Consider the following 57,671-nt stretch of genomic DNA (forward strand, 5'->3'; position numbering starts at 1 on the left):
GTCGACCACGGCCTGACCGTGGGGGACGGGGTCTTCGAGACCTGCGCCGTCGTCCACGGCGCCGCCTTCGCGCTGACCCGGCACCTCGCGCGCCTCGCGGCGTCGGCCCGTGGGCTGGGTCTGCCGCCGCTGCCGATGGCCGAGGTCCGTGAGGGCGTCCGCGCCGTGCTGGAGGCCGCGGGGGAGCACGCCGGGCGGGTGCGGATCACCGTGACGGGCGGGCCCGGGCCGATGGGGTCGTACCGCTGGTCCGCGGACGAGCAGCGCCCGACGGTCGTCGTGGTCGCGGGCCCGGCGACCACCCTCGACGTGTCACGTGCCGTCCGGGTGCCGTGGGTCCGCAACGAGCGCTCCCCGCTGGCCGGGCTGAAGACCACGTCGTACGGCGAGAACGTCGTCGCCCTGGCGCGCGCCCGTGAGCGCGGCGCCGACGAGGCGCTGCTGGCCGACACCCGCGGGCGCCTGTGCGAGGGGACCGGGTCCAACGTGTTCGTCGAGACCGGTGGCGAGCTGGTCACGCCCGCCCTCGAGACGGGCGCCCTGGCCGGGATCACGCGCGAGCTCCTGCTGCTCTGGGGCCCCCAGGCCGGCCTCCCGGTGCGGGAGGCACGCCCGGGCGAGCTGCCCTGGGAGGTGCTCGAGGACGTCGTCGCCGGCCGCGCCGGCCTCGCGCTGACCGGATCGATCCGCAACGTCACGCCCGTGGTGCGGCTCGACGACGTCGAGGTCGCGCCGGGTCCGCTGTCGCGCGAGGCCCAGCGGCTTTTCCTCGCGCGCATGGCGGACGACGTCGACCCCTGAGGGGCCTGGCGCCGCGCGGGGGGACCGCGCTCGCCGGCACGCACGACGGCCGGCCCCGACGAGCGGGACCGGCCGGTGTCGTGGAGGCGTCAGGCCGTGAGGAGTGCCGCGATGAGCGCGGTGATCTCGCCCTCCATCTTGTCCGACTCGGCCCCGACGGGGACGAGGGACTCGGTCGCGGCGAGGAAGCGCACGAGGGGCTCGGTGGGAGCGGCCAGCAGCGCGCTGCCCTCGACGCCTGAGAGCGAGACCAGGGTGTAGTCCGGGTCGTCGTCGCGCCACACCTGGACGTCGCCGGTCCCGGCGGGCGCGTCGGCGACGGCGTGCACGCCCTGGGCAAGGAGCTCGCGGCCGAGCAGCCAGGTGGACATCGTGTGCGCGCCCGTGAAGACGGCACGCACCGTGTACGGGTCGGTGGTGCGGAAGCACAGCTCCGCCGACACGGGGATCACGGTCGCGTCGGACCCGATGAGCTGCATGGCGACGACCTCGATGACGTCGTACGACGAATCCGCCATCGGGTCCTCCTGTCGCATGGTGGGGCCCGGGCGGGCCGTGGAGACACATCATGGCAGGACGGATGTCCCATTGGACCGATGCACGCGCACAGTTCACCCGCCCGGACCCTTTCAGTGGGCTCGGAAAACGTTGCACATCGCTCTCTCGAGTGCAGAAGCCGACAATTCACGCCCGATCGCCGCACCTCCTCGCCCGTCCTGCGGGTGCCCGACGGGCGTCCCGGCGGCGGCCGGCGCACGACCGGGGCGCGGGCGGGAGCGGTGACGGTTCGGCGATCGGCGCGGTGTCCGCTAACATCGTCTCCCGTGCCGCCCACGGGTGATGCGCACGACCCCTGCCCTGCGGGCGGAGGTCGGCGGATCCGGGTCGGCGCCGGCAGCGGGCGATTGGCTCAGTGGTAGAGCGCCTCGTTCACACCGAGGAGGTCACTGGTTCGAACCCAGTATCGCCCACCCGCACCGAACGCCCCCCGGCCACCGCCGGGGGGCGTTCGTCCTCGCAGGAGGCGACGTCGCGGTCGTGCCAGACTCGCGACGTGGACTTCCTCTCCGCCTACGCCCACGGCTTCGCACGCGTCGCCGCGTGCACGGTGCCCGTCACGGTCGCGGACCCCGAACGCAACGTCGCCGCCGTGCTCGAGGTCGCACGCGCCTGCCACGACGAGGCCGTGGCCGTCGCCGTGTTCCCCGAGCTGTGCCTGTCCGGCTACGCGATCGACGACCTGCTGCTGCAGGACACGCTCCTCGACGCCGTGCTCGACGCCGTGGCCGAGCTGGTCGAGGCGTCCCGGGACCTGCGTCCCGTGCTCGTCGTGGGCGCTCCGCTCGCCCACGGCACGCGGGTGCTCAACACCGCGGTGGTCGTGCACCGGGGTCGCGTGCTCGGCGTGGCGCCCAAGTCCTACCTGCCGACCTACCGCGAGTTCTACGAGCGACGCTGGTTCGCTCCCGGGGACGACGTGCGCGGCACCGTCACGCTCGCGGGCCAGGACGCGCCGATCGGGCCGGACCTGCTGTTCTCCGCGACGGACGTCCCCGGGCTGGTCCTGCACGTCGAGGTCTGCGAGGACATGTGGGTGCCGGTCCCGCCGAGCGCGACCGCCGCGCTCGCCGGCGCGACCGTGCTGGCGAACCTATCGTCCAGCCCGATCACGGTCGGGCGTGCCGAGGAGCGCCGGCTGCTGGTCCGGTCGGCGTCCGCGCGCTGCCAGGCGGCCTACGTCTACGCCGCCGCGGGGTACGGGGAGTCCACGACCGACCTGTCGTGGGACGGCCAGACGATGGTGTACGAGCTCGGGGAGCTCCTCGCCGAGGGCGAGCGGTTCGTCGACGACGCCGTGGTGACGATCGTGGACGTGCACCTCGACAGGGTGCGCCAGGAGCGGCTGCGCACGGGGACGTTCGACGACAACCGGCGGGGACTGGGCATGCCACCTGCCGGGGCGTCGCACCGCACGGTCCGCTTCGCGCTCGTGCCGCCGACGGGCGACGTCGGCCTGCGGCGGGCCGTCGACCGGTTCCCGTTCGTCCCCGACGACCCGCAGCGTCTGGCTCTCGACTGCTACGAGGCGTACAACATCCAGGTCAGCGGGCTCGAGCAGCGGCTGCGGGCCGTCGGTGACGCCAAGGTCGTCATCGGTGTGTCCGGCGGGCTGGACTCCACGCACGCCCTCATCGTCGCCGCGAACGCGATGGACCGGCTCGGCCGCCCCCGCAGCGACATCCTGGCCTTCACGATGCCGGGCTTCGCGACGAGCGAGGCCACCAAGGCCAGCGCCCTGGCGCTCATGGAGTCGCTCGGCACCACGGCGCAGACGCTCGACATCCGGCCCGCGGCCCGCCAGATGCTCGCCGACCTGGGGCACCCGGCCGGCGAGGGGCACGAGGTCTACGACGTCACGTTCGAGAACGTGCAGGCGGGCCTGCGCACGGACTACCTGTTCCGTGCGGCGAACCAGCGCGGCGGGATCGTCCTGGGCACCGGGGACCTGTCCGAGCTCGCGCTCGGCTGGTGCACGTACGGGGTGGGCGACCAGATGTCGCACTACGCGGTCAACGCCGGGGTGCCCAAGACCCTCATCCAGCACCTCATCCGCTGGGTGGTGGCCGAGGGACACTTCGACGACGCCACCAACGACGTGCTGCTGCGCGTCGTGGACCAGGAGATCTCCCCGGAGCTCGTCCCGGTGCGGCAGGGCGAGGCCGTCCAGTCGACCGAGTCGACGATCGGGCCCTACGCCCTGCACGACTTCACGCTGTACCAGGTGCTGCGGCACGGGACGCGGCCCAGCACGACCGCGTTCCTCGCGTGGCACGCGTGGCACGACGCCGAGGCCGGTGCCTGGCCGCCCGCCTGGCCGGTCGACCGCCGGCCGTCGTACGACCTGCCGACGGTCCGCCGCTGGCTCGAGGTGTTCCACCGGCGCTTCTTCGCCAGCCAGTTCAAGAGGTCGGCCCTGCCCAACGGGCCGAAGGTCAGCGCGGGCGGCACCGTGTCGCCGCGCGGGGACTGGCGCATGCCGTCGGACGCCTCGGCCGCGGCGTGGCTCGCCGAGCTCGAGGCGCACGTCCCGCACGACCTGCCGCCCGGCACGACGCCCGCCTGACGGCACACCGCACCCGGCTCGACCGGCGGGTGAGGTCGAGCCCCCGCCCGGTCGGTAGCATCGTCCCCGCCCGCATCGGCGACCGCCGACCCGCCGCGAGCAGCGGCGCGGGCAGACCCGAGGAGCTGGCGCAGCGTGCCCGAGCACATCACCCTGACCGTCGACGGCGTCGAGACCCCGGTCGCGCAGGGCACGACGGGCACCGAGCTGTTCGCCGACCGCCGTGACGTCGTGGTCGTGCGCGTGGACGGCGAGCTGCGCGACCTCGCCCTGCCGCTGCCCGAGGGGGCGACCGTCGAGGCCGTCACCCTCGGCTCCCCGGACGGGCTCGACGTGCTGCGGCACTCGGCAGCGCACGTCCTCGCGCAGGCCGTGCAGGAGGTCAACCCCTCCGCCCGCCTGGGCATCGGGCCGCCGATCACCGACGGCTTCTACTACGACTTCGACGTCGAGACCCCGTTCACGCCCGAGGACCTCAAGGCGATCGAGAAGGTCATGGGGCGCATCGTCAAGGAGGGGCAGACCTTCCGGCGGTGGGACGTGACCGAGGCCCAGGCGCGCGAGGAGCTCGCGGCCGAGCCCTACAAGCTCGAGCTCATCGGACTCAAGGGCGAGGCCGGCAGCACCGACGGCGCGTCGGTCGAGGTCGGCCTCGGCGGCCTGTCGATCTACCAGAACGTGCGCGGCGCGGGTCGCGAGTCCGAGGCGGTCGTCTGGCAGGACCTGTGCCGCGGACCCCACCTGCCCAGCACCCGCCTCATCGGCAACGGGTTCCAGCTGACCCGCTCGGCCGCCGCCTACTGGCGCGGCTCGGAGAAGAACCCGCAGCTGCAGCGCGTCTACGGCACCGCGTGGCCCACCAAGGACGAGCTCAAGGCGCACCTCGAGCGGATCGCCGAGGCCGAGCGCCGCGACCACCGCAAGCTCGGCAACGAGCTCGACCTGTTCTCCTTCCCCGAGGAGATCGGCTCCGGCCTGGCGGTGTTCCACCCCAAGGGCGGCATCATCCGCATGGAGATGGAGGAGTACTCGCGCCGCCGGCACGTGCAGGCCGGCTACTCGTTCGTCAACTCCCCGCACATCACCAAGGAGCAGCTGTTCCAGATCTCGGGCCACCTGGACTGGTACGCCGACGGCATGTACCCGCCGATGCAGCTCGACGAGGAGCGCGACGCGGACGGCCACGTGCGCCGGGTCGGGCAGAACTACTACCTCAAGCCCATGAACTGCCCGATGCACAACCTCATCTACGCGGCGCGCGGGCGGTCCTACCGCGAGCTGCCGCTGCGGCTGTTCGAGTTCGGCACCGTGTACCGCTACGAGAAGTCCGGCGTCGTGCACGGCATGACCCGGGCCCGCGGCTTCACGCAGGACGACGCCCACATCTACTGCACCCGCGAGCAGATGAAGGACGAGCTGACCAGCCTGCTGACGTTCGTGCTCGACCTGCTCAAGGACTACGGGCTCGACGACTTCTACCTCGAGCTGTCGACGAAGAACCCCGAGAAGTCCGTCGGCTCGGACGAGGTCTGGCAGGAGGCCACCGACACGCTGCGCGAGGTCGCCGAGGCCTCGGGGCTCGACCTCGTGCCCGACCCCGGCGGTGCCGCGTTCTACGGCCCCAAGATCTCCGTGCAGGCCAAGGACGCGATCGGGCGCACCTGGCAGATGTCGACCATCCAGCTCGACTTCAACCTGCCCGAGCGCTTCGAGCTCGAGTACACCGCCCCCGACGGCACGCGGCAGCGGCCGGTGATGATCCACCGTGCGCTGTTCGGCTCGATCGAGCGCTTCTTCGCGGTGCTCACCGAGCACTACGCCGGCGCGTTCCCCGCCTGGCTCGCGCCCGTGCAGGTGCTCGCGGTGCCCGTCGCCGAGCCGTTCGAGCCGTATCTCGACGACGTCGTGGCCCGCCTGCGGGCGCAGGGGATCCGCGCCGAGGTGGACCGCTCCGACGACCGGTTCGGCAAGAAGATCCGCAACGCCTCGACGCAGAAGATCCCGTTCGTGCTCATCGCTGGCGGCGAGGACGCGGAGGCCGGTGCGGTGTCCTTCCGCTACCGCGACGGACGGCAGGACAACGGCGTGCGCGTGGCCGAGGCCGTCGAGCGGATCGTCTCCGCCGTGCGCGACCGCGTCCAGGTCTGAGCCGTGGTCCCTCCCGACGACGTCGAGCCCGCCGCCGCCCTCGCGGGGGAGCCGGACGGCTTCGAGCGGCTGTGGACACCGCACCGCATGGTGTACATCGGCGGTCAGGACAAGCCCGCCGACGACGCGCCCGGCGACGGCTGCCCCTTCTGCCGGATCCCCGCACTGACCGACGAGCAGGGCCTGGTCGTGCACCGGGGGAGCGTCGCGTACGTCGTGATGAACCTCTACCCGTACAACTCCGGGCACCTGCTGGTGTGCCCCTACCGCCACGTCGCGGACTACACGGACCTCACGGACGACGAGACGCTCGAGGTCGCCGCGCTCACCCGCGCGGCCATGCGCGTCGCCCGCGAGGTCATGCACCCCGACGGCTTCAACCTCGGCATGAACCAGGGCCAGGTCGCCGGCGCGGGGATCCAGGCCCACCTCCACCAGCACGTCGTCCCCCGCTGGGGCGGCGACGCGAACTTCCTGCCGATCGTCGCGCGCACCCGGGCGCTGCCCGCGCTGCTGGGTGACACGCGCGCGGCGCTCGCCGCCGCCTGGCCGACCACCACGAAGGGATGAGCGCCACGTGCTGAGCCGACTGCGCGGGGTGATGACGCGGCTGTGGACGCCGCTCGCCGACGCGCTCCTGCGCGCCGGGGTGTCGCCGGACGCCGTGACGATCGCCGGGACGCTCGTGGTCGTCGTCACCGCGCTGTGGGCGTTCCCGACCGGCCACCTGCTCCTGGGTGCCCTGCTCATCGCCGTGTTCACGCTGACCGACTCCATCGACGGCGTGATGGCACGGCGCTCGGGCCGCAGCGGACCGTGGGGGGCGTTCCTCGACTCGACGCTCGACCGGTTCGGGGACGGCGCCATCTTCGCCGGCCTCGTGCTCTGGTACACCGGCGCGGGGGACTCGCGCCCCACCGCCGTCCTCGCCCTCGCGTGCCTCGTCCTCGGGTCGATCGTGCCCTACGCCAGGGCACGCGCCGAGGGGCTGGGCATGACGGCCAGCGTCGGCATCGCCGAGCGTGCCGACCGCCTCTTCGCGGTGCTCACCGCGACCGTCCTCGTCGGGGCGGGGCTGCCCGTCGTGGTCATGACGGTCGTGCTCGCCGTGCTCACCGTGGCCTCGGCCGTCACCGTCGTCCAGCGGATGGCGACCGTGCACCGCCAGGTCCGGGCCGCGTCGTGAGCATCGACGTGGCGCGCGCCTACCACCTCGCCTGGCGCGTGGGGCACCGGCTGCCCGGCGTCCTGGTGCGTGCGGCCACCACGCTCGGGGCCGACGTCGCCTGGTGGCGGCGGGGGTCCGGCGTGCGCCGTCTCGAGGCGAACCTCGCCCGGGTGCGACCCGAGCTGGACGAGCGCGCGCTGCGACGGCTGTCCCGCGCCGGGATGCGCTCGTACATGCGGTACTTCGGGGAGGCGTTCACCCTGCGCGGCCTGAGCGCCGACCAGCTCGCGGCCCGGGTGCGCGCCGAGGGCCTGGAGCACCTGCAGCCCGACCTCGACGCGGGCCGGCAGGTCGTCCTCGCGCTGGGTCACCTGGGCAACTGGGACCTCGCGGGGGCCTGGGCGACCGCTCACCTGGCACCGGTGACGACGGTCGCGGAGCGGCTGCAGCCGGAGGAGCTGTTCCAGGAGTTCCTCGCGTTCCGCGAGAGCCTCGGTCTGCGGATCATCCCCCTCACGGGTGCCGGCGACGTGTTCCGGCAGCTGGTGCGCGTCGCCCGCACGGGCCCCGGCCTGCTGCCGCTGCTGGCCGACCGCGACCTGACGGCCAAGGGGCTCGAGGTCGACCTCTTCGGCCACCGGGCCCGCGTGGCGGCCGGGCCGGCAGCCCTGGCGGTCATGACCGGCGCCACGCTGGTGCCGACCTCCGTCACGTACGAGCGGCTGCGCCGGGCGCGTCGGCGCGCGGCCGGCGGACCCTGGGGAGTCGTCATCCGCTTCTGCGCGCCCGTCACGGTCGGCGACGACGTCCCCCGCGCCGGACGCGTCCAGGCGCTCACCCAGGCCTGGGTCGACGCGCTCGCCGCGCAGATCCACGCCCACCCGCAGGACTGGCACATGCTCCAGCGCGTGTTCGTCGTCGACCTCGACCCCGCGCGTGACGCCGCACGCCGCGCCGGCGGGGCGCCGCCGACCGGGGACGACGCGCTCGAGGTCGGGAGCACCACGTGACCGGGGGCCGCCGCCTGCGGGTGGGACTCGTGTGCCCCTACTCGTTCGACGTGCCCGGTGGCGTGCAGTTCCACGTCCGCGACCTCGCGGAGTCGCTCCTGGCGCGCGGGCACGACGTGTCGGTGCTCGCACCGGCCTCCGACGACACCCCCGTGCCGCCGTACCTCGTGCCGGCCGGCCGGGCGGTCCCGGTGCACTACAACGGCTCGGTCGCGCGCATGACCTTCGGCCCGGTGACGGCCGGGCGCGTGCGCCGCTGGCTGGCCGCCGGGCAGTTCGACGTGCTCCATCTGCACGAGCCGGTCACCCCGAGCCTCGGGATGCTCGCGCTGTGGATCGCGGACGGCCCGGTCGTCGCGACGTTCCACACCTCGCTCGTCCGCTCCCGGCCGCTGCAGATGGCGTACCCGCTCGTGCGCCAGTCGCTCGAGAAGATCTCGCTGCGCGTCGCGGTGTCCGAGGACGCCCGGCGCACCCTCGTCGAGCACCTGGGCGGTGACGCGGTCGTCATCCCGAACGGGGTCTGGGTCGACACGTTCGCGCGGGCCGGCACCGACCCCCGCTGGACCGGGACCCCCGAGGCGCCGACCGTCGCGTTCCTCGGGCGGCTCGACGAGCCGCGCAAGGGCCTGGCCGTGCTGCTGCGCGCGGTCGCCACGGTGCTCGCCACCCACCCCGGGGCGCGGTTCCTCGTCGCCGGCAGCGGGGAGACGGGACAGGAGCAGGCGCGGGAGGTCCTCGGCGACCGGGCCGCGTCGGTCGAGTTCCTCGGCGGCGTCAGCGAGGACGACAAGGCCCGGCTGCTCGCCTCGGCCGACGTGTACTGCGCGCCGCAGACCGGCGGCGAGAGCTTCGGGATCGTCCTCGTCGAGGCGATGAGCGCCGGGACGACCGTCGTGGCGAGCGACCTCGGCGCCTTCAGCCGCGTCCTCGACGACGGCGAGGCGGGGGTGCTGTTCCGCACGGGGGACGCCGCCGACCTCGGGGCGACCCTCGTGCGCGTCCTGGGCGACGCGGACCTGCGGGAGCGTGTGAGCGCACGCGCGTCGCGCGTGGTGCGGCGGTACGACTGGTCGGCCGTGACCGACCAGGTGCTCGCGGTCTACGAGATGGCCGTCGCCGGGGGTGACGCCCCCGTCGGGGAGGACCCGTCCTCGCTGCGCGGCGCCCGGCTGATCGAGCTCCGGCGGGGACGCACGTGACCGGCTGGTCGGACGGCACCGCCGTCCTGGCCGTCGTCGGCGTGGTGGCCCTGCTCGCGTGGCTCGTGTGGATCCGCGCCAACCGGCTCGACCGCCTGCACCGCAAGGTGGGCGCCTCCCGCGCGGTCGTCGACGCCCAGCTCGTGCGCCGGGCGTCCGCCGCCGCCGAGCTCGCGACGAGCGGCCTGCTCGACCCCGCCAGCTCGCTGGTCGTGGGCGAGGCCGTCTGGGAGTCGCTGACCCTGGGAGGCGCGGGGGACCCGCCGGCGGGCCTGCTCCCGGCCGACCTCAGCGACCAGCTGTCCGCTGCCACCGTCACGGGCGCGGCGGCGGACCGCGCGCAGGTCGAGAGCGAGCTCACCGCGGCGCTGCGCGTGATCCTCGACGACCCCGGCGAGGTGGCCGCGCTCGCGGACGACCCCCTCGGCGGTCGCCTGCTCGACGAGCTCGCTGCCTCCTGGTACCGCGTGCAGCTCGCCCGACGCTTCCACAACGAGGCCGTCGCCCAGACGCAGCGGGTGCGCCGGGGCGGGCTGGTGCGGCTGCTGCGTCTCGCCGGCCACGCACCGGAGCCGCGGACCCTCGAGCTCGACGACGCCTGGCCGCACGGCCTGCCGCGCCCGGGCGAGGCCCGCCCGGTGGCGCACCCGGGCGCGGACGTCTGACCGCGTGCGCGTCACCGGTCCCGTCCGGGTGCCGGGCGCGGCGACCGACCGCCGGCCACGACGACCTAGGATGGGTGGGCACCGACCACGGCGGCCGGCGCCATCGGTCCCGCCCGCAGGCGCTGACCGCGCGGGCGCCGGGCGTCCCGAACCACGGATCGAAGAGGTCTGACGTGACCGAGAACTCCCAGCCCACCGCTGCCGCCGGTGAGGTCGGAACCGCGCGGGTCAAGCGCGGCATGGCCGAGATGCTCAAGGGCGGCGTCATCATGGACGTCGTCACGCCGGAGCAGGCGAAGATCGCCGAGGACGCCGGCGCGGTCGCCGTCATGGCGCTCGAGCGCGTGCCGGCGGACATCCGCGCGCAGGGCGGCGTCGCGCGCATGAGCGACCCCGATCTCATCGACGGGATCATCTCGACGGTCTCCATCCCCGTGATGGCCAAGGCGCGCATCGGCCACTTCGTCGAGGCCCAGGTGCTGCAGTCCCTCGGCGTCGACTACGTCGACGAGTCCGAGGTGCTGACGCCCGCCGACTTCGCGCACCACATCGACAAGTGGGCGTTCACCGTCCCGTTCGTGTGCGGGGCCACGAACCTGGGTGAGGCGCTGCGTCGCATCACCGAGGGTGCGGCGATGATCCGCTCGAAGGGCGAGGCGGGCACGGGTGACGTGTCGAACGCGACCACCCACATGCGGACGCTGCGTGACGAGATCCGTCGTCTGACGTCGCTGCCCGAGGACGAGCTGTACCTCGCGGCCAAGGAGCTCCAGGCGCCGTACGAGCTGGTCAAGGAGGTCGCGACGGCCGGCAAGCTGCCCGTGGTGCTGTTCACCGCCGGCGGCATCGCGACGCCCGCGGACGCGGCCATGATGATGCAGCTCGGTGCCGAGGGCGTGTTCGTCGGCTCGGGCATCTTCAAGTCGGGCAACCCGGCGGAGCGGGCCGCGGCCATCGTCAAGGCCACGACCTTCTACGACGACCCGGACGTCATCGCGAAGGTGTCGCGGGGCCTCGGCGAGGCCATGGTCGGCATCAACGTCGACGACGTCCCGGTGCCGCACCGCCTCGCCGAGCGGGGCTGGTGACCACGCCCGACCCGCAGGCCACCGGGGCCGTCCCCGTCGCGCCCACCGGCGTCGACGGCGGCGGCCCCGCGGCCGTCCTCGGCCCCGAGTGGGTGCCCGGACCCGACGGCCTGCTGTCCCGCCGTGCGGCGCGCGTCCTCCTGCTCGACGAGGACCACCGGGTCCTGCTCGTGCGGGGGCACGACGTGGACGCGCCCGAGCGCTCGTGGTGGTTCACGGTCGGCGGCGGCATCGACGTCGGCGAGGACGCGCGCGCGGCCGCGGTGCGGGAGGTCCGGGAGGAGACCGGGATCCGGCTGACCCGCGACGACCTCGTCGGTCCGGTGTACACGCGGTCGGCCCTGTTCGACTTCGCGGCGCGCACGTGCCGCCAGGACGAGGAGCTCTTCGTCGCGCGGGTCCGCAGCAGCGACGTCGCGCTCAGCCGTGACGGCTGGACGGACGTCGAGCGCGACGTCATCGACGAGCTGCGGTGGTGGGACGTCGACGAGCTCGAGCGGGTGCGGATCGAGGTGTTCCCCGAGGGGCTCGCGGGCCTGGTCCGGGACATCCTGGTCTGGGACGGGACCACCCGTCACCTGGGGCTCGCGCGCGAGTAGCGACGTACCGGTCGGTAACATCACGGTCACGTGGCCGGGCTAGCGTCGCCACCATGCCGCGTCCCGCCGTGTCCTCGCCCGTCGCCCGCATCCCCCGCTCGGGCATCCGCACGCTCATGGACCTCGCGCTGCGCGACCCGCAGGCCCTCCACCTCGAGATCGGGGAGCCCGACGCGGCGCCCGCGGCACACGTCGTCGAGGCCGTCGCGGCAGCGGCGCACGACGGCCGGACCGGGTACACGTCGAGCCTCGGCCTCGGGACCCTGCGTGCCGCCGCCGCCGACCGCGTGACCCGCACGCACGGCCGCGCGACCGCTCCCGACGAGGTGGTCGTGACCCACGGTGCGATGCACGGCCTGGCGATGGCCATGGCGACGCTGCTCGCCCCGGGCGAGGAGATCCTGCTGCCCGATCCCACCTTCCCCAACTGGCAGATGGCGGCGGTGGCCGCGTCGGCCGTCCCCCGCTCGTACCCGGCACGGGCGGAGCGGGGCTTCGTCCCCGACCCGTCCGAGGTCGAGGCCTGCGTGACGCCGCGCACGCGCGCGCTCGTCGTGTGCTCGCCCAACAACCCCACCGGGGCCGTGTACCCGCAGGACGTCGTCGCCGGGCTCGTCGAGGTCGCCCGGCGCCACGACCTGTGGCTGCTGTCCGACGAGTGCTACGAGGCCGTCACCTTCGACGCGCCGCACGTCAGCCCGCTCGCGCACGACACCGACGGTCGCGTCGTCGCGTTCTTCAGCACCTCCAAGACCTACGCCCTGACCGGGTGGCGCACCGGGTACGCGGTCGTGCCGGACCCCGACGTCGTCGAGGCCATGGGTCACCTCGCGGAGGCGACCGTGGCGTGCCCCTCGACGCCGGGGCAGATCGCGGCGCTCGCCGCGCTCACCGGGCCGCAGGACGGGGTGGCGGCCGCGGTGGCGTCGTACCGGGAGCGGCGGGACGCGGCCTGCGCGCTGCTCACCGCACGCGGCGTGGCGCACGTCGTGCCGCAGGGCGCGTTCTACCTCATGGTCGACGTGGGGGCGGCCGACACCGAGGACTTCGCGCAGCGGCTCCTCGCACGCCGGCACGTGGCGGTCGCGCCGGGCGCGACCTTCGGCGAGCACGCGGCCGGGATGGTGCGGGTCTCGCTCGCGGCCCCGCGGGACCTGCTCCTCGAGGGGCTGACGCGGCTGGCCGACGAGGTCGTGGCGGCCCGTGGCCGGGACCGGTCGCGCGACGCCCTGGCGTCCTCGGGAGCCTAGGATCGTCGCTCGTGAGTCCGACGATCGGTGTCCTGGCCCTGCAGGGCGACGTCCGCGAGCACGTCGCCGTCCTGCACTCCCTCGGCGTCGGGGCGGTGGGCGTGCGGCGCCGCGCCGAGCTCGACGCGGTCGACGGGCTGGTGATCCCCGGCGGTGAGTCCACGACGATCGACAAGCTGCTGCGTGCGTTCGAGCTCGACGGGCCCGTCCGCGAGCGGCTGCAGGCGGGCATGCCGGCGTTCGGCTCGTGCGCGGGCATGATCCTGCTGGCCGACCGGATCATCGGCGGGATCGACGGTCAGCGCACGCTCGGCGGTGTCGACATCACCGTGCGGCGCAACGCCTTCGGCCGGCAGGTCGACTCCTTCGAGACGGACCTCGTCATCGACGGCGTCGACGACAGCGCGACCGACCCGGTGCACGCCGTGTTCATCCGCGCGCCGTGGGTCGAGGAGGTCGGGCCCGCAGCGCGGGTCGTCGGCCGCGTCGCGGACGGTCCGGCCGCCGGTAGGATCGTCGCGGTGCGCCAGGGCCCGCGTCTCGTCACCTCGTTCCATCCGGAGGTGACCGGGGACCCGCGGGTGCACCGACTGTTCGTGCAGATCGTCCGCGACAGCCTGTGACGTCGCGGGACCCTCGACCCGTCCGGTGCCGGGCGGCGAGGCGGGGGAGCGACGCGGGCGCACCAGCGGAAGACGAAGGGGTAGCGAGTCATGTCGGGTCACTCCAAGTGGGCCACCACGAAGCACAAGAAGGCCGTCATCGACGCGAAGCGCGGCAAGCTGTTCGCCAAGCTCGTCAAGAACGTCGAGGTGGCCGCCCGCACGGGCGGCGGTGACCCCGCGGGCAACCCGACGCTCTTCGACGCCATCCAGAAGGCGAAGAAGTCCTCGGTCCCCAACGACAACATCGACCGGGCGGTCAAGCGCGGTTCCGGCCAGGAGGCCGGCGGTGCGGACTACCAGTCGATCACGTACGAGGGCTACGGCCCCGGCGGGGTCGCCGTCCTGGTCGAGTGCCTGACGGACAACCGCAACCGCGCCGCGTCGGACGTGCGGGTCGCGTTCACGCGCAACGGCGGCCAGATGGCCGACCCGGGGTCCGTGGCGTACATCTTCAGTCGGCGTGGCGTCGTCATCGTCCCCCAGGAGGGCACGGACGAGGACGCCGTCATGGAGGCGGTCCTGGAGGCCGGCGGCGAGGAGGTCAACGACCTCGGTGACACGTTCGAGGTCATCAGCGCCGCGACGGACCTGGTGCCGGTGCGCACCGCGCTGCAGCAGGCGGGGATCGACTACGACTCCGCCGACGTCGTGTGGTGGCCGTCCACGCAGGTCGAGGTCGACGCGGACGGGGCGCGCAAGATCCTGCGGCTCATCGACGCGCTCGAGGACTCCGACGACGTGCAGAACGTCTACGCCAACTTCGACGCGTCCGACGAGGTCATGGCCGAGCTCGACGCCGACTGACCCGCCGCGCACCGCGCGCACGTCGGGCCCCGTCACCGGAGTGGCGGGGCCCGACGCGTGCGTCGGCCTGCGACGATGGGCGCGTGCGCGTGCTCGGAGTGGACCCCGGCCTGACCCGGTGCGGCCTCGGCGTCGTCGACGGGCTGCCGGGACACCGCGCGCGTCTCGTCCACGTGTCGGTCGCCCGCTCCGACGCCACGCTCGACGTCGACCAGCGGCTGCTGGTCATCGAGCGCGCCCTCGAGGAGTGCCTCGAGGAGCACGCGCCCGACACGGTCGCGGTCGAGCGGGTCTTCGCGCAGCACAACGTCAGCACGGTCATGGGCACGGCCCAGGTCGCCGGGCTCGCCATGGTCGCGGCGGCACGCCGGCGCATCCCGGTGGCGCTGCACACCCCCAGCGAGGTCAAGGCGGCCGTCACGGGGTCCGGTCGGGCCGGCAAGGCGCAGGTCCAGACCATGGTCGCCCGGCTGCTCGGCCTCGCCGAGGTGCCGCGGCCCGCCGACGCCGCCGACGCGCTCGCCCTGGCGATCTGTCACCTGTGGCGTCCGGCGGGTGCGCTCGGTGCCCCCCAGCGCGAGCCGGGGGGCATGACGACGGCGCAGCGCCAGTGGGCGGCCGCGGAGCAGGCGGCCCGTCGCCACGCCTGACGCGGACCACGCGTGTCGTTCGTACACGTGTTCGCCCCGGTGTGGCACAGTGTGGCGGTCGACGACGGGAGGAGCGCGGTGATCGCGTCGGTGCACGGCACGGTGCTGGCGGTACGGCTGGACTCGGCGGTCGTGGAGGTCGGCGGGGTGGGTCTGCTCCTGCAGGCGACGCCCGCGACGCTCGCGGGCCTGCGGGTCGGGCAGCCGGGCCGGGTGTTCACGTCCCTCGTCGTCCGGGAGAACGCACTGACGCTGTTCGGCTTCGCCGACGACGACGAGCGCGACGTCTTCGAGACCCTGCAGACCGTCTCGGGGGTCGGCCCCCGGCTGGCGCTGGCGATGCTCGCGGTCCACACGCCGGACGGGCTGCGCCGGGCCGTCGCGCACGAGGACCTCGCGGCGCTGATGCGCGTGCCCGGCATCGGGCGCAAGGGGGCGCAGCGGATCGTGCTCGAGCTGGGGGAGCGGCTGGGTGCGCCGGCGCCGGCGGGCGGGGGCGCCGCGGCGGTGTCGTCGGCGGACCACCGCGAGCAGGTCGTGGAGGCGCTCGTCGGTCTGGGGTGGCCGCTGCGCGCCGCGCAGGACGCGGTCGCTTCCGTGCTGGACGGCTCGCCCGCGCCGGTGGGGGCCGACGAGGTCCCCGGCGTGCTGCGCGCGGCGCTGCGGTCGCTGGGCAGCGCCCGTGCGTGACGGCGGTGCGCGGCTCGAGGTCGGTGAGCCCGGCGGGGACGCCGACCGGTACGGGGACGGCGAGCCCTACGGGTCGGAGTCGCTCGTGCGGCCCGCGGCCGACGAGCCCGAGCGCGCGGCCGAGGCGGCGCTCCGTCCGCGGCGGCTCGAGGAGTTCGTCGGGCAGCGGGTGGTCCGCGACCAGCTGTCGCTGGTGCTGCAGGCGGCGCTCGGGCGCGGGCTGGCGCCGGACCACGTCCTGCTGTCCGGCCCCCCGGGTCTGGGCAAGACGACGCTCGCGATGATCATCGCTGCCGAGCTCGGGGCGTCGCTGCGCGTCACGAGCGGCCCGGCGATCCAGCACGCGGGGGACCTCGCGGCCGTGCTGTCCTCCCTGGAGGAGGGCGAGGTGCTCTTCATCGACGAGATCCACCGGCTCGCGCGCCCGGCCGAGGAGCTGCTCTACGTCGCCATGGAGGACTTCCGTGTCGACGTGATCGTCGGCAAGGGCGCGGGGGCGAGCGCGATCCCGCTGTCCCTGCCGCCGTTCACGGTGGTCGGTGCGACGACCCGCGCCGGCCTGCTGCCCGCCCCGCTGCGCGACCGGTTCGGCTTCACCGGCCACCTCGACTTCTACGCCGACGACGAGCTCGAGCGCGTGCTCGTGCGCTCGGCCGGGCTGCTCGGTGTGCCGCTGGAGGGGACGGCCGCCGCCGAGATCGCCTCGCGGTCGCGGGGGACGCCGCGCATCGCGAACCGGCTGCTGCGCCGCGTCCGCGACTGGGCGCAGGTCCGCGGCGACGGCAGGCTCTCGCTGGCTGCCGCCCGCTCGGCGCTGCAGGTCTACGAGGTCGACGAGCGGGGCCTGGACCGGCTCGACCGGTCGGTGCTCGACGCGCTGTGCCGGCGGTTCGGCGGGGGCCCGGTCGGGCTGACGACCCTGGCCGTCGCGGTCGGGGAGGAGCCGGAGACGGTCGAGACCGTCGCGGAGCCGTTCCTGGTGCGCGAGGGGCTCATCGGACGCACGTCGCGGGGTCGCGTGGCGCTCCCGCCCGCGTGGGAGCACCTCGGGCTGCCCGTGCCGGCGCCGTCCGACACGCTGTTCGGCTGACCGTCAGCGCGCCGCGACCCGGTCGGACGGGCCGTCGCAGGAACCTCCTGGGACGGACGGACGTTGGAGCGGCGGGCCGCGGCGCCTAGACTGCGGCGGACGTTCGACACGATGCGGAGATACCACCACCTCATGGACTACTCGTTCCTGATCATCATGCTGCTCGCCTTCGCCGGGCTGTGGTTCATGTCGAGCCGCTCGCGCAAGCAGCAGCGCGAGGCGGCCGACTTCCGCAGCAACCTGGCCGTGGGTGACGAGGTGATGACGGGGTCGGGCCTCTTCGGCACCGTCACCGCGCTGGAGGGTGACGTGGTCACGCTCGAGTCGACCCCCGGCAGCTCGACGCGCTGGCTGCGTGCCGCGATCGCCCGTCGGGTCGACCCGGTCGTCGCCGACGACGCGCCGGACGACGAGCACGCCGTCGTCGAGGACGCGCCGGTGGTCGACGTGCCCGACGACCTGTCCTCGCTGCCGCCGGAGCCTCCGGCGGCCCGTGACGAGGACCGCGACACCAAGTGACTCCCCGGCCCGGGCGACGACGCCCGGGCCCCGACCCCACCGGCCGCGTCAGCGGGCGGTGCGCGCACGAGAGAAGAACTCCGTTGGCTCCTCCTCCCCGCCGCCGCGAACGGCCGGTCCGCACGCTCGTCACCCTCGCGGTGCTGACCGTCGCGCTGTTCGCCTCGATCTTCGCCGGCACCCGCTGGGGCGACGCGTCCTTGACGCCCAACCTCGCACTCGACCTCGAGGGGGGCACGCAGGTCATCCTCCAGCCGGTCGCCGAGGCGCAGGGCGACGTCACGGCCGAGACGATCGACCAGGCGATCGCGGTGATCCGCCAGCGCGTCGACGCCTCGGGCGTCGCCGAGGCCGAGATCACCAGCCAGGGCGGCGACAAGATCGTCGTCGGGCTGCCCGGCCGGCCCAGCGAGGAGACGCTCGCCCTGGTCCGGACGTCCGCGCAGATGGAGTTCCGTCCGGTGCTGGTGATGGGCGGCGCCGCGCCCACGACGCAGACGGCGGAGGACCCCGCCGCGGAGGACGCCGCCGACCCCGCTGCGGATCCCGCCGCCGACCCCGCCGCGGAGGACGCCGCCGACCCCGCTGCCGAGGACGCGGCCACCGACGACGCCGCAGCCGACGCCACCGCCGAGGACTCGGCCGCGGACCCCGCCGCCGAGGAGCCCGCGGCCGACGCGCCGCCGTCGGACCAGCCGACCAAGGCCGCACCGGACAACCCGAGCGACATCGCGTACTACGTGACCCCGGCCGTGCAGGCCGAGTTCGAGGCGCTCGACTGCACCCTGCCGGAGAACCGCACCGGTGGCGTCCCCGGCGACCCGGACACGGCGTTCGTCGCCTGCGACCAGGAGGGCTTCGCCAAGTTCATCCTGGGACCCGTCGAGATCCCCGGCGAGGAGATCGCCGGCGCGACGTCGAGCCTGGGCACCACGTCGACGGGAGCGTCGACCGGTCAGTGGGTCGTCAACCTCGAGTTCACCCGTGCCGGGACACCGAAGTTCACCGAGGTGACCACGCGCCTGGCGAGCCAGGGCGAGCCGCTCAACCAGTTCGCGGTCGTGCTGGACGCGCTCGTCATCTCGGCGCCGTCCGTCAACGAGGTGATCCCCAACGGCCAGGCGCAGATCTCCGGCTCCTTCACCCGCGAGACCGCGGCGACCCTGGCCAACCAGCTGGACTTCGGCTCGCTGCCCCTGAGCTTCGAGGTGCAGAGCCAGCAGCAGATCTCCGCCACGCTCGGGTCCGAGCAGCTCCAGAAGGGTCTGCTCGCCGGGGTGATCGGCCTCCTGCTCGTGGTCGTCTACTCGCTGTTCCAGTACCGCGCCCTCGGCCTGGTGACCGTGGCCTCGCTCGTCGTCGCGGCGCTCATCACCTACGGCGTCATCACCCTGCTGTCCTGGGTGCAGGGCTACCGGCTCTCGCTGCCCGGTGTCGCGGGCCTCATCGTGGCGATCGGCATCACCGCCGACTCGTTCATCGTGTACTTCGAGCGCATCCGCGACGAGCTGCGGGACGGTCGCACCCTGCCCGCCGCCGTCGAGAAGGGCTGGGAGCGCGCTCGGCGCACGATCCTCGCCTCCGACGCGGTGAGCTTCATCGCCGCCATCGTGCTGTACGTCCTGGCCGTCGGCGGTGTGCGCGGGTTCGCGTTCACGCTCGGCCTGACGACCGTCGTCGACCTCATCGTCGTCTTCCTGTTCACCCACCCGGTCATGGTGCTGCTCGCTCGCACGCGGTTCTTCTCCGGTGGACACCCCGCCTCGGGTCTCGACCCGCGTCGCCTGGGAGTCGACGCCGGCCGCTACGCCGGCCGGGGCCGGGTCGTCGAGCCCGGGCGGGTGAGCACCGCGCCCTCCGCGACCGCGTCGGCACGTGAGCCGGTCGCGGTCGGGGCCCCGGGCCAGACGATCGCCGAGCGCCGGGCCGCGGCACGCGCCGCGCAGGCCACGGCCGCACCACCGCAGGACCCACCCACGACCGCTGACGACGCGCCCACCGACGGCCGTCCCGAGGGGAGCGACCGCTGATGGCCAGGGGATTCGCCCAGTGGGGCAACGACCTCTACACGGGGCGCCGCTCGTACGACATCGTCGGCAGGCGCCGCACGTGGTACCTCGTCTCGGCGGTGCTCGTCGCGATCTCGGGCATCCTGCTCGTCACGCCGGGGCTGAACCCGGGCATCGAGTTCCGGGGTGGTTCGGAGTTCACGGTGTCGGGGGTCGAGACCACCGACCAGCAGCTGGCGACGGACACCGTGCAGGCCATCGCGCCGGGGGAGACGCCCCGCGTCACGACGGTCGGCGGCTCGTCGCTGCGGATCCAGACGGCCGAGCTCACCAACGAGGAGGTCGAGGAGGTCCGCGACAGCCTCGCCGCCGCCTTCGGTGTGGACGAGGATGAGGTCACCAGCGCCTACATCGGGCCGAGCTGGGGCCAGGACGTCTCCCAGAAGGCCCTGACGGGCCTGGTCGTCTTCCTCGCGTTCGTCGCCCTCGTCATGACCGTGTACTTCCGCAACTGGCGGATGGCCGCGGCGGCGATGCTCGCGCTGTTCCACGACCTGGCGCTCACGGTGGGCGTCTACGCGGCCGTCGGGTGGGAGGTCACGCCCGCGACCGTGATCGGCTTCCTCACGATCCTCGGGTACTCGCTCTACGACACCGTCGTCGTCTTCGACAAGGTGCGGGAGAACACGGCGGACACGCTCGAGCAGTCGCGCTTCACGTACGCGGAGAAGGCGAACCTCGCCGTCAACCAGACCCTCGTCCGGTCGATCAACACCTCGGTGGTGGCCCTGCTGCCCGTCGTGTCGATCCTCGTCATCGGGGCGTTCATCCTGGGTGCTGGCACGCTGCGGGACATCGCGCTCGCGCTGTTCGTCGGCATGCTCGTCGGGACGTACTCGTCCGTCTTCCTCGCCACACCCCTGGAGGTGACCCTGCGCGAGCGGGAGCCCCGCATCCGTGAGCACACCACCAAGGTGCTCGCGGCCCGGGCGGGCATCGCGGACGCGGACGCGGAGAGCGTGGGCGCGGCGCCCCGCGCCACGGCCGCGCTGCGGCCCGGAGGTCACCTGGGTCCGGCGGCGCAGCCGAAGCGCAAGGGTCGATGAGCGCGGTCGTGGACGGGCCGGGCGCGCAGCCCGGCCCGTCGACCGGTCGCGTCGAGCTCGCACGGCTCGTCGACGGACTCCTGCGCACCGTCCCGGACTTCCCGGAGCCCGGCATCCAGTTCCGCGACATCATGCCGCTGCTCGCCGACGCCGACGCGTTCGCCCGCGTGGTGCAGGCGCTCGCCGACCACGTGCACGGACCCGTGGACCTCGTCGCCGGCATGGAGGCGCGCGGGTTCCTGCTGGCCGCACCGGTCGCCGCGGCGCTGCGCGCCGGGGTGGTGCCGGTCCGCAAGGCCGGCAAGCTGCCCGGGCCGGTCGCGTCGCAGTCGTTCGCGCTCGAGTACGGTGTCGCGGCCGTCGAGGTGCAGCCGGGCACCATCCCCGACGGTGCGCGGGTCCTGGTCGTCGACGACGTGCTGGCGACAGGCGGGACCGCCGCGGCCACGGTGGGCCTGCTCGAGGCGTGCGGTGCGACGGTCGTCGGCCTGAGCTTCCTCGTCGAGCTCGAGGGCCTCGGCGGCCGGGCCCTGCTCCCGGGTCGCTCGGTGGACTCCCTGCTGACCCTCGGCTGAGGCGCGTCGCCCGGACGGCGCTCGCGCGGCGGCGCGACCTGTGCCGATGTCGGCCGTGGTCCGCAGCGGTCGTAGACTCGTCCGAACCACGGGAGGGGGTGCGCGGCGATGGCCGAGAAGGTCGGATCAGGGACGGACGCGGTGACGTCGCCCGTCCCCGTGGCGCCCGCGCCCGCGGACGTCACGACACCGGGAGCGGGCGTGCCGGTGTCCCCGGAGGGCGAGCCGGTCACGGGGTCGACAAGCCGGGTGCGTGCGCGCCTGGCGCGCCTGTCGGGTCGCTCCGCGCCCGCGTACCCGGCGCTCGAGCCGGTGCTGCAGGCGGTGCGCACCAACCACCCCAAGGCCGACCTCTCGGTGATCGAGCAGGCGTACGTCGTGGCCGAGCTCGCGCACCGCGGGCAGCTGCGCAAGAGCGGCGACCCGTACATCACGCACCCCGTCGCGGTCGCGACGATCCTCGCCGAGCTCGGCATGACGCCGTCGACGATCGTCGCCGCGCTGCTGCACGACACGGTCGAGGACACCGAGTACTCCCTGGACCAGCTCCGGCGCGACTTCGGCCCCGAGGTCGCGATGCTCGTCGACGGCGTCACCAAGCTCGACAAGGTCACCTACGGCGACGCCGCCCAGTCCGAGACCGTGCGCAAGATGGTCGTCGCGATGTCCCGCGACATCCGCGTCCTGGTCATCAAGCTCGCCGACCGCCTGCACAACGCCCGGACGTGGAAGTTCGTCTCCGCGCCGTCGGCGGAGAAGAAGGCACGCGAGACCCTCGAGATCTACGCCCCGCTGGCCCACCGCCTCGGCATGAACACCATCAAGTGGGAGCTCGAGGACCTGTCCTTCGCGACCCTGTACCCCAAGGTGTACGACGAGATCGTCCACCTCGTCGCGGAGCGGGCCCCGGCACGCGAGGAGTACCTCGCGACCGTGCGCGAGCAGGTCGGCGCGGACCTGCGCACCGCGAAGATCAAGGCGGCCGTGACCGGGCGGCCCAAGCACTACTACTCGATCTACCAGAAGATGATCGTGCGGGGCCGCGACTTCACGGACATCTACGACCTGGTCGGCGTGCGCGTCCTGGTCGACACCGTCCGCGACTGCTACGCGGCCCTCGGTGCGCTCCACGCGCGGTGGAACCCGGTCCCCGGCCGGTTCAAGGACTACATCGCGATGCCCAAGTTCAACCTCTACCAGTCGCTGCACACCACGGTGATCGGGCCGGGGGGCAAGCCGGTCGAGATCCAGATCCGCACGCACGACATGCACCGGCGTGCGGAGTACGGCGTGGCGGCGCACTGGAAGTACAAGGAGACGGCCAAGACCGGCCCGCAGGACTCCGCCGGCAACGACATGACCTGGCTGCGGCAGCTCGTCGACTGGCAGCGCGAGACCGCCGACCCCACGGAGTTCCTCGACCTGCTGCGCGACGAGATCGCCGGGGCCGAGGTGTACGTCTTCACCCCCAAGGGCGACGTGCAGGCCCTGGCGGCGGGCTCGACCCCCGTGGACTTCGCGTACGCCGTGCACACCGAGGTCGGTCACCGCACGATGGGCGCCCGGGTCAACGGGCGGCTCGTGCCGCTCGACTCGACCCTCGAGAACGGCGACGTCGTCGAGGTCTTCACGTCGAAGTCCGAGACCGCCGGGCCGAGCCGTGACTGGCTCGCGTTCGTCAAGAGCCCTCGGGCGCGCAACAAGATCCGGCAGTGGTTCACCAAGGAGCGCCGCGAGGAGGCGATCGAGCACGGCAAGGACGCGATCGCCAAGGCGATGCGCAAGCAGAACCTGCCGATCCAGCGGCTCATGTCGCACGAGGCGCTCGTCGCGCTCGCCCACGAGATGCGCTTCGCGGACGTGTCGGCCCTGTACGCGGCCGTCGGTGAGGGCCAGGCGTCCGCCGCGTCGGTCGTGCAGCGGCTCGTGCACTCGCTCGGGGGGGAGCCCGCCCAGGAGGAGGACCTCGCCGAGGCCGCGCGCCCGGGAGCGACCGGTCGCCGGGTCCGCTCCGGTGACCCCGGCGTGGTCGTCAAGGGCGTGGAGGACGTCTGGGTCAAGCTCTCCAAGTGCTGCACGCCCGTCCCGGGCGACCAGATCATCGGGTTCGTCACGCGCGGCGCCGGCGTCTCGGTGCACCGGACCGACTGCCTCAACGTCGAGGCCCTGCGCCGGCAGCCCGAGCGCATCGTCGACGTCGAGTGGACGCACACCAGCTCGCAGCTGTTCCTCGTCCAGATCCAGGTCGAGGCGCTGGACCGGTCGCGGCTGCTCTCGGACGTCACCCGGGTGCTGTCCGACCACCACGTCAACATCCTGTCCGCGTCGGTCTCGACCTCACGGGACCGGGTCGCACTCTCGCGCTTCGTCTTCGAGATGGCCGAGCCGTCGCACCTGGCCTCGGTGCTGACAGCCGTCCGCAAGGTCGAGGGCGTCTTCGACGTCTACCGGATCACCGGGTCGCGCGGCGCGGAGGAACCCGCCATCCGGGCCTGATCCGACGCGCTGGTCGAGGCGGGCTCGGTTCAGACCTGCCGCAGCGTGGCGCGGGCGGCGCGCAGCCCACGCCCGCCCGCGTGGGTCTCGAGGCGTCGCAGGGCGTCACGCGGGTCCAGGCCGTGCGGCAGCAGGTCGCGCAGCACGCGCACCGCGACCGGCGCCGGCTCCCAGCGGGCCACGTCGACGGCGGTGCGTGCCACGCTCGTGACCAGCACGTCGCCGACCTGCACCAGGTCGTCGTCGACGAGGTCGGCCTCGGCCGCGGTGCGGTCCGCGTGCGGCTCGGGACGGCGTGCGCCGGAGCGGACGAGCACGGTCACCCGTGCCGGCGGCGGGCCGCCGGCGTGCACCCACGCGGCAGCGAGCCGGCCGACCGCGCCCCGGCGTGGCACGAGGTGCGTGAAGGCGCTCGCGCGGACGGTCCGGTCCTCGGGTGCGCCCGCGACGCGGGACGTGTCGCGCCACAGGGGCACGAGCACCCCGTCCAGGTGCAGCCCGGTCCACACCCAGGCCGGGAGGTCGTCACGCCGGAGCACGACGGGGCCGGGAGCCGGGGGTCGTGGCCGCAGCCGGCGCAGGGCGGACGGGGTGGCCGGGTCGCCGTCGGTCATGGACGCCAGGATGCCCGCCCGCACCCCGGGGTGGGGGCGCGGACGGGCATCCTGTGGACGGACGGACGAGGTGCGGTCCGTCAGCCGCGGGCGTCCTGCGCGGCGCGCTGCACCTGCTCGAGCCACGAGCGGCGGGCGTCGAGGGCGGCCTGCGCCTCCTTGACCCGGCGCTGGTCACCCGCGGCCTTCGCGGCCTCGAGGTCGGCCTCCAGGCCGGCGATCGCCTGCTCGAGCTGGGCGGCAGCCCCCTCGGCGCGCGCTCGCGTCTCGGGGTTGCTGCGTCGCCACTGCGCGGAGTCGGCGTCGCGCACCGCGCTCTCGACGGCGCGCATCCGGCCCTCGACGCGCTGGACGTCGGCGCGCGGCACCTTCCCGGCGGCGTCCCAGCGGTCCTGCAGGGAGCGCAGCGCGGCCTTCGCCGCTGCGAGGTCCCGGATGGGGAGCAGCGCCTCGGCCTCGACCAGGAGCGCCTCCTTGACCTGCAGGTTGGCGCGGAACTCCTCGTCGATGGCCTGGTTGGCCGTGTCGCGGGCCGCGAAGAACGCGTCCTGCGCCGTGCGGAACCGGGCCCACAGCGCGTCGTCGACCTGGCGGTTCGCGCGGCCTGCGGCCTTCCAGCGCGTCATGAGGTCACGGAACGCCGCGGACGTGGCGCCCCAGTCCGTGCTGCTCGCGAGCCGCTCTGCCTCGGCCACCAGCTGCTCCTTGACGGTCTTCGCCTCGGAGTTGCGGGCCTCGAGCTCGGCGAAGAAGTGACGACGCTCCCGGTCGAAGGTGGTGCGGGCGTGGCTGAACCGCTTCCAGAGGGACTCCTCCGTCGGCCGGTCGATGCGCGGACCGGACCGCTGAGCGTCCTTCCACTGGTCGAGCAGCGTGCGCAGCTGCTCACCGGCGGGCCGCCACTGGATGCGTGCAGGGTCGGTGGTCGCGATCTTCTCGGCCTGCTCCACGATCTGCGTGCGCGCGGCGACCGCGGCCTCCCGCGCGGCGGCGCGCTCGGCATCCGCCTGGGCGCGACGCTCGGCGGCACGGGTGCGCAGACCGTCGAGCCGCGCGCGCAGCGCGTCGAGGTCGCCGACGGCGGCCGGCTCGGCGAGCTCCTCGGTGAGCCGGTTGAGCGTCTGGTCGATCTCCTTGACCGACAGGTCGGTGGCCGACAGCCGCGCGTCGAACAGCGCGACCTTGGCCTGCAGGTCCAGGAACCGTCGCACGTACAGGGCGAGGGCCTCCGGTGCGCTGGCGCCGGGGAACTGCCCGACGACCCGCTCGCCGGTCGCCTCGACGACGTGGACCGTCCCGTCCTCGTCGACGCGGCCGAAGGTCGCCGCGTGCGCCGCAGCGGCCTCCTCGTCCGGCGTGGGCACCGGCACCGCAGGCGCCGACGGTGACGCCGCGACGGCGGACGGACGGGGCAGGGGCCGCGGGACCGGTCGCACCGAGGCGGGGGAGGGCCGGGGCGCCGGTGCGGGCGCGGGGGTCCCTGCCTCGGCCGGGGCGGCCACGTCGGTCGCCTCGTCGACGCCGCCGTCGGCTGCGTCCTCGGTGGTCGCCTCGGTGGTGACGTCCTCGGTGGTCGCCTCGGCGATCTCGTCGGACGCGACTGCGTCGGTTGTCTCCTGGACGCCGCCGTCGGCTGCGTCCTCGGTGGTCACCTCGTCGGCTGCGTCCTCGGTGGTCACCTCGGTGGGTGTGTCCTCGGTGGTGACGTCGTCCTCGGTCGTGCCGGTGGCGTCCGCCGCGGACGTGTCCGCAGCGCCGCCCGCGAGGGGGGGAGCCTGCTCGGCGTCGTCCTGGGACGACGTCGTCGGGTGCTCGGTCACTGGATCTCCACTCCCTCGATGGTGACGTCGGAGACCGGACGCTCGCTGCCGTCCTGGGTCCCCGCGTCAGCGATGGCCTTCACCACGTCCAGACCGGACGTGATCTGGCCGAACACGGTGTAGCCGCCCGCCGCGTCGGACGGGATCTGCGAGTCCTCGTAGACGAGGAAGAACTGGGAGCCCATCGACTCGCCGTCACCGCCGATGCGGGCCATGGCGATCGTGCCGGCGGGGTAGACGTCGTCACCGGGGGCGTTCTCCACGGGACCCCAGGCGTACCCGGGCCCGCCCGTCCCCGTGGCGGTCGGGTCGCCGCACTGCAGGACGTGGATGCCCTGCGTGACGAGGCGGTGGCACAGGGTTCCGTCGAAGTAGCCCTCGCCGGCGAGGGTCACGAAGTTCGCGACCGCCTGGGGCGCCGCGGCGCCGTCGAGCTCGACGCCGATGTCCCCGGCGGACGTGCTGATCGTGCCGGTCCACGTCCGGTCCTGCGCGAGCGAGGCCTCGGGGACGACACCACCGTTGCCGGTGCGGGCGGGGAACGTGGCCGGAGCCGCCGCGGGGGGCGCCGCGGTGTCGGTGGGCGAAACCTCGGGCCGGCCGGAGTCGCGCGAGAGGTTGACCACGGCGACCGCGACCAGCGCCAGCGCGAGCACCGCGACGACGCCGCCGGCGATGACGCGCGTGCGCCGCTGCCGGGCACGCTGTGCCTCGAGCTGACGTGCGTGCTGCTTCTCGTACCGACGGCGCTCGTACTCGCGCTCCCGCTTCGAAGACACCGATCTCCTCGTCTCGTCGTGCCGGCCGGGTACGGCGCCGTACCGCCGATGCACCGCCGTCAGACCTGCTACCGGCCGGACACGTGCCGGACCCCCGGACAGTCTAGGCAAGGCGCGGGCGTCGTCGCGCACGTGCGCCACGGGCCGGCACGCCGTGGCGTGGCCCGATCGACGGCCCGGTCGACGGGCCGGGGCGGCCGCTCGTCTACCGTGCTGTGCCATGCAGGTCCTCACCGTGGTCGCTCCGGTCTTCGCCGCTCGCTGCTCCGTGCTCGTGGCCGACGACGGCGCGTGCGTCGTCGTCGACCCGGGTGCAGGCGCCGGGGAGCAGGTCCGGGCGCTGGTGACCGCCCACGGGCTGCGACCGCGCGCCGTCCTCGTGACGCACGGTCACGCGGACCACACGTGGGACGCGCCGATGCTGTCGCGGGACCTCGACGTACCGGTCCTGCTGCACGCGGCCGACGCCTACCGGCTCGAGGACCCCTTCGGGACCCTCGGGGTGCTGGACCCGCGGCACGACCCGTCCGGCCCCCTCGCCCAGGCGCTGCGCGCCGCGGGTGTCGACGTCACCGGGTGGCGGCCGCCCGAGCGCGTCGAGGCGTTCGGGTCGGCCGGTGGCGGCCGCACCCCCGACGTCGACCTCGACCTCGGCGGCGTGCGCGTCCTGGCCCGGCATGCCCCCGGGCACACCGAGGGCTCGACGCTGTACCTCCTCGACGCCGGTGACCCCGACCCCGTCGTGCTGTCCGGCGACGTGCTGTTCGCCGGCAGCATCGGGCGGACGGACCTGCCCGGCGGGGACCCCGCGGCCATGGCGGCCACGCTGCGCGACGTCGTCGCCACCCTGCCCGCCGCCTCGCGCGTGCTGCCCGGTCACGGCCCGGCCACCGACGTCGCCACCGAGCTGGCGACCAACCCGTACCTGGTGCGCGGCCGCTGACCCCGACCCCGGGACGGACGCGCGTGCGTCGTCGTCGTGCCGGTCTGGGATCATCGGGAGCATGGCGCGTCCCACACCCCTGTCCGGATTCCCCGAGTGGCTGCCCGACGGGCGCATCGTCGAGCAGCACGTGCTCGACGTGCTGCGTCGCACCTTCGAGCTGCACGGGTTCGCCGGCATCGAGACCCGTGCGGTCGAGCCGCTCGACCAGCTGCTGCGCAAGGGGGAGACCTCCAAGGAGGTCTACGTGCTGCGCCGGCTGCAGGCGGCCGACGAGGAGTCCGCCGGCCGCGCCCGCGGGGACTCCGACGGGGCCGGGCTCGGCCTGCACTTCGACCTCACCGTGCCGTTCGCGCGGTACGTGCTCGAGAACGCCGGGCACCTGGCGTTCCCGTTCCGTCGGTACCAGATGCAGAAGGTGTGGCGCGGCGAGCGGCCCCAGGACGGCCGGTTCCGTGAGTTCGTGCAGGCCGACATCGACGTCGTCGGCGCGGGCTCGCTCCCGTACCACTACGAGGTCGAGCTGCCGCTCGTGATGGCCGACGCGCTGGGGGCCCTGCGCGAGCTCGGCGTGCCGCCGGTGCGCATCCTGGTGAACAACCGCAAGGTCGCCGAGGGGTTCTACCGCGGGCTCGGGCTCGACGACGTCGAGGCGGTGCTGCGCGGCATCGACAAGCTCGACAAGATCGGCCCCGACGCGGTCGGCGAGCTGCTCGTCGCCGAGGCCGGCGCCACGTCCGCGCAGGCCGCCGCCTGCCTCGCGCTCGCGGGCATCAGCGGCGACGACGCGACGGTCGTCGACCGCGTGCGCGAGCTCGCCGCCCGGCACGACGCCTCGACCGACCTCCTCGAGGAGGGCCTGGCCGAGCTGGGCGCCCTCGTGGCGGCCGCGGCCGCGCGCGCCCCGGGCGTGCTGGTCGCCGACCTGCGCATCGCGCGCGGCCTCGACTACTACACCGGCTCGGTCTACGAGACCGTGCTCGTCGGACACGAGGACCTCGGGTCGATCTGCTCGGGCGGGCGCTACGACACCCTCGCGTCCGACGGCACCACCACGTACCCCGGCGTCGGGCTGTCCATCGGGGTCTCGCGGCTGGTCTCACGCCTGCTGTCGGCCGGCCTGGTGCGCGCGACCCGCTCGGTGCCCACCGCCGTCCTCGTCGCCGTGACGTCCGAGGAGCTGCGCTCGCGGTCCGACGCGGTCGCCGCCGAGCTGCGCGCCCGCGGCGTGCCCACCGAGGTGGCGCCCAGCGCCGCCAAGTTCGGCAAGCAGATCCGTCACGCCGACCGTCGCGGCATCCCGTTCGTGTGGTTCGTGGGCGACGCGACGCAGGACGGCGCGCCCGGTCAGGACGAGGTCAAGGACATCCGCTCGGGCGAGCAGGTGCCGGCGGACGCGGCCACCTGGGCGCCCCCGGCCGAGGACCTGCTGCCCCGCGCGGTCGCGGTGGGCTGACCCCGGCGGGCGCGGCCGCCGACACCCGGTGGGTGACTCGCGCGCGAGCGCTTGACCCGACATCGAACACGTGTTCGAATCCAGGGGTGCGGTGGGACGGTCAGAAGGTCAACGCGGGGGAGCATGACGCGCTCCCGGGCCTGGACCTGCGCACGCTGCCCGGCCTCGTCCGCAGCGTGCGCCCGCCGGACTTCGCCGGCGTGACGTTCCACGAGGTGCTCTCGCGCACCGCCCTCAACCGCGTCCCGGACGCGTCGTCCGTCCCGTTCCGCTGGACGGTCAACCCGATGCGCGGCTGCCTGCACGCGTGCCGGTACTGCTTCGCCCGGGGCACCCACCGCTACCTCGACCTGGACGCCGGACAGGACTTCGACACCCAGATCGTCGTCAAGACCAACGTCGTCGAGGTCCTGCGCGCCGAGGTGGCGCGCCGGTCGTGGCGGCGCGAGCACGTCGCGCTCGGCACCAACACCGACCCCTACCAGCGGGCCGAGGGCCGGTACGAGCTCATGCCCGGGATCATCGACGCGCTCGCGGGCTCCGGGACGCCGCTGTCGGTGCTCACCAAGGGCACGCTCCTGCGCCGGGACCTGCCGCTGCTGGCGGCCGCGGCACGGGACGTCCCGGTGTCGCTGGCCGTGTCGGTCGCCGTCCTGGACGACGACCTGCAGCAGCAGCTCGAGCCCGGCACGCCCACGGCACGGGCGCGCCTGTCCCTGGTGCGGGCGATCCACGACGCCGGGCTGCCCGTCCACGTCATGGTCGCGCCCGTGCTGCCCTGGCTCACGGACTCCACCGAGCACCTCGACCGGCTGCTCGCCGCCGTCGCGGCCGCCGGCGCGCAGCGGGCGAGCGTCATGGCGCTGCACCTGCGTCCCGGTGCGCGGGAGTGGTTCCTCGCCTGGTTGGCGCGCGACCGTCCGGACCTCGTCGCGGGGTACGACCGCGTGTTCCGCGGCGGCTCGTACGCGCACGCCGAGTACCGGGCGTGGCTCGAGGCACGGGTCCGCCCGCTGCTGGCCCGGCACGGCCTGGACCGGGCGCCCGCCGACGACGGCGGGGTCCGGTGGGGCCGGGACGGCGCCGGGGCGCAGGCAGCGGCAGTGGAGCTGCAGCCCAGCCTCTTCTGAGCGGGCCGCGACGTCCGGCGCCCGGGACGGATCGACGTGGGGCGCGGCCGCGCGCGCACCTATGATCGTCGGGACGCCCGACCGGGCGCAGATCCCCGACCTGAAGGACCTTCCGTGCTGCGCACCCACACCGCCGGCTCGCTGCGGGCCGAGCACATCGGCACCACCGTCACCCTCACGGGCTGGGTGGACCGGCGTCGCGATCACGGCGGGGTCGCGTTCGTCGACCTGCGGGACGCCTCGGGCATCGCCCAGGTCGTCGTGCGCGACGAGGCGGTCGCCCACGGGCTGCGCGCCGAGTACGTCCTGCAGGTGACGGGCGAGGTCGGTCGGCGTCCCGCGGGCAACGAGAACCCGAACCTCGCGACGGGCGAGATCGAGGTCGTCGCGCACGAGGTGGTCGTGCTCAACGAGTCCGCCCCGCTGCCGTTCCAGGTCTCGGCGTCCGTCGACGAGCCCGTGGGCGAGGAGGCGCGCCTGCGCTACCGCTACCTCGACCTGCGTCGCGCCGCCCCCGCGCACGCGATCCGGCTGCGTGCCCAGGTCAACCGCGCCGCACGGACGGTCCTCGACGAGCGCGGCTTCGTCGAGGTCGAGACGCCCACCCTCACCCGCTCGACCCCCGAGGGCGCCCGCGACTTCGTGGTCCCCGCCCGGCTGGCGCCCGGCAGCTGGTACGCGCTGCCGCAGTCGCCGCAGCTGTTCAAGCAGCTGCTCATGGTCGGCGGGCTCGAGCGGTACTACCAGATCGCCCGCTGCTACCGCGACGAGGACTTCCGCGCCGACCGGCAGCCGGAGTTCACGCAGCTCGACGTCGAGGCGTCCTTCGTCGACCAGGACGACGTCATCGAGCTGGCCGAGGCCGTGCTGACGTCGCTGTGGGACCTCATCGGGTACGCGATCCCGACGCCGATCCCGCGCATGACGTACGCCGACGCGATGCGCCGCTACGGCAGCGACAAGCCCGACCTGCGCTTCGGCCTCGAGCTGACCGACCTCACCACGTACTTCGCCGACACCCCGTTCCGCGTGTTCCAGGCGCCGTACGTCGGCGCCGTCGTGCAGCCGGGTGGGGCGAGCACGCCGCGCCGCGGGTTCGACGCGTGGCAGGAGTGGGCCAAGCAGCGCGGCGCCAAGGGGCTGGCGTACGTCACCGTGGGCGAGGACGGGGAGCTCGGCGGCCCCGTCGCCAAGAACATCACCGACGCCGAGCGGGCGGGCCTCGCGGCTGCCGTGGGCGCCCAGCCCGGTGACGCGGTGTTCTTCGCGGCGGGCAAGGTGAGCGAGGCGCGCGCTCTGCTCGGCGCCGCGCGCCTCGAGATCGGGCGCCGCGGCGGGCTGATCAACGAGGACGCGTGGTCGTTCGTGTGGGTCGTCGATGCACCGCTCTTCAAGCCCACGGGCGAGGACGACGACGTCGCCGTCGGCGGCGGTGCCTGGACCGCCGTGCACCACGCCTTCACCTCGCCGACCCCGGAGTGGATCGACCGCTTCGAGGAGGCCCCGGGCGAGGCGTTGGCCTACGCCTACGACATCGTGTGCAACGGCAACGAGATCGGCGGCGGCTCGATCCGTATCCACCGCCGTGACGTGCAGCAGCGGGTGTTCGAGGTCATGGGCATCGGGCAGGAGGAGGCCCAGGAGAAGTTCGGCTTCCTCCTGGACGCCTTCGCGTTCGGGGCGCCGCCGCACGGCGGCATCGCGTTCGGCTGGGACCGCATCGTCACGCTGCTGACGCGCTCGGACTCGATCCGCGAGGTCATCGCCTTCCCCAAGTCCGGTGGCGGCTACGACCCGCTGACCGGTGCGCCCGCGCCGATCTCGCCGGAGCAGCGCCGCGACACCGGCGTCGACGCCCGGCCCAAGCCCGCGGCGGGTGCCGCCGTCCAGGGGTGAGCACAGGTCGCACCGGATGAGCGCCGATCTGCTCGCACGCCTTCCGCAGGCCCTGCGCGAGCGCCGTGACGTCCTCGACGGTCGGGACCGCTGGGCCGACGCCACGGTGCTCGCGGCGAGCGACGCCGCGGCCGTCCTGGCGGTCCCGGCGACCGCCGGGGGCACCCTCGTGTGGGCCCTGGGTGACGAGCACCAGCTGGGGCAGCTCGTCCCCGACGTGCTGGTCGCGCACGGACCCGGGGTCCGCTGGCTCACCGCGCCGCGTGCCGTGCCCGTCCCGGGACGTGCGCTCGCCGCCGCGGGCGTCGTGCGCTCCACGTCCTGGGACCGGCTCACGACGGACGTCGCACCCTCGCCGCAGCCGGGGGAGGACGTGGTCCGCGAGCTCGACCCCGAGCGGGACGGCGACGTGATCGGCGCGTGCCTCGACGTCGCGAACCCGACGACGCAGGCGCGCCCCGGGTCGCCGGACGACGCCGCGTGGTGGGGCGTCCGGGGGCCCGGCGGTGACCTGCTCGGGGTGCTCGGCGTCGCGGCGCGGCCCGGCGGGGCGAGGCACCTGCACGGGCTCGGGGTCGTCCCGGCCGCGCGCGGGCGGGGCCTGGGTGCCGCGCTCACGGCGACGGCCACGCGACGCGCGCTCGCCGCGGGCGCCCCGTGGCTGTCGCTCGGGATGTACGCGGACAACGTGCACGCACGCCGCGTCTACGACGCGCTGGGCTTCCGCGTCGACGTCGAGAACGCGGGGTACGGCCCGCCCGGGCTGACTCGTCCCTAGGTGCGCGGCCCCCGCGGTGGTTCGGCGCGCACCGTCGCCGAGCGCCCCGTGCGGCGCCGCGCCAGCACGTCCACCGCCAGCACGTCCACCACGGTGACGACGCCCACCCCGGCCGCGTAGGCCGCCAGGTCGGTCGCCACGAAGGTGGTGCCCAGCACGTACGCGGCCGGTGGCCACGCCGTGGCGACAGCGGCCGGGACGTCCGTGAGCTGCGCCAGCTCGACGACGACGCACACGCCGAGCGCCGTCCCCGCCGCAGTCGTCGGCCGCGTCCGCGGCGCCACCAGGAGCACCGCCAGGTGGACGAGCGCGGCGTACAGCGCACCGCCCGCCAGGTCCGCCACGAGGTCGTCCCCGCGCGACACGACGAGGCCGGTCACGAGCACGGCCGTCGCGCTGAGCCCCGTCAGCGATCGCCGTCGACCGGCAGGCGGTCCCGGGGGCGGGGCGACGCGTGGGGGAGGTGGGGGCATGTCCGGACCCTCGGCGCGTCTCAGTGGATGATCGCGAACCGGTCGTACAGCCGGCGCAGGGGACGCGGTGCCCACCAGTTGGCGCGGTCGAGGACCGTCATCGTCGCCGGGACGAGGAGCAGGCGCACGAGCGTCGCGTCGATCAGCACGGCGAACGCGAGCGCGAAGCCCACCTGCTTGATGACGACGAGGTCGCCGGCGACGAAGCCCGCGAACACCACGATGATGATCGCCGCCGCCGACGTGATGATCCGCCCCGACCGCTGCAGCCCGAGCAGGACCGCCCGGTCGGTGGGCATACCGGTGTCGTACAACTCCTTGATGCGTGCCAGCAGGAAGACCTCGTAGTCCATCGCCAGACCGAACGCGAACGCGATCACGAGCGCCAGCACGTACGTCTCGATGCCACCGGTCGAGGTGAAGCCGAGCAGGCCCTCGAGGTGCCCGTCCTGGAACGCCCAGACCAGGACGCCGAGCGACGCGACGATCGACAACGCGTTGGTCACCAGCGCCTTGACGGGGATCACGACGGACCCGGTCATGAGGAACAGCAGCACCAGCGTGGCCGCCCCCACGATCCCGAGCGCGATCGGGGCGCGCGCCAGCAGCGCGTCGGTGAAGTCGATCTGCGACGCGGCCTGCCCCACCACCCAGCGCTCGAACGGGGCGTCGAGGCCGCGCACCTCCCGCACGACGTCGGCCGCGACCGCGCCACCGGGGTCGTCGGTGTCCGCGCGCACGCCGATGACGACGTAGGCGCCCAGCGCCGCCGGGGGGTCGACCGCCACGACACCGGGCAGCTCCGCCAGCTCGTCCGTCCACGCGGTGGCGTCCGGCAACGAGGCGGCGGCGACGACCGTGACCGCCGCCGACGAGGCGGCCGGGTAGTTCTCCTCCAGGTCCGCCACGTACGCGCGCTGCGTCGTGCCCTCCGGGAGCAGCTCGAGACCGCTGATCCGCAGCTGCATGTGCAGGGCCGGCGACGCCAGCAGGGCCAGCAGCGCCACCGACCCCAGCATCACCCACCACGGATGGCGCTGCACCCGGCCCGCCAGCGACGAGAACGCACCCTCCTCGGCGCCCACGTCCGAGGCGCGGCGCAGGCCCGGCACGCGGGCGAGCAGCCCGGGCCTGGCCAGCCGGCGGCCCGTCAGCACCAGCAGCGCGGGGACGAGCGTCACCGCCGTCGCCACCGCGACCAGCACGACCGCGACGCCGCCCGCGCCGACCGCCCGCAGGATGTCCGGCCGGAACACCAGCAGCCCCGCGATCGACACCGCCACCGTCACCGCCGAGAACACCACCGTGCGCCCCGCGGTCGCCATCGTCCGCTCGACCGCGGTGACCACGGCGCCGTCACCGCGACGACGCCGGCTGCCCGCGCCGTCGTCGGCCCCGACCGTGCGGTGCAGCTCCTCGCGGTACCTCGAGACGATGAGCAGCCCGTAGTCGATCGACAGCCCCAGCCCGAGCACGGTCACGACGTTCACCACCGACGCGTCGACGTCCATGACGTACGTCAGCGCGAGGAGGGCGCCCAGGCCGCCCGCGATCGACGCGAGCGCTCCCGCCATCGGCATCCCGGCGGCGAGGAACCCGCCGAACACGACCACCATGATGAGCAGGGCGATCGGCAGCGCCACGAGCTCGCCGGTGCGCAGGTCGTCCTCGACCTGCTGCGTGATCTCCTCGACGATCAGGTGCTCGGCCCCGACCACACCACCGACCGTCGGTGCCACGGCACGCAGCTCGCCCGGCACGTCCGCCAGGCGCTCCTCCACGGCGGCGAGCGCGCTCGCCTGCCGGGCACCACCCAGGTCCGGCTCGAGCTCGACCACGAGGAGGAACCCGTCGCCGTCCTGGGCGAGCAACGGCGCGGCCGCCGGGTTGGTGACGCCCCCCGGGAGGACGAGCGGGTCGATGACGGACGCCACCCCGTCGACCGCCGCGAGGTCGGCGCGCGCCGGCTCGAGCGCCGGCCCGACCTCCGGGTCCGCCGGATCGAGGCCCGACAGCACGAGGTTCACGTTGGGGCCGGTCGTCCGCTCGTCCGCGAGGATCTGCAGCCCGCGGGTCGACTCCGCGCCCGGCACTCCCGGCGAGCCCGTGGCGACCCGGTCGAACAGGTTCTCGCCGTGCACCCCCTGGACCGCCAGGGCGTACCCCAGGACCGTGAGCACCAGCCAGGCGACGACCGTCAGACGCGGGTGGTGGGCGACGGTGCGACCCAGGCGAGCGAACACGCGGGTCATGCTCGCAGGTGACGGGTCCCCGGCGCATGTCACGGCACCGGGCCGCAGGGTCGCGCACGCCCGTGACCGGGCGGCCGCGCCGGGGCCACGGTGCGTAGGCTCGCCCGCATGGACCTGTTCGACGCGGTCTCCTCGACCGCGCAGGGGCTGCCCGCGCCGTCCGCCGGAGCGCCCCTCGCCGTGCGGATGCGCCCGCGCACCCTCGGTGAGGTGGCCGGCCAGGCGCACCTGCTCGTGCCCGGCTCGCCCCTGCGCCGCCTCGTCGAGCCCGCCGACGAGGGCACCCGGCGCGCCGCACCGTCGTCCGTCGTGCTCTGGGGGCCCCCGGGCACCGGCAAGACGACGCTCGCCTACCTCGTCGCCAGCACCTCCGGGCGCCGGTTCGTCGAGCTGTCCGCCGTGACAGCCGGCGTCAAGGACGTCCGCGCCGTCGTCGAGGACGCCCGCCGCCGGCTCGCCGCCGACGGCTCCGAGACCGTCCTGTTCATCGACGAGGTGCACCGCTTCACCAAGGCGCAGCAGGACGCGCTCCTGCCGAGCGTGGAGAACCGCTGGGTGACGCTCGTCGCCGCGACGACCGAGAACCCCTCCTTCTCGGTCAACTCCCCGCTGCTGTCCCGCTCGCTGCTCCTGACCCTGCAGCCGCTGACGACCGACGACGTCCGGGCCCTCGTCGAGCGTGCCGTGCGCGACGAGCGCGGCCTCGGCGGCGCCGTCGCCCTCGACGACGACGCCGTCGACCACCTGCTGCGCCTCGCGGGCGGCGACGCGCGCAAGGCCCTGACGATCCTCGAGGCCGCCGCGGGCTCCGGCCTGTCCGACCGCGGCCCCGACGTCGACGCCGCGACGCCCGTGACGATCGACCTCGCGACCGTCGAGCGCGCGATCGACGTCGCCGCCGTGCGCTACGACCGCGACGGCGACCAGCACTACGACGTCATCAGCGCGTTCATCAAGTCGATGCGCGGCTCCGACGTCGACGCCTCCCTGCACTACCTGGCCCGCATGGTCGCCGCGGGGGAGGACCCCCGCTTCATCGCCCGGCGCATCGTCATCGCCGCGGCCGAGGACGTCGGCATGGCCGACCCCAGCGCGCTGCAGACCGCCGTCGCGGCTGCGCAGGCCGTCGCGCTCATCGGCATGCCCGAGGCCCGCATCATCCTCGCCGAGGCCGTCGTGCACCTGGCGACGGCCCCGAAGTCCAACGCCGCGTACCTCGGGATCGACCGGGCGCTCGCGGACGTGCGGGCGGGACGGATCGGGACCGTGCCGGCGCACCTGCGGGACGCGCACTACGCCGGCGCGCAGGGGCTCGGCCACGGCGCGGGGTACCGCTACGCGCACGACGCGCCGCACGCGGTCGCCGCCCAGCAGTACCTCCCGGACGAGCTCGCCGGGACCCGGTACTACGAGCCGTCCGACCGCGGGTACGAGCGCTCCGTCGGCGAGCGCCTGACCCGGATCCGGGCGGTGCTCGACCCGTCGGGACGTCCGTCGGGGGACGCGGGGCCGACGTGAGGTGGTGCGCGGGCGCGGTCGCCGGGCCGAGCCGGAGCCGGCTGTGGGCCGGTGACGTCGGGCCGCCGCCGATCGTCGGGTAGTATCGACCGGTCGTCCGCCGTGCGCGGACGCCAGCACATCAGCACTCAGCATCAGCACAGCACCTGGGGCCCTAGCCCGCGGCACCGGTCGTCCTCGTGACGGACCGGGTGGCCGCACCGTGGTCGGCCCCACGCCCGCCGGAACCACTTCCGTCCGGACCTCGTCCGGAGCGCGGGTGTGCTCGTCCATCGACACGACAGGAAGTACCACTGTGAGCAGCGTGACCCGCTCGCGTCGCCAGGTCCGCCTGAGCCGCGCGCTCGGCCTGGCCCTGACGCCCAAGGCCGTCAAGCACTTCGAGAAGCGCCCCTACCCGCCCGGTGAGCACGGCCGCGCCCGTCGCCGCACCGAGTCCGACTACGCGGTGCGTCTGCGCGAGAAGCAGCGGCTGCGCGCGCAGTACGCGCTGCGCGAGAAGCAGCTCGCCAAGGCGTACGAGAACGCCCGCAAGGCCCCGGGCCTGACCGGTGAGGCCCTCGTCGAGGACCTCGAGACGCGTCTGGACGCCCTCGTCCTGCGTGCCGGGTTCGCGCGCACCATCCTGCAGGCGCGCCAGACGGTCACGCACCGTCACGTGCTCGTCGACGGCAAGATCGTCGACCGTCCGTCCTTCCGCGTGAAGGAGGGCCAGACGCTGCAGATCAAGCCGAAGTCCCAGGCCACCGTGCCGTTCCAGGTCGCCGCCGCCGGCGCCCACCGCGACGTCCTGCCGACGCTGCCGGGCTACCTCGAGGTCCAGCTCGAGAAGCTCAGCGCCACGCTGGTGCGTCGCCCCAAGCGCGCCGAGGTCCCCGTGACGTGCGAGGTCCAGCTGGTCGTGGAGTACTACGCCCGCTGACGCACCTCCGACGAACGCCTCGCCGCGCACCACGTGCGGCGGGGCGTTCGTGCGTCGGGGCCGACACGCACAGACGGGCGGGGTCACCCGGGTAGGGTGGCGAGGTCCGGTCGCGGACGAGCAGGTACGGGCTGGAGGAGGACGGGCATGGTCTCGATCGGTGACGTCGCAGGGCTGATCGCCGCAGTGGCGTTCGTGGCCCTCGTCGGGTTCCTCGCACGTCCCCTCCTGCGGCTGGCCGACGTCCTCGACGAGGCGCGCGCCTCGGTCAAGGAGATCACCGACCACGCCCTGCCCGTGCTCGACGAGACGGCCAAGGTCGTCGCGTCGTCGGCCGTGCAGATGGACAAGGTCGACACGGTGACGACCGCCGCCGCCCAGGTCAGCGAGAACGTGTCCGCGCTGACGTCGCTGGTCACGGCCACGGTCGGGGCTCCGCTGCTCAAGGTCGCCGCGTTCTCCTACGGCGTGCGTCGCGCCCTGGCGGGGCTGCGCGGCGGCGGTGCGGGACGGTGAGGCGGCTCTTCTGGGTCGGCGTCGGCGTCGCGGTGACCGTGGTCGTGATCCGCCGGGGCCGCCGCGTGGTCGAGCAGTACGTACCGGCCGGGACGACGGACGCCGTCGAGGGCGCCGTGCGGCTGTCCGGCGCGCTGCGTGCCGCACGGGACGACTTCCGCGCAGGCGTCGCGCAGCGCGAGGCCGAGCTGCTCGACGCGCTCGTCGGCGGCGCCGACGTCGACGCCCTGCGCGCCGCCGCCCCCCGGCACCGTGCCGAGCTGCGCGAGACGTTCGGTCGCCCCCCGCGGGACGACCTGGCCCGGGACCTGTCCGCCCGGGGGTGGGCCGACGAGCCCGTCACCGACCCGGACGACGACGCGCAGGCCCCCTTCTTCTGAGCGGTCCGCCGCTCCCTCCCCGGCACGCCGGGTCCACCCGAACCTTCCACTGCCCCGAGCGGTGGACCGCACCTGACGAGGACGACATGCGCACCGCCGAGATCCGCCAGCGCTGGCTCGACTACTTCGCGAGCAAGGACCACGCCATCGTGCCGTCCGTGCCGCTCATCTCCCCGGACCCGTCGATCCTGTTCACGATCGCCGGGATGGTGCCGTTCATCCCGTACATCCTCGGGACCCAGGACGCGCCCTGGCCGCGGGTCGCCAACGCGCAGAAGTGCATCCGCACCAACGACATCGAGAACGTCGGACGCACCACGCGGCACGGCACGTTCTTCCAGATGCTCGGCAACTTCTCGTTCGGCGACTACTTCAAGGACGGCGCCATCGAGCTCGCCTGGGGCTTCCTCACGGGCTCGCAGGCCGACGGCGGCCTCGGGCTCGACGGCGACCGGTTCTGGGTGACGATCTGGGACCAGGACACCGAGGCGGCGGACGCGCTCGTGCGCGTCGGCGTCGACCCGCGCCACATCGTGCGGCTCCCGCGCGAGGAGAACTTCTGGGACACCGGCCAGCCCGGGCCCGCCGGCCCCTGCGCCGAGTGGCACTACGACCGCGGTCCCGAGTTCGGGCCCGACGCCGTGGGCGGCACGGTCGACCCCGGGGGCGACCGGTACCTCGAGATCTGGAACCTCGTGTTCGACCAGTTCGTGCGGGGCGAGGGGCAGGGCAAGGACTACCCGCTGCTCGGTGAGCTCGAGCGCAAGGCCATCGACACGGGTGCGGGCCTCGAGCGCATCGCCTACCTGCTGCAGGGCAAGAACAACCTGTACGAGACCGACGAGGTCTTCCCGGTCATCGAGCGTGCCGCGGAGCTCGCGGGCCGCCGGTACGGCACCGGCGGCGAGGACGACGTGCGCCTGCGGGTCGTCGGCGACCACGTGCGCTCGGCGCTCATGCTCATCGCGGACGGCGTGACCCCGTCCAACGAGGGGCGCGGCTACGTGCTGCGTCGGCTCGTGCGGCGCGCTGTCCGCTCGATGCGCCTGCTGGGCGTGCCCGGGGCGGCGCTGCCCGAGCTGCTGCCCATCAGCCGGGACCTCATGTCGGCGTCGTACCCCGAGGTCGCGCGCGACTTCGACCGCATCGCGCAGGTCGCGTACGGCGAGGAGGAGGCGTTCCTGCGGACCCTGACGTCCGGCACGACGATCTTCGAGGGCGCCGTCTCGACGGCGAAGTCCCGCGCGGGCGACTCGACCGCGGCGCTGAGCGGCGAGCAGGCGTTCGCGCTGCACGACACCTACGGGTTCCCCATCGACCTCACGCTCGAGATGGCCGCCGAGCACGGTGTGAGCGTCGACGAGCAGGCGTTCCGCACGCTCATGCAGGCGCAGCGCGACCGCGCCCGCGCCGATGCGCTCGCCAAGAAGACGGGGCACGCGGACACCTCGGCGTACCAGCAGCTGCAGCAGTCGCTGAGCGCCGAGAACGGCGGCGGCGTGCGGTTCGTCGGCTACACGGACACGACCGCCGAGACGAAGGTGGTCGGTCTGCTGGTCGACGGCGTCCCGGCACCCGCGGCCACGGCACCCGCACAGGTGCAGGTCGTCCTCGACGTCACACCCTTCTACGCCGAGTCGGGCGGTCAGCTCGCCGACACGGGCACCATCCGCCTCGTCAACGGCGGGATCGTCGAGGTCGACGACGTCCAGGCGCCCGTCAAGGGGCTCTCGGTGCACCAGGGCCGGCTCGTCGACGGCACCCTCACGCTCGGGGACGCCGGCGTCGCGACCATCGACACGGCGCGACGGCGGGCGATCGCGCGCGCCCACACCGCGACGCACATGGTCCACCAGGCGCTCCGCGAGGAGCTCGGGGACACGGCCACGCAGGCCGGCTCGGAGAACGCGCCCAGCCGGCTGCGGTTCGACTTCCGCTCCGGCGGTGCCGTGCCCGCGTCCTCGCTGTCGCAGATCGAGGGCCGGGTCAACGAGCGGCTGCAGGACGACCTCGAGGTCACCGACCGCACGATGGCGATCGACGAGGCGCGCGCGCTCGGTGCGATGGCGCTGTTCGGGGAGAAGTACGGCAACCAGGTGCGGGTCGTCTCCATCGGAGGTGACTGGTCGCGCGAGCTGTGCGCGGGCACGCACGTGCGTCGCTCCGGCGAGCTCGGGCTGGTCACGCTGCTCGGCGAGTCGTCCATCGGGTCAGGGGTCCGGCGCGTCGACGCCCTGGTCGGGGACTCGGCGTACGGGTACCAGGCCAAGGAGCGCGCGCTGGTCAGCCAGCTGTCCGGTCTGCTCGGCGCGCGGCCCGACGAGCTCGGGGACCGTGTGTCGTCGTTGCTGACCCGGGTGCGCGAGTCCGAGAAGGAGCTCGCCGCGCTGCGGCAGGCCCAGGTGCTGGCGGCCGCAGGCTCGCTCGCCGCGGCCCCGCAGCAGGTCGGCGCAGTCCGGGTCGTCACGCACGACGCGGGTGAGGTCGCCGCACCGGACGACCTGCGCACGCTCGCGCTCGACGTGCGCGGCCGGCTGGGGGAGTCGTCCCCGGTCGTGGTCGCCGTGGGGGGCGTCGCCAAGGGACGACCCGTCGTGGTGATCGCGACCAACGCGGCCGCGCGGGAGGCCGGGCACCGGGCAGGGGCGCTCGTGCGGACCGCCTCGGGTGTGCTCGGCGGCGGCGGTGGCGGCAAGGACGACGTCGCCCAGGGCGGCGGCACGGACGCGACCCGGTTGACCGACGCGCTCGACGGCGTCGTCGCGGCGGTCCGTGGCTGACGGCGCGCGCGCCGCGGGGTCGGACGCCGACGCGGTGATGCGCGGCGTCCGGCTGGCGGTCGACGTCGGGACCGTGCGCGTCGGGGTCGCCGCGAGCGATCCCGACGGCACGCTCGCGACGCCGGTCGAGACGCTCGCGCGCGCGAGCGGCAAGCCGTCGTCGACGTCGTCCGACGTCGCGCGGATCGCGGACGAGGCGCGGGAGCGACGTGCGGATGTCGTGTACGTCGGCCTTCCACGTCATCTGTCCGGGGCCGAGGGGTCGTCGGCAGGGGTCGCTCGCGCGTACGCTGTCGCACTGGCGCACGCGGTCGGACCCGTCCAGGTCCGGCTCGTGGATGAGCGGATGAGCACGGTGTCCGCGCATCACGCGCTCCAGGCGGCCGGCCGATCCGGGCGCCGCCACCGGCAGGTCGTCGACCAGGCGGCCGCGGTGGTGATCCTGCAGCACGCGCTGGACACGGAGAGGTCCACGGGGCGGCGACCCGGGGAACGGGTCGAGGTCGCCCCGTACCGCTCCGTCCCGGAGCACGGGGGCGTTGCGGGCGACGGCACGACGACTGTGGAGTGACGCGCAGGTGAGCAACCAGACGGAGTGGTGGGCCCCGGTGAAGGCGGACGAGAGCGTGACCGACCTGTTCGGCGGCGATCGTGCCGCGGCTGCACCGGCTGCCGCCGAGCCGCGCCGTCGGTCCCGCGCGTCGGGGCGCAAGCGTGAGGAGCGCATGCGCAAGCAGCGCCGCCGGCGGTCGGTCTCCGTCCTCGTCGTCGCGCTCGTGCTGGTCGCCGGCGCGGGCTACGTCGTCGTCTCCCTCATGGGGGGATCGTTGTTCGGCGGGGGAGCGAGCCAGGCGCGTGAGGTGACGGACTACCCGGGTCCGGGCCGCCCGGGCGCGCCGACCATCGTCATCAACGCCGGGGACTCGGGCGCCGCCATCGCCACCACCCTGCACCAGGCCGGGATCGTGGCCTCCGAGAGCGCCTTCCGGACCGCCTTCGAGGCGAACCCCGACGCGGCGCTCATCCAGCCCGGCACCTACCAGCTCATGCTCGAGATGAAGGCGGAGGACGCGGTCCGCTCGCTGCTCGACCCGAAGAGCAAGGTGTCGATGAAGGTGACGATCCCGGAGGGGTTCACCGCCGAGGACATCTTCACGCGGATCAACACGGTGACCTCCATCAGCGTCGACGAGCTGCGCGCCGCGGCGGCGGACCCCGCCGCGACCGGGCTGCCGGCCGAGGCCGGGGGCAACGTCGAGGGGTGGCTCTTCCCGTCGACCTACCAGATCGAGCCCAACACGTCGGCGTCCGCGGTCCTGGCGCAGATGGTCACCAAGACGGTGGAGACCCTCACGTCGAAGGGCGTGCCGCAGGACCAGTGGCTGGAGGTGCTGACGAAGGCGTCCCTCATCGAGAAGGAGGCCAAGGTCGACGCCGACCGGCCCGTGATGGCGCGAGCGATCCAGAACCGGATCGACCGGGGGATGACCCTCGACATCGACGCCGCCGTCGCGTACGGCCTGCAGATCCCGGGCACGCAGCTGACCCGCGACCACATCCAGGACCCGTCGAACCCGTACAACACGTACCGGCACGTGGGCCTGCCGCCGACGCCCATCGCCGCCCCGGGGGCCACGTCGATCGACGCGGTGCTCGCCCCGGCGGACGGCAACTGGGTGTTCTGGGTCGCGATCAACCTGGACACCGGCGAGACGCGCTTCGCGGAGACCTACGACGAGCACCAGGACAACGTCGCGCTGCTGCGGCAGTGGCAGGCGGAGAACTCGGGGTGACGACCGGGGGACGCCGCGCGGCGGTCCTCGGGCACCCCGTCGCCCACTCGCTGTCACCCGTGCTGCACCGCGCCGCCTACGCGGCGCTGGGGCTCGACGGCTGGCGGTACGACGCGGTCGACGTCACGGAGGAGCAGCTCCCCGAGCTGCTGGCGGGCCTCGACGGGACGTGGGCGGGCCTGAGCCTGACGATGCCGCTCAAGCAGACGGTGATGCCGCTGCTCGACCACGTCGAGCCGCTGGCGCAGGTGGTGGGCGCGGTCAACACGGTGCTGGTACAGGGGTCCGGGCCGGGACGCAGCCTGACGGGCGCGAACACGGACGTGCACGGCATCGTCGCGGCCCTCGGCGAGGTGGGTGTCAGCGGTGACGTGCGCTCGGCCGCCGTGGTCGGCGCAGGGGCGACCGCGGCCTCGACGCTCGCGGCGCTCGCCCAGCTCGGGTGCGCCACCCCCCGGGTGTACGTGCGGTCCCAGGCGCGCGCGGGTGGCCTGGTGCGCGCTGCGCACCGTATGGGCGTCGAGCCGCGCCTGTGCCGGCTCGAGGACGCGCCGGGGGAGATCGGCCGGTGCGACGTCGTGGTCAGCACCCTGCCCGCCCACGCGGCCGACCCGATCGCCAACGCGCTCGGTGCCGGGGCGTCGGGTGCCCGCGCCGGAGGGGCCCTGCTCGACGTCTGCTACGACCCGCGCCCGACCGCCCTGGCCGGCGCGTGGGCGCTGCGCGGCGGTCGGGTGGTCGGGGGGGAGCGCATGCTCCTGCACCAGGCCGTGGAGCAGGTGCGGCTGATGACCGGTCGCGCGGCACCGGTGGCGGCCATGGACGCGGCGCTCGGCACGGTGCTGGCTCCCACGTCCGCCTGACTCGGGTCACCCGTACGGGCTCCCGACAGGGGTCGTGACGCGGAGCCGGTGGTCGCGCGCTTCAGAGTCCACCGGCGCGTGCCGATGGCCTCCACGGGGTCGGACTCGGCCCCGGGACGAGGAGGCGTGCGCGTGAAGCAGCTTGGGGAGATCCTGCTGACCGAGGGTCTGGTGACGGAGGCGCAGCTGCTGGCGGCGATCGACGAACAGGTCTCGATGGGGACGTCGCTCGGGCGCACGCTCGTCGAGCTGGGGATCCTCACGGAGTCGCAGCTGGTGCGGGCCCTGGCTGCGCAGGTCGGCATGGAGTTCGTCGACCTGGACGAGTACCCGGTGGACCGCAACGCGGTGTCGCTGGTGGCAGAGAGCCTGTGCCGGCGGCACGCCGTGCTGCCCGTGGCGCTGCGGGACGGCGCGATCGTGCTGGCGACGGCCGACCCGGGCAACGTCGTCGCCGTCGACGACGTGCGGACGCTGTCCGGCCGCCGCGTGATCCCGGTGGTCGCGACGTACGACAACGTGCTGCGGGCCATCGACCGGTTCTGCCGCGCGGACGGCGAGATGGAGAACCTGTCGTCGGCGTTCGTCGAGGAGACCTCGGAGCCGGAGACCGACCTCAGCCGGATCGGTGACGTCGTCGACGACGACGCCCCGATCGTCCGGTACGTGAACCTGCTGGTGACGCAGGCGATCACCGACCGGGCGTCCGACATCCACATCGAGCCCTCCGAGCACGACCTGCGGGTGCGGTACCGGATCGACGGCGTGCTGCACGAGACGCAGCGCTCGCCCAAGAACATCATCGGCGGGGTCATCAGCCGCGTGAAGATCATGAGCGACATCGACATCGCCGAGAAGCGCAAGCCGCAGGACGGCCGCATGTCCGTCACCCACAACGGTCGCAAGATCGACCTGCGCGTGGCGACGCTGCCGACCGTGTGGGGCGAGAAGATCGTCATGCGTATCCTCGACAACTCGACCGCGAGCCTGGACCTGCGCGACCTGTCGTTCCTCGAGCACAACTACACGACGTACCGCGAGTCGTACACCAAGCCCTACGGGATGATCCTGGTGACGGGCCCGACCGGGTCGGGCAAGTCCACGACGCTGTACGCGACGCTCAACGCGGTCTCCAAGCCGGAGATCAACGTCATCACCGTCGAGGACCCGGTCGAGTACCGGCTGCCGGGCATCAACCAGGTGCAGGTCAACCCGAAGGCGGGGCTGACGTTCGCCGCCGCGCTGCGCTCGATCCTGCGCTCGGACCCCGACGTGGTGCTGCTCGGTGAGATCCGTGACCACGAGACGGCGCAGATCGCCGTCGAGGCCTCGCTCACCGGTCACCTGGTGCTGTCGACCCTGCACACCAACGACGCCCCCTCCGCGGTGACCCGCCTCACGGAGATGGGCATCGAGCCCTTCCTCGTGGGCTCGGCGCTGGACTGCGTGGTCGCCCAGCGGCTCGCGCGGCGGCTGTGCCCGAAGTGCAAGGAGGCGTACGAGCCCACCCCGGTCGAGCTGGAGGCGGCGCAGTTCCCGTGGGTCCCCGGCGAGCCCATGCCCCAGCTGTACCGGCCCGCCGGCTGCTCGTCGTGCTCGCGCACCGGCTACAAGGGTCGCCTCGCCCTGCACGAGGTCATGCGGGTCACCGAGGACATCGAGCGGCACGCCGTGGCGCACTCCTCGTCGGCGGACATCGGGGCGACGGCGGCCAAGCAGGGCATGCGCCGGCTGCGCGAGGACGGCTGGTACAAGGTCGCCGACGGGCAGACGTCCATCGAGGAGATCCTGCGCGTCGTCGCCTGACGCGCACGCCCCGGCGGTGCGCTCAAGTCGCGCCCCGCCGGGGCCGATGGTGTAGGCGGACCCGCATCGTGCGCGGGCGTCCGTGCGTGGACCGGTTGGAGGCAGACGACGTGAGTGAGACCTACAGGGCACCGTCCGGGGAGCCCACGCGGCCGCTGCCCCCGTACCGGCCAGCGGGACCCCAGACCGGGCCCGCCGCGGCGTTCGGGGGGCCGACGTACCAGCCGGTGCCGTCGCAGAGCCAGGTCCCGGTGGCGCCGCCGGCGACCGGGTACCCCGCGGTACCGGCCGGGAGCGTCCCGCCGCCGATGCACCACCCCGCACCGGCCGCCCCCCAGGTGCCGAGGCCGGCCGGTCCGCCGGCAGCGGGGCAGCCGGCCGCCGCGCCGCCGCGTCCTGCGGCCGCGAGTGGGCCGGGCCGCACGGGGACGTCCTCGGGCCGGCAGGACGGCGACATCGCGATCGACGAGGTGCTGCGGGAGATGCACCGCCTCGGTGCGTCCGACGTGCACCTGACCTCGGGGACCGCGCCGATGGTCCGCATCTCGGGTGCGCTGCGCCCTCTCGAGCAGTTCGGGGTGATGACCCCCGAGCCGCTGCGACGCAGCCTGTACTCGTTCCTCACCCAGAAGCAGCGCGAGACCTTCGAGGCCAACCTCGAGCTCGACATCTCCTACGCCGTGCGGGGTCTGGCACGCTTCCGCGTCAACCTCTACCAGCAGCGGGAGTCGGTGGGCGCCGCCTTCCGCGTGATCCCCTACGAGATCAAGCCGCTTGAGGAGCTCGGGGTGCCTGCCTCGGTGGGGTCGTTCGCGGGCCTGCCGCGTGGTCTGGTGCTGGTCACCGGACCGACCGGCTCGGGCAAGTCGACGACGCTGGCCTCGATCATCGACCTCGCCAACCGCACGCGCGAGGACCACATCATGACGGTCGAGGACCCCATCGAGTTCCTCCACCGGCACAAGAAGTGCATCGTCAACCAGCGCGAGGTCGGCGCGGACACGCACTCGTTCGCCAACGCGCTCAAGCACGTCCTGCGGCAGGACCCCGACATCATCCTCGTGGGGGAGATGCGCGACCTGGAGACGATCTCGGTCGCGCTGACCGCGGCCGAGACCGGCCACCTGGTCTTCGCGACCCTGCACACCCAGGACGCCGCGCAGACCATCGACCGCATCATCGACGTCTTCCCGTCCGGCCAGCAGGCGCAGGTCCGTACCCAGCTCGCCAGCGCGATCCAAGGTGTCGTGTGCCAGACCCTTGCCAAGAAGGCGAACGGCGCCGGCCGGGTGGTGGCGACCGAGGTCATGCTCGCGACGCCCGCCATCCGCAACCTCGTGCGCGAGGGTAAGACGCACCAGATCTACTCGGCGATGCAGGCGGGCGCCGACAACGGCATGCACACGATGGACCAGAACCTGGCCGAGCTCGTCAAGCGCGGCAAGATCACGTACGAGGTGGGTCTGGACAAGGCGCACCACATCGAGGACTTCAACAAGCTCGTCGGACGCACCTCGCGCGTGCGCCAGGGTGCGTCCTCGACCCAGAGCTTCGGCGGGGCCACGGCGCCCGGCATCTCCAGCCTCGGAGGTTACTGATGGCCGTCATGCGCACGTACGAGTACGAGCTGTCGGACCGCAGCGGCAAGGTCGTCAAGGGCCGCATCGACGCGCAGAACGAGGACGCGGTCGCCAACCGCCTGCGCCAGATGGGCATGGCGCCCATCGCGATCACCGAGATCTCGACGACGGGCCTGAGCACCGAGATCACGATCCCCGGGTTCGGGGACCGCGTGAAGCTCAAGGACCTCGCCATCATGGCGCGCCAGCTCGCCACCATGATCAGCGCCGGCTTGTCCCTGCTGCGGGCGCTGACGATCCTCGCCGAGCAGACCGAGAGCAAGCCCCTCGGCAAGGCGCTGGGCACCGTGCGCAGCGACGTCGAGACGGGCGGGGCCCTGTCCGAGTCGCTCTCGAAGCACAAGGAGATCTTCCCGCCGCTGATGATCAACATGATCCGTGCGGGCGAGGTCGGCGGGTTCCTCGAGGATGCGCTGACCTCGGTGGCGGAGAACTACGAGTCCGAGGTCAAGCTCCGCGCGCAGATCAAGTCCGCGATGACGTACCCCGTCATGGTGTTCGCGATGGCGATCCTCGCGGTCGTGGGCATGCTGCTGTTCATCGTGCCAATCTTCGAGCAGATGTTCACCGACCTCGGGGGCGCGCTGCCAGCGCCCACCCAGTTCCTCGTCTTTCTCTCGAGCATCATGAAGTGGGCGGCGCCGCTGCTGGCGGTCATCGTCGTGATCTTCTCGATTTGGTGGCGCAAGCACAAGAACGACGACGCGATCCGTTCCCGCGTGCAGCCGCTGACGATGCGGGTCCCGATCTTCGGGATGCTGTTCAAGAAGGTGGCGATCGCGCGCTTCACGCGCAACTTCGGCACGATGCTCGGCGCCGGCGTCCCGATCCTGCAGGCCCTGGACATCGTGGGCGAGACGAGCGGGAGCTACGTCATCGAGATGGCGGTCAAGGACATCCAGAACGGCGTGCGCCAAGGTCAGCCGCTCTCGTTGCCCCTGGCCAGGCACACGGTGTTCCCCCCCATGGTGGTGCAGATGATCGCCACGGGTGAGGACGCGGGCTCCCTCGAGCAGATGCTGAAGAAGATCGCCATCTTCTACGACGAGGACGTCGAGGCGACCACGGACCAGCTGACGAGCCTCATCGAGCCGCTGATGATCGCCATCCTCGGCGTGATCATCGGCGGCATGATCATCGCCCTCTACATGCCGATCTTCTCGATCTTCGAGCTCGTGCAGTGAGGTGTCACCCGTCTGCTGAACGGCCGTCCGGGTGAACGTGGCCGCAGGGCTCAAGGCGTGGCCCGGGCATCCCGATGAGCAGCACGTAGCACCGAACCGCCGGCCTCGGCCGGCACCTGAAACCCGACACCGAAGGCAGGCATCACCATGATTGCTCGCGTCCGCAAGGCCATGGACGAGCGCGAGAAGGGCTTCACGCTCATCGAGCTCCTCGTCGTCATCATCATCATCGGCATCCTCGCCGCGATCGCCATCCCGGCGTTCCTCAACCAGCGCCAGAACGGCTGGGCCGCCCAGGTCGAGTCCGACGTCAAGAACGCGGCCATCGCGGCCGAGTCCTACGCGGTGGGCAACAACGGGTCCTACGCGGACCTGGACGCGGCCGCGCTCACGGACAACGGCTTCCGGTCGACCGCGGACGTCACGGTCCGGGTTGAGGACGCCAACGCCGACACCTACACGCTCGTCGGCTCGCACGTCCGCCTCGGCGGCGAGACTGAGCGCTCGTGGACGTACGACAGCGCGACCGGCGTGATCGACGACTCGGACGACTGATAGGTCCGGCTAGTTCGGTTCCAGGGGTGTGGGGCGTCGCGCACGCGGCGCCCCACACCCCTGAGGCACACCCGCCCGGCGCGCAGGGCACCGCACGACCGGCACCACGCACGCACCACCCGCAGCACCCCTTGACACCGAGCTCCCCGGAGGCCCGCAGTGCGCACCTGGTGGCACCGCCTGCACCGCGTCACCCGCGACGAGGGCGGCCTGAGCCTCGTCGAGGTCCTCGTCGCGATGCTGATCTTCGCGATGGTGAGCGTGGGGCTCGCGTACTCGATGATCGGGACGCTCAACCTGACCCGCGAGGCGCGCGTGCGGGTCGTCGCGGCCAACCTCGCGGCCGACGAGATCGACCTCGCGCGTGACACGGACGACCTGTTCGGCCTGCTCGACCGGACCCGGGAGATCACGCTCAACGGGGACGTGTTCCGCGTGCAGCGCAGCACGCAGTGGGTGTCCGACCCCGCCGCGGACTTCTCCTGCGGCGCGAGCGGCGGCGGCGGCACGCTGCGCTACAAGCGCGTCAACGTCACCGTCACGTGGGGCGGCATGCGCGCCGGTGCCGCACCCGTGCGCAGCGACACGGTCCTCAACCCCGACGACCACATCAACGACCCGACCAAGGGCACGATCCTCGTGTCGGTCCTGCGGGCCGACGGCACGGGTAACCCGAACGTCGCGATCACGGCGACCCCGTCGACCGGATCGGTCATCAGCTCCACCGACGCCCAGGGGTGCACCTACATCCTTCGGGTCAACCCGGGGTCCTACACCATCCGCGCGCAGCGCACCGGGCACGTGAGCGACGCGCAGACGGCCACGCCCGCGCAGACCGTGTCCGTCACGCCGGGCACCACGGCCTCGGTCGGCTTCCAGCTGGACCAGGCGGCGACGTTCGACGCGGTGCTCGCCCCGGGCGCGCCGGTCGGCACGCGGGTCCCGACCGGGACGTCGATGCCCGTGTCGATGGTCAGCACGTACGGCATCGCGACCCCGGCGCCCGTCGGCGGCGGTGGCACGCTGACACCGCGGTACTCGCTGCACCCCTTCACCTCGGGGTACCAGCCCTTCGCCGGCTCGTGCCTCTCCTCCGACCCCCGCGCCTGGCCCGAGACCGTCGAGGGAGCCACCACGTTCCGCGCCGAGCTGCCCGAGCCGGTCGCGGCAGCACCCGGCACCACGGTGACGATGCCGGTCCCGATGGGACTGGTCCAGGTCAGCGGCGGCGGCTCGGGCACCTACCTGCGGGCGGAGTCGGTGACGCCGGCGACGACCGATCCCCCCACGCCGACCTGCGCCTCGACCGTGTCGTACGCGTACGGCAGCGTCGTCCCCGCGGCCGGATCGACGGTCGTCATCGCCCTGCCCTACGGGACGTGGCGCCTGCTGCAGGGCAGCAGCACGTCCCAGACCAGCCAGCTGAACAGCACGCGCGTCACGCCTCTCGTGCTGCCGGAGCCCAGCGTGCCCCAGCGGATCACGACGACGACGGCCGGTGTCATCACGGTCGACCCGCGCACGGCGGTGGCACCGTGAACGCCCTGCGGCGCCGACTGCACGTCGCCGGGCGCGGCGACCGCGGACTGACGCTGCCGGAGCTGCTCGTCACGATGTTCCTGCTGTCGATGATCACGGTGCTCATGGTCGGCACGATCTCCGGCTTCTCCCGCGCGTTCACCCGCGACCGCGCAGCGAGCGACTCGACCATGGTGGCCGCGACGGCCATGAAGGAGGTCACGCGCGTCGTCCGCTCGGGCACCGAGCTGCGCCTGACTGGCGGTGGCGCGACCAACGCCCCGGTCTTCATCGAGGCCCGGCCCGACACCCTGACGATGTACGCGTACGTCGACACGTCAGCGGCGGCGCCGCGACCCATCAAGGTGCGCTTCGCGATCGACGCCCAGCGGCGGCTGATCGAGACACGGTGGCCCGTCACCAACACGGCCGCCCCGTGGACGTTCGCGGCCATGACCAGCCCGTCGTCCAGCCGGCCCGTCGCGCGGTTCATCCCCACGACCGCGGGGCCCTTGTTCGTGTACCTCGACAAGGACGAGAACCCGCTGGTCCCCGGCGCCGGCGGGCTCACGGCCGACCAGATCAAGAACGTCGCGGCCGTGCGGGTCACGATCACCGTGCAGGGCGACATCACCGGCCGCGCCGATGCGGTCACCGTCCAGAACGCCGTCGGCATCCCCAACCTCGGCATCTCCAGAGTGAGGCCATGATGCACATCCTCCGTCTGATCCGTACCCGCATCGACGACCGTGAACGCGGCATCGCCATGGTCATGGTCATCGGCATGACGGTCCTGCTCAGCGGGCTCGTCGTCGCCGGGATCGCCTACGGGACGGGTGCCGCCCGCCAGTCGCAGCGCGACCAGAACTGGAGCTCGGCCCTCGCCGCGGCCTATGCCGGGATCGAGGAGTACGAGAGCCGGCTCGCGAACGACCTCGGGTACTTCGCGTACGGCAACCCCGCCGCCCCTTTCAGCGCGACGAGCGCGGCCCGCCTCACGCTGCCCAGCGGTGCGAGCGCGAACCCGGCCTTCGGTCTCGGACCCTCGGGTACGTGGGCGAACGTCGCCGGCAGCGCGGGGGCGGCGCAGTTCCGGTACGAGGTCGACAGCTCCCGCTTCTACATCGACGGCACCCTGCGCCTGCGGTCCACCGGGCGCGCCGGTGGTGAGACGCGCACGATCGTGGCCGACATCAAGCAGAAGGGCTTCATCGACTTCCTGTACTTCACGGACTACGAGGTCATGGACCCGCAGGCGCTGAACCCCACGAGCACCGCCGACTGCGCCATCCACTACTACGACGCAGCGAGCCGCTCGCACTGCAGTACCATCTTCTTCGGCGGCGCCGACGTGATCAACGGGCCGTTGCACACCAACGACGCGCTCCAGACGAACGGCCCGGCGCGGTTCAACGGCAAGGTGACCACGGCGTACAAGGCGGCCTCGGGCGCCAACTACGTCCGCAGCGGCGGGACGGCCCCGACGTTCTACATCGCGGGCGACCCGCAGAGCATCGCGACGATCGGGATGCCGGCGACGAACTCCCAGATCAAGAAGGAGACGCGGTCGGACCTGCCGGCCGAGGTCCCGGTCACCGGCTGCCTGTACACCGGCCCGACGAAGATCACCTTCCACGACAACGGTCAGATGACCGTCATCTCCCCGTGGACGAAGGCGACGAACACGACGGGAACATCCGACACGACCGGCACGGCACCCGCGAAGTGTGGGACCCCGGGTGCGTCCGGTCTCGCGGCGAAGACGGGGTCGGTCTTCACGGGACAGCGCATCAACATCCCGCAGAACCTTGTCGTCTACGTGCAGAACGTGCCCTCCGTGGCGGGCAACGTCAACACGACGTCGGGGTCGACGACCCCGACGGGCTCGGTGACGTGCCCCTCCGGCGGCAACGCCATCGGGTACCCCATGACGGACGAGACGGCGCCGTTCTCCGGCGCGTACGGCTGCCGCAACGGCGACGTGTTCGTGCAGGGCACCCTCAAGGGCAACATGACGATCGCGTCCGAGAACTACATCTACGTGACGGGCGACATCCGGTACAGCAACAGCGGTGAGGACATGCTCGGCCTGGTCGGCAACAACGCCGTGTGGGTCTACAACCCGATGAGGGTCACCACCTCGTGGAGCACCACGACGTACACCGCGCTCCTGTCGGGGAGCAACCGGCGGATCGACGCCGCCATCCTGTCCGTCGCGCACACGTTCATGGTGCAGAACTACAACCGGGGCAGCGCCCGCGGGACCCTGACGGTCAACGGCGCGATCGGGCAGAAGTTCCGCGGCCCGGTCGGCACGGGCTCGGGCGCGTCCATGACCACCGGCTACGGCAAGGACTACAACTACGACGAGCGCTTCCGCTACACGGCGCCGCCCAAGTTCCTGTCACCGGTCACGACCACCTACGGTGTGAGCGTGTGGATCGAGGTGGAGCCGGCGTTCCGGCCCGACGGCAGCGTGAGCTGATCGCGTGATCGCACCGCTGCTCGTCCTCGCGGGTGTGGTGGGGCTCGTCATCGGGTCCTTCCTCAACGTCGTCGTCTGGCGGGTCCCCCGGGGCGAGTCGGTCGTGCGGCCGCCGAGCGCGTGCCCGCGGTGCGGTCACGGGATCCGGCCCCGGGACAACGTCCCGGTGCTCGGGTGGCTGGCCCTGCGAGGGCGGTGCCGCGACTGCGGCGAGCCGATCCCCGTGCGGTACCCGCTGGTCGAGGCCGGGACCGGGGTGGCGTTCGTGGCCGCCACCGCGTGGCTGCTCTCGCGTGACGACGGCCTGTGGCTGCTGCCGGCCGTCTGGTACCTCGTGGCGGTCGGCATCGCGCTCGCGCTGATCGACCTGGACACGCACCGGCTCCCGGACGTCCTGGTGCTGCCGTCGTACGTGGTCGCGCTCGTCCTGCTCGCCGTCGCGTCCGCCGGGACCGGGCAGTGGGACGCGCTGGTGCGCGCCGGCATCGGCGGCGCCGCGCTCTGGGTCTTCTACTTCGTCCTCGTGCTCGTGTACCCCAGCGGGATGGGCTTCGGCGACGTGAAGCTCGCCGGTGTGCTGGGGATGTACCTGGCGTGGGTCGGCTGGGGCGCGCTGGTCGTCGGCGGCTTCGCGGCCTTCCTGTGTGGCGGCGTGTACGCGCTCGGCCTGCTGGTGCTGCGCCGCGCAGGCCGCAAGTCGGGCGTCCCGTTCGGCCCCTGGATGCTCGTCGGATGCGCTGTGGGCCTCGTCGTGGGGGAGGCGCTGTGGAGCGCCTACCTCGACGCGGCGCTCGGCGCCTGAGACCCCGGCCTGCGCGGACCCGCGGCACAACGGCACCCGGCGGCACGCTCAAGGCGGGCGACGCGGCGACCGATACAGCAGTGGTTGCTGCGACGCTCGAAGGGATGCCACGTGGGTAAGACACGTGTGATCGGCCTGGACATCGGGACCACCCATGTCCGCGCCGCGGAGCTGGAGTTCGGTAGTGGAGGGACGTCTGCGACGGCCCGCCCCCGGCTCCTCAAGCTGGGCGTCGCGCCCCTGCCCCCCGGGGCGGTGCGCGAGGGTGAGGTGGTGGAGCGGCAGACGGTCGGCAGCGTCATCAAGCGACTGTGGGCCGAGCAGAAGTTCAGCCACAAGAACGTCGTCCTGGGCATCGGCAACCAGCGGGTCGTGGTCCGTGACCTCGACCTGCCCGCCATGCCGATGGCGCAGGTGCGCTCGTCGCTGCCGTTCCAGGTGGCCGACCTCATCCCCGTGGCCGTGGACGACGCCATCCTCGACTACCTGCCCGTCGGCTCGCGGCAGGGCGACAGCGGCGAGGTCATGCAGGGCCTGCTCGTCGCGGCCACGAAGGACACGGTCACCGCCAACACCGCGGCGGTCGAGATCGCCGGCCTGCGGCCCGTCGTCGTCGACCTCGGTGCGTTCGCGTTGTCACGGGCGATCGCGCGCGGCGGGGCGCTCGACCACACCATCGCCGTGGTCGACATCGGTGCACGTGTCACGACCGTCGCGGTCGTGGCCCAGGGCGTGCCGCGCATGGTCCGCATGCTGCCCTCCGGTGGCCAGGACGTGACCGAGGCGGTCGCGGCCGCGCTGCAGATCCCGCTCGACCAGGGCGAGATGGCCAAGCGCGCGATCGGCGTGGGCCACGCGGTCCCGCCCGAGCAGGAGCGCGCCGCCGAGCAGATCGTCACCGTCGTCTCGGCGCTCGTCGAGGCCGTGCGCAACACGATCGTCTACTACTCCAGCACCCACCCGGGCGCCGGTGTCGAGCACCTCATGCTCACGGGCGGTGCCTCGCAGCTGCCGGGGCTCGGTCAGTACCTCTCGACCGCGACCCGGCTGCCGGTCAGCGGGGGGCAGCCGCTCGACAACGTCGACGTGGACCGCGCCGTCTCCTACCCGCGTCTCTCCGAGGAGCAGCACACCATGGCGATCGCCCTGGGTCTGGCGATGGGATCCGTCGCATGAGCACCGTGCTCAGCCGTCCCATCGCGACGAAGAAGTCGCGCGCCACGGGGTTCCCCTCCGTGCCGCAGGTCAACCTGCTGCCACCCGAGTACGGCGCGCGGCATGCGCTGGCGCAGCTGAAGCGGCGCCTGCTGTTCGCGCTGGCCGTCGTGCTCGCTGCCGCGGCCGTCGCGTACGGCGTCGCGTTCACGTCCCTCACCACGGAGCGTGCGGCGCAGAACCGTGCCGAGCAGGAGACGACGCGTCTGCTGCAGGCGCAGAAGGAGTACGCCGAGGTGCCGCAGGTCCTCGGCCAGCTGAGCCGCGCCCAGGACGCACGAGCTCTCGCGACGTCGACCGAGATCATGTGGTCGCCCTACCTGCGCGCCATCGGCGCGGTCATGCCCGAGGGCGTGCTGCTCTCGCAGTTCGTCATGACCGGGGCGACCCCCATGCTGGCGCCGGCGCCGCCGTCGAACACGCTGCAGGACCCGACGGTCGCGGGCATCGCCTTCGAGGCGATCTCGGACGAGCTGGTCGACACCGCGGCGTGGGTCGACGCGCTCAACGCCATGCCCGGCTTCCACGGCGCGTGGGTGAGCAGCGCGTCGGCCGACGAGTACAACGGCCAGCCCGTCTACCGGTACACGAGCACGGTGCGGATCACCGACGCCGTGTACGCCGACCGCTTCGCCCAGGGGGAGTGACGTGAACTCGAAGTCATCGGCATGGGTCGGCGGCACCGTCGTCGTCTCCGTGCTCATCCTCGCGCTCGCCTGGTTCGTGGCGATCTCGCCGACCCTCGCGTCGGCCTCCTCCGCCCGGACGGACACCCAGGCGGCCGAGATGCGGAACTCCCAGCTGGAGGTCCAGCTCGCGGAGCTGAAGGCGCAGTTCGCGAACCTCGACGCCTCCAAGGCCGAGCTGGCGGCGCTGCGGCTGCAGATCCCGACCGAGACCCAGCTCGCCGAGTACATCCGGACGATGCAGGCGCACGCCGAGGCCTCGGGTGTGACGATCGTCGAGCTGGACGTCGCGGAGCCCGAGGCGGTCGCGCCGGCGGACGTCGCTGTCGAGGCACCGACGACGGAGGAGCCGGCAGCCGAGGAGGGCGCCGAGGGTGACTCCGCGGCGGAGGGCGCCGAGGGCGGAGCGCTGCCCGACGGCAGCGCTCCGGCCGAGCAGGTCCCGAGCGGGCCCGTCCCGGTCGAGGCGTTCGCGGGCTACCAGATCCAGGTGACGGTGGTCGGGACGGCGGCCAACGGCGTCGCCTTCCTCGAGAAGATGCAGACGGTCGGTGACCGGCTCTTCCTCGTCACCGAGTACGACGGCAGAGGCCTCGCGGCCGAGGCTGCGAAGGGCATGCGCCCCGAGACGCAGGAGGGTGACATGGAGCTCAAGCTCACCGGCTACGTCTGGGTCCTGCCGCCGCTCGCCCGCGACGCGGTCGCACCGAGCGAGCCCGAGGACGGAGTGCTCGCTCCGCTGCCCGGCGGGGCCGACCCCCGGCTCGGCGCCGAGGGCAACGGCACCGTCGGCTGACACGACGACCCACGGAAGCGGCCCGCACGAGCACCTCGTGCGGGCCGCTTCCGTGTGCCCGCGCGAGCGGCCGTGGTGTCGTCCGCGCTGAGGGATCGCGCACCGGTGGCGTGCGCGCACGTGAAATGATCCCCGCATGCTTCGTTGGTTGACCTCCGGTGAGTCCCACGGCCCCGCGCTCGTCGGCATCCTCGACGGCCTGCCCGCCGGCGTGCGGGTGCAGACCTCGGACGTGCAGGCCGCGCTGGCGCGCCGCCGCCTGGGGTACGGGCGCGGCGCCCGCATGAAGTTCGAGCAGGACGCGGTCCGCCTGCTCGGCGGCGTGCGGCACGGCCTGACCCAGGGCGGCCCCGTCGCGATCGAGGTCGCCAACTCCGAGTGGCCCAAGTGGGCCGACGTGATGTCCGCCGAC

General features: G+C 73.6%; 52 protein-coding genes and 1 tRNA gene (2 of these 53 cut by a window edge). 47 read left to right on the forward strand and 6 right to left on the reverse strand.

What is annotated here, in order from left to right; all coding sequences use genetic code 11:
• Positions 1–801 carry the 3' portion of an aminotransferase class IV gene (locus Cph01nite_RS07725; RefSeq protein WP_203672936.1) on the forward strand. It extends 63 nt beyond the left edge of the window, so 801 of the gene's 864 nt are visible here — the last part of the coding sequence; its start codon lies off the left edge, out of view; its stop codon occupies positions 799–801.
• Between the two features lie 89 nt (positions 802–890).
• On the opposite strand, the gene Cph01nite_RS07730 is transcribed toward Cph01nite_RS07725, so the two are convergent.
• A complete protein-coding gene (locus Cph01nite_RS07730; protein WP_203672937.1) occupies positions 891–1,319 on the reverse strand; it encodes an SsgA family sporulation/cell division regulator in 429 nt (142 codons plus the stop codon).
• A 381-nt stretch (positions 1,320–1,700) separates the two neighbouring features.
• Here Cph01nite_RS07730 and Cph01nite_RS07735 point away from each other — a divergent pair.
• The 21 genes from Cph01nite_RS07735 (at position 1,701) to Cph01nite_RS07835 (ending at position 23,659) form a co-directional block, all read left to right on the forward strand.
• A tRNA-Val gene (locus Cph01nite_RS07735) sits at positions 1,701–1,772 on the forward strand.
• 83 nt (positions 1,773–1,855) lie between these two features.
• Entirely contained in the window at positions 1,856–3,925 is a 2,070-nt protein-coding gene (locus tag Cph01nite_RS07740; RefSeq protein ID WP_203672943.1) for an NAD(+) synthase, read from the forward strand.
• 135 nt (positions 3,926–4,060) lie between these two features.
• A complete protein-coding gene (gene thrS / locus Cph01nite_RS07745; protein ID WP_203672945.1) occupies positions 4,061–6,073 on the forward strand; it encodes a threonine--tRNA ligase in 2,013 nt (670 codons plus the stop codon).
• Positions 6,074–6,076: 3 nt separating this feature from the next.
• On the forward strand, positions 6,077–6,643 hold the full coding sequence (locus Cph01nite_RS07750; RefSeq protein WP_203672947.1) for an HIT family protein: 567 nt from the start codon (positions 6,077–6,079) through the stop codon (positions 6,641–6,643).
• Positions 6,644–6,650: 7 nt separating this feature from the next.
• Complete coding sequence (pgsA, locus tag Cph01nite_RS07755; protein ID WP_203672949.1) at positions 6,651–7,259, forward strand: phosphatidylinositol phosphate synthase; 609 nt, start codon at positions 6,651–6,653, stop codon at positions 7,257–7,259.
• Complete coding sequence (locus Cph01nite_RS07760) at positions 7,256–8,251, forward strand: phosphatidylinositol mannoside acyltransferase (RefSeq protein WP_203672951.1); 996 nt, start codon at positions 7,256–7,258, stop codon at positions 8,249–8,251. Before pgsA ends, Cph01nite_RS07760 begins: the two co-directional genes overlap by 4 nt.
• A 14-nt stretch (positions 8,252–8,265) precedes the next feature.
• The gene (locus Cph01nite_RS07765) at positions 8,266–9,453 is read left to right on the forward strand and encodes a glycosyltransferase family 4 protein (protein ID WP_203673141.1); all 1,188 of its coding nucleotides are present in this window, start codon (positions 8,266–8,268) and stop codon (positions 9,451–9,453) included.
• The gene (locus Cph01nite_RS07770; RefSeq protein ID WP_203672953.1) at positions 9,450–10,118 is read left to right on the forward strand and encodes a hypothetical protein; all 669 of its coding nucleotides are present in this window, start codon (positions 9,450–9,452) and stop codon (positions 10,116–10,118) included. Before Cph01nite_RS07765 ends, Cph01nite_RS07770 begins: the two co-directional genes overlap by 4 nt.
• Before the next feature lie 173 nt (positions 10,119–10,291).
• Positions 10,292–11,206 carry a pyridoxal 5'-phosphate synthase lyase subunit PdxS gene (gene pdxS / locus Cph01nite_RS07775; RefSeq protein ID WP_203672956.1) on the forward strand — a complete coding sequence of 305 codons (915 nt, stop codon included), beginning with the start codon at positions 10,292–10,294 and terminating at the stop codon, positions 11,204–11,206.
• A complete protein-coding gene (locus Cph01nite_RS07780) occupies positions 11,203–11,805 on the forward strand; it encodes an NUDIX hydrolase (RefSeq protein WP_203672958.1) in 603 nt (200 codons plus the stop codon). The genes pdxS and Cph01nite_RS07780 overlap by 4 nt, the downstream gene beginning before the upstream one ends.
• Before the next feature lie 53 nt (positions 11,806–11,858).
• The gene (locus Cph01nite_RS07785; protein ID WP_203672960.1) at positions 11,859–13,055 is read left to right on the forward strand and encodes a pyridoxal phosphate-dependent aminotransferase; all 1,197 of its coding nucleotides are present in this window, start codon (positions 11,859–11,861) and stop codon (positions 13,053–13,055) included.
• Between the two features lie 11 nt (positions 13,056–13,066).
• The gene (pdxT, locus tag Cph01nite_RS07790) at positions 13,067–13,678 is read left to right on the forward strand and encodes a pyridoxal 5'-phosphate synthase glutaminase subunit PdxT (RefSeq protein ID WP_203672962.1); all 612 of its coding nucleotides are present in this window, start codon (positions 13,067–13,069) and stop codon (positions 13,676–13,678) included.
• Between the two features lie 90 nt (positions 13,679–13,768).
• Positions 13,769–14,524 carry a YebC/PmpR family DNA-binding transcriptional regulator gene (locus Cph01nite_RS07795; RefSeq protein ID WP_203672964.1) on the forward strand — a complete coding sequence of 252 codons (756 nt, stop codon included), beginning with the start codon at positions 13,769–13,771 and terminating at the stop codon, positions 14,522–14,524.
• 83 nt (positions 14,525–14,607) lie between these two features.
• On the forward strand, positions 14,608–15,174 hold the full coding sequence (gene ruvC, locus Cph01nite_RS07800) for a crossover junction endodeoxyribonuclease RuvC (protein ID WP_203672966.1): 567 nt from the start codon (positions 14,608–14,610) through the stop codon (positions 15,172–15,174).
• A 78-nt stretch (positions 15,175–15,252) separates the two neighbouring features.
• A complete protein-coding gene (ruvA, locus tag Cph01nite_RS07805) occupies positions 15,253–15,864 on the forward strand; it encodes a Holliday junction branch migration protein RuvA (protein WP_203673142.1) in 612 nt (203 codons plus the stop codon).
• Between the two features lie 85 nt (positions 15,865–15,949).
• Complete coding sequence (gene ruvB, locus Cph01nite_RS07810) at positions 15,950–16,954, forward strand: Holliday junction branch migration DNA helicase RuvB (protein WP_203673143.1); 1,005 nt, start codon at positions 15,950–15,952, stop codon at positions 16,952–16,954.
• A 111-nt stretch (positions 16,955–17,065) separates the two neighbouring features.
• Entirely contained in the window at positions 17,066–17,473 is a 408-nt protein-coding gene (gene yajC, locus Cph01nite_RS07815; protein WP_239069123.1) for a preprotein translocase subunit YajC, read from the forward strand.
• An 83-nt stretch (positions 17,474–17,556) separates the two neighbouring features.
• The gene (gene secD, locus Cph01nite_RS07820; RefSeq protein WP_239069124.1) at positions 17,557–19,503 is read left to right on the forward strand and encodes a protein translocase subunit SecD; all 1,947 of its coding nucleotides are present in this window, start codon (positions 17,557–17,559) and stop codon (positions 19,501–19,503) included.
• Positions 19,503–20,588 carry a protein translocase subunit SecF gene (gene secF, locus Cph01nite_RS07825; RefSeq protein ID WP_203672968.1) on the forward strand — a complete coding sequence of 362 codons (1,086 nt, stop codon included), beginning with the start codon at positions 19,503–19,505 and terminating at the stop codon, positions 20,586–20,588. The genes secD and secF overlap by 1 nt, the downstream gene beginning before the upstream one ends.
• Complete coding sequence (locus tag Cph01nite_RS07830; RefSeq protein ID WP_203672970.1) at positions 20,585–21,163, forward strand: adenine phosphoribosyltransferase; 579 nt, start codon at positions 20,585–20,587, stop codon at positions 21,161–21,163. Before secF ends, Cph01nite_RS07830 begins: the two co-directional genes overlap by 4 nt.
• Positions 21,164–21,271: 108 nt before the next feature.
• Complete coding sequence (locus Cph01nite_RS07835) at positions 21,272–23,659, forward strand: RelA/SpoT family protein (protein ID WP_203672972.1); 2,388 nt, start codon at positions 21,272–21,274, stop codon at positions 23,657–23,659.
• 29 nt (positions 23,660–23,688) lie between these two features.
• On the opposite strand, the gene Cph01nite_RS07840 is transcribed toward Cph01nite_RS07835, so the two are convergent.
• The 3 genes from Cph01nite_RS07840 to Cph01nite_RS07850 form a co-directional block, all read right to left on the reverse strand.
• Complete coding sequence (locus Cph01nite_RS07840) at positions 23,689–24,273, reverse strand: hypothetical protein (protein WP_203672973.1); 585 nt, start codon at positions 24,271–24,273, stop codon at positions 23,689–23,691.
• 80 nt (positions 24,274–24,353) lie between these two features.
• Positions 24,354–26,093 (reverse strand): DUF349 domain-containing protein, encoded by a 1,740-nt coding sequence (locus Cph01nite_RS07845; protein ID WP_203672975.1) that lies wholly within the window; start codon positions 26,091–26,093, stop codon positions 24,354–24,356.
• Positions 26,090–26,872 carry a peptidylprolyl isomerase gene (locus tag Cph01nite_RS07850; RefSeq protein WP_203672977.1) on the reverse strand — a complete coding sequence of 261 codons (783 nt, stop codon included), beginning with the start codon at positions 26,870–26,872 and terminating at the stop codon, positions 26,090–26,092. The genes Cph01nite_RS07845 and Cph01nite_RS07850 overlap by 4 nt, the downstream gene beginning before the upstream one ends.
• A 220-nt stretch (positions 26,873–27,092) precedes the next feature.
• Between Cph01nite_RS07850 and Cph01nite_RS07855 the strand changes: the two genes are divergently transcribed.
• The 5 genes from Cph01nite_RS07855 to Cph01nite_RS07875 all read left to right on the forward strand — a co-directional run bounded on the left by Cph01nite_RS07855 (position 27,093) and on the right by Cph01nite_RS07875 (position 33,075).
• Positions 27,093–27,815 carry an MBL fold metallo-hydrolase gene (locus Cph01nite_RS07855; protein ID WP_203672978.1) on the forward strand — a complete coding sequence of 241 codons (723 nt, stop codon included), beginning with the start codon at positions 27,093–27,095 and terminating at the stop codon, positions 27,813–27,815.
• 61 nt (positions 27,816–27,876) lie between these two features.
• Complete coding sequence (gene hisS, locus Cph01nite_RS07860; RefSeq protein ID WP_203672979.1) at positions 27,877–29,271, forward strand: histidine--tRNA ligase; 1,395 nt, start codon at positions 27,877–27,879, stop codon at positions 29,269–29,271.
• Between the two features lie 86 nt (positions 29,272–29,357).
• Positions 29,358–30,401, forward strand: coding sequence for an Rv2578c family radical SAM protein (locus Cph01nite_RS07865; protein WP_203672980.1), 1,044 nt, complete (start codon positions 29,358–29,360; stop codon positions 30,399–30,401).
• A 114-nt stretch (positions 30,402–30,515) separates the two neighbouring features.
• The gene (gene aspS / locus Cph01nite_RS07870) at positions 30,516–32,297 is read left to right on the forward strand and encodes an aspartate--tRNA ligase (RefSeq protein WP_203672981.1); all 1,782 of its coding nucleotides are present in this window, start codon (positions 30,516–30,518) and stop codon (positions 32,295–32,297) included.
• Positions 32,298–32,313: 16 nt separating this feature from the next.
• Positions 32,314–33,075, forward strand: coding sequence for a GNAT family N-acetyltransferase (locus tag Cph01nite_RS07875; protein ID WP_203672982.1), 762 nt, complete (start codon positions 32,314–32,316; stop codon positions 33,073–33,075).
• Here Cph01nite_RS07875 and Cph01nite_RS07880 read toward each other — a convergent pair.
• Together Cph01nite_RS07880 and Cph01nite_RS07885 are read right to left on the reverse strand one after the other, a co-directional pair.
• A complete protein-coding gene (locus tag Cph01nite_RS07880; protein WP_203672983.1) occupies positions 33,072–33,461 on the reverse strand; it encodes a ribosomal maturation YjgA family protein in 390 nt (129 codons plus the stop codon). The two genes, Cph01nite_RS07875 and Cph01nite_RS07880, sit on opposite strands and share 4 nt — an antisense overlap.
• Before the next feature lie 107 nt (positions 33,462–33,568).
• Positions 33,569–35,800 carry an MMPL family transporter gene (locus Cph01nite_RS07885; RefSeq protein ID WP_203672984.1) on the reverse strand — a complete coding sequence of 744 codons (2,232 nt, stop codon included), beginning with the start codon at positions 35,798–35,800 and terminating at the stop codon, positions 33,569–33,571.
• A gap of 108 nt (positions 35,801–35,908) precedes the next feature.
• Between Cph01nite_RS07885 and Cph01nite_RS07890 the strand changes: the two genes are divergently transcribed.
• The 20 genes from Cph01nite_RS07890 to aroC form a co-directional block, all read left to right on the forward strand.
• Positions 35,909–37,318 carry a replication-associated recombination protein A gene (locus tag Cph01nite_RS07890; protein ID WP_203672986.1) on the forward strand — a complete coding sequence of 470 codons (1,410 nt, stop codon included), beginning with the start codon at positions 35,909–35,911 and terminating at the stop codon, positions 37,316–37,318.
• Between the two features lie 295 nt (positions 37,319–37,613).
• A complete protein-coding gene (gene rpsD / locus Cph01nite_RS07895; protein ID WP_203672993.1) occupies positions 37,614–38,240 on the forward strand; it encodes a 30S ribosomal protein S4 in 627 nt (208 codons plus the stop codon).
• Between the two features lie 147 nt (positions 38,241–38,387).
• Complete coding sequence (locus tag Cph01nite_RS07900; RefSeq protein ID WP_203672995.1) at positions 38,388–38,756, forward strand: DUF948 domain-containing protein; 369 nt, start codon at positions 38,388–38,390, stop codon at positions 38,754–38,756.
• Positions 38,753–39,136 carry a hypothetical protein gene (locus Cph01nite_RS07905; RefSeq protein WP_203672997.1) on the forward strand — a complete coding sequence of 128 codons (384 nt, stop codon included), beginning with the start codon at positions 38,753–38,755 and terminating at the stop codon, positions 39,134–39,136. The genes Cph01nite_RS07900 and Cph01nite_RS07905 overlap by 4 nt, the downstream gene beginning before the upstream one ends.
• A gap of 86 nt (positions 39,137–39,222) precedes the next feature.
• A complete protein-coding gene (alaS, locus tag Cph01nite_RS07910) occupies positions 39,223–41,916 on the forward strand; it encodes an alanine--tRNA ligase (protein ID WP_203672999.1) in 2,694 nt (897 codons plus the stop codon).
• Positions 41,917–41,953: 37 nt separating this feature from the next.
• Positions 41,954–42,487 carry a Holliday junction resolvase RuvX gene (gene ruvX / locus Cph01nite_RS07915; protein ID WP_203673149.1) on the forward strand — a complete coding sequence of 178 codons (534 nt, stop codon included), beginning with the start codon at positions 41,954–41,956 and terminating at the stop codon, positions 42,485–42,487.
• 7 nt (positions 42,488–42,494) lie between these two features.
• Positions 42,495–43,709 (forward strand): endolytic transglycosylase MltG, encoded by a 1,215-nt coding sequence (gene mltG / locus Cph01nite_RS07920; protein ID WP_203673001.1) that lies wholly within the window; start codon positions 42,495–42,497, stop codon positions 43,707–43,709.
• Positions 43,706–44,572 carry a shikimate dehydrogenase gene (locus tag Cph01nite_RS07925; protein WP_203673002.1) on the forward strand — a complete coding sequence of 289 codons (867 nt, stop codon included), beginning with the start codon at positions 43,706–43,708 and terminating at the stop codon, positions 44,570–44,572. The genes mltG and Cph01nite_RS07925 overlap by 4 nt, the downstream gene beginning before the upstream one ends.
• 132 nt (positions 44,573–44,704) lie before the next feature.
• The gene (locus tag Cph01nite_RS07930) at positions 44,705–46,378 is read left to right on the forward strand and encodes a GspE/PulE family protein (RefSeq protein WP_203673006.1); all 1,674 of its coding nucleotides are present in this window, start codon (positions 44,705–44,707) and stop codon (positions 46,376–46,378) included.
• Between the two features lie 110 nt (positions 46,379–46,488).
• Positions 46,489–47,976: a type IV pilus twitching motility protein PilT gene (locus tag Cph01nite_RS07935; RefSeq protein ID WP_275407390.1), complete on the forward strand. Its 1,488-nt coding sequence runs from the start codon at positions 46,489–46,491 to the stop codon at positions 47,974–47,976.
• Positions 47,976–49,202: a type II secretion system F family protein gene (locus Cph01nite_RS07940; RefSeq protein WP_203673008.1), complete on the forward strand. Its 1,227-nt coding sequence runs from the start codon at positions 47,976–47,978 to the stop codon at positions 49,200–49,202. Before Cph01nite_RS07935 ends, Cph01nite_RS07940 begins: the two co-directional genes overlap by 1 nt.
• Before the next feature lie 147 nt (positions 49,203–49,349).
• Positions 49,350–49,757: a prepilin-type N-terminal cleavage/methylation domain-containing protein gene (locus tag Cph01nite_RS19320; protein WP_373307551.1), complete on the forward strand. Its 408-nt coding sequence runs from the start codon at positions 49,350–49,352 to the stop codon at positions 49,755–49,757.
• Positions 49,758–49,916: 159 nt separating this feature from the next.
• Positions 49,917–51,296, forward strand: a complete 1,380-nt coding sequence (locus Cph01nite_RS07950; RefSeq protein WP_203673010.1) for a prepilin-type N-terminal cleavage/methylation domain-containing protein — start codon at positions 49,917–49,919, stop codon at positions 51,294–51,296.
• Entirely contained in the window at positions 51,293–51,985 is a 693-nt protein-coding gene (locus Cph01nite_RS07955; protein ID WP_203673012.1) for a PulJ/GspJ family protein, read from the forward strand. The genes Cph01nite_RS07950 and Cph01nite_RS07955 overlap by 4 nt, the downstream gene beginning before the upstream one ends.
• A complete protein-coding gene (locus Cph01nite_RS07960) occupies positions 51,982–53,760 on the forward strand; it encodes a hypothetical protein (protein ID WP_239069125.1) in 1,779 nt (592 codons plus the stop codon). The genes Cph01nite_RS07955 and Cph01nite_RS07960 overlap by 4 nt, the downstream gene beginning before the upstream one ends.
• A 4-nt stretch (positions 53,761–53,764) precedes the next feature.
• Positions 53,765–54,562 carry a prepilin peptidase gene (locus Cph01nite_RS07965; protein WP_203673014.1) on the forward strand — a complete coding sequence of 266 codons (798 nt, stop codon included), beginning with the start codon at positions 53,765–53,767 and terminating at the stop codon, positions 54,560–54,562.
• Between the two features lie 111 nt (positions 54,563–54,673).
• A complete protein-coding gene (gene pilM, locus Cph01nite_RS07970) occupies positions 54,674–55,738 on the forward strand; it encodes a type IV pilus assembly protein PilM (protein ID WP_203673016.1) in 1,065 nt (354 codons plus the stop codon).
• A complete protein-coding gene (locus tag Cph01nite_RS07975) occupies positions 55,735–56,424 on the forward strand; it encodes a PilN family protein (protein ID WP_203673018.1) in 690 nt (229 codons plus the stop codon). The genes pilM and Cph01nite_RS07975 overlap by 4 nt, the downstream gene beginning before the upstream one ends.
• A 1-nt stretch (position 56,425) precedes the next feature.
• Entirely contained in the window at positions 56,426–57,259 is an 834-nt protein-coding gene (locus tag Cph01nite_RS07980) for a hypothetical protein (protein ID WP_203673020.1), read from the forward strand.
• A 136-nt stretch (positions 57,260–57,395) separates the two neighbouring features.
• A protein-coding gene (aroC, locus tag Cph01nite_RS07985; RefSeq protein ID WP_203673024.1) for a chorismate synthase crosses the window boundary here: on the forward strand, positions 57,396–57,671 show its beginning. 942 nt of this gene lie beyond the right edge of the window; only the first 276 of its 1,218 coding nucleotides appear in the window; its start codon is at positions 57,396–57,398; its stop codon lies beyond the right edge, outside the window.

The organism is Cellulomonas phragmiteti (genome assembly GCF_016862775.1).
Taxonomy (GTDB): domain Bacteria; phylum Actinomycetota; class Actinomycetes; order Actinomycetales; family Cellulomonadaceae; genus Cellulomonas; species Cellulomonas phragmiteti.

Bases quoted from the DNA above. Each gene is read 5' to 3' on its own strand.
- Cph01nite_RS07730 (WP_203672937.1), bottom strand. From the start codon at position 1,319: ATGGCGGATTCGTCGTACGACGTCATCGAGGTCGTCGCCATGCAGCTC.
- Cph01nite_RS07785 (WP_203672960.1), top strand. From the start codon at position 11,859: ATGCCGCGTCCCGCCGTGTCCTCGCCCGTCGCCCGCATCCCCCGCTCG.
- Cph01nite_RS07795 (WP_203672964.1), top strand. From the start codon at position 13,769: ATGTCGGGTCACTCCAAGTGGGCCACCACGAAGCACAAGAAGGCCGTC.
- yajC (WP_239069123.1), top strand. From the start codon at position 17,066: ATGCGGAGATACCACCACCTCATGGACTACTCGTTCCTGATCATCATG.
- secF (WP_203672968.1), top strand. From the start codon at position 19,503: ATGGCCAGGGGATTCGCCCAGTGGGGCAACGACCTCTACACGGGGCGC.
- Cph01nite_RS07830 (WP_203672970.1), top strand. From the start codon at position 20,585: ATGAGCGCGGTCGTGGACGGGCCGGGCGCGCAGCCCGGCCCGTCGACC.
- Cph01nite_RS07835 (WP_203672972.1), top strand. From the start codon at position 21,272: ATGGCCGAGAAGGTCGGATCAGGGACGGACGCGGTGACGTCGCCCGTC.
- Cph01nite_RS07840 (WP_203672973.1), bottom strand. From the start codon at position 24,273: ATGACCGACGGCGACCCGGCCACCCCGTCCGCCCTGCGCCGGCTGCGG.
- Cph01nite_RS07855 (WP_203672978.1), top strand. From the start codon at position 27,093: ATGCAGGTCCTCACCGTGGTCGCTCCGGTCTTCGCCGCTCGCTGCTCC.
- hisS (WP_203672979.1), top strand. From the start codon at position 27,877: ATGGCGCGTCCCACACCCCTGTCCGGATTCCCCGAGTGGCTGCCCGAC.
- Cph01nite_RS07875 (WP_203672982.1), top strand. From the start codon at position 32,314: ATGAGCGCCGATCTGCTCGCACGCCTTCCGCAGGCCCTGCGCGAGCGC.
- Cph01nite_RS07885 (WP_203672984.1), bottom strand. From the start codon at position 35,800: ATGACCCGCGTGTTCGCTCGCCTGGGTCGCACCGTCGCCCACCACCCG.
- Cph01nite_RS07890 (WP_203672986.1), top strand. From the start codon at position 35,909: ATGGACCTGTTCGACGCGGTCTCCTCGACCGCGCAGGGGCTGCCCGCG.
- Cph01nite_RS07900 (WP_203672995.1), top strand. From the start codon at position 38,388: ATGGTCTCGATCGGTGACGTCGCAGGGCTGATCGCCGCAGTGGCGTTC.
- alaS (WP_203672999.1), top strand. From the start codon at position 39,223: ATGCGCACCGCCGAGATCCGCCAGCGCTGGCTCGACTACTTCGCGAGC.
- ruvX (WP_203673149.1), top strand. From the start codon at position 41,954: ATGCGCGGCGTCCGGCTGGCGGTCGACGTCGGGACCGTGCGCGTCGGG.
- Cph01nite_RS07940 (WP_203673008.1), top strand. From the start codon at position 47,976: ATGGCCGTCATGCGCACGTACGAGTACGAGCTGTCGGACCGCAGCGGC.
- Cph01nite_RS19320 (WP_373307551.1), top strand. From the start codon at position 49,350: ATGATTGCTCGCGTCCGCAAGGCCATGGACGAGCGCGAGAAGGGCTTC.
- Cph01nite_RS07960 (WP_239069125.1), top strand. From the start codon at position 51,982: ATGATGCACATCCTCCGTCTGATCCGTACCCGCATCGACGACCGTGAA.
- Cph01nite_RS07975 (WP_203673018.1), top strand. From the start codon at position 55,735: ATGAGCACCGTGCTCAGCCGTCCCATCGCGACGAAGAAGTCGCGCGCC.